General features: G+C 62.0%; 55 protein-coding genes, 1 tRNA gene and 1 pseudogene (2 of these 57 only partly in view). 27 read left to right on the forward strand and 30 right to left on the reverse strand.

Annotation, left to right across the window (positions count from 1 at the left end):
• Positions 1-439, reverse strand: the beginning of a protein-coding gene (locus JFU04_RS06610) for a methyl-accepting chemotaxis protein (protein WP_106805711.1). Its footprint begins 1,184 nt before the window's first position; 439 of the gene's 1,623 nt are visible here — the first part of the coding sequence; the start codon lies at positions 437-439; its stop codon lies beyond the left edge, outside the window.
• Positions 440-755: 316 nt separating this feature from the next.
• Between JFU04_RS06610 and JFU04_RS06615 the strand changes: the two genes are divergently transcribed.
• Positions 756-1,121: a hypothetical protein gene (locus JFU04_RS06615; RefSeq protein WP_083221300.1), complete on the forward strand. Its 366-nt coding sequence runs from the start codon at positions 756-758 to the stop codon at positions 1,119-1,121.
• A gap of 55 nt (positions 1,122-1,176) precedes the next feature.
• Here JFU04_RS06615 and JFU04_RS06620 read toward each other — a convergent pair whose 3' ends face one another.
• Positions 1,177-2,289 carry an enoyl-CoA hydratase/isomerase family protein gene (locus JFU04_RS06620; RefSeq protein WP_201143703.1) on the reverse strand — a complete coding sequence of 371 codons (1,113 nt, stop codon included), beginning with the start codon at positions 2,287-2,289 and terminating at the stop codon, positions 1,177-1,179.
• Between the two features lie 135 nt (positions 2,290-2,424).
• Here JFU04_RS06620 and ung point away from each other — a divergent pair, with 135 nt between their 5' ends.
• Positions 2,425-3,117 (forward strand): uracil-DNA glycosylase, encoded by a 693-nt coding sequence (gene ung / locus JFU04_RS06625; RefSeq protein WP_201143704.1) that lies wholly within the window; start codon positions 2,425-2,427, stop codon positions 3,115-3,117.
• Between the two features lie 100 nt (positions 3,118-3,217).
• Here ung and JFU04_RS06630 read toward each other — a convergent pair whose 3' ends face one another.
• The 5 genes from JFU04_RS06630 to JFU04_RS06650 all read right to left on the reverse strand — a co-directional run bounded on the left by JFU04_RS06630 (position 3,218) and on the right by JFU04_RS06650 (position 8,652).
• On the reverse strand, positions 3,218-4,246 hold the full coding sequence (locus JFU04_RS06630; RefSeq protein WP_201143705.1) for an AbrB family transcriptional regulator: 1,029 nt from the start codon (positions 4,244-4,246) through the stop codon (positions 3,218-3,220).
• Complete coding sequence (locus tag JFU04_RS06635) at positions 4,239-5,753, reverse strand: tripartite tricarboxylate transporter permease (RefSeq protein WP_065899413.1); 1,515 nt, start codon at positions 5,751-5,753, stop codon at positions 4,239-4,241. The genes JFU04_RS06630 and JFU04_RS06635 overlap by 8 nt, the downstream gene beginning before the upstream one ends.
• A 1-nt stretch (position 5,754) precedes the next feature.
• Positions 5,755-6,213 (reverse strand): tripartite tricarboxylate transporter TctB family protein, encoded by a 459-nt coding sequence (locus JFU04_RS06640; RefSeq protein WP_065899412.1) that lies wholly within the window; start codon positions 6,211-6,213, stop codon positions 5,755-5,757.
• A gap of 129 nt (positions 6,214-6,342) precedes the next feature.
• Positions 6,343-7,326 (reverse strand): Bug family tripartite tricarboxylate transporter substrate binding protein, encoded by a 984-nt coding sequence (locus JFU04_RS06645; RefSeq protein ID WP_065899411.1) that lies wholly within the window; start codon positions 7,324-7,326, stop codon positions 6,343-6,345.
• A 33-nt stretch (positions 7,327-7,359) separates the two neighbouring features.
• Positions 7,360-8,652: an OprD family porin gene (locus JFU04_RS06650; protein ID WP_065899410.1), complete on the reverse strand. Its 1,293-nt coding sequence runs from the start codon at positions 8,650-8,652 to the stop codon at positions 7,360-7,362.
• Positions 8,653-8,887: 235 nt separating this feature from the next.
• On the opposite strand from JFU04_RS06650, the gene JFU04_RS06655 reads away from it, so the two are divergent.
• Positions 8,888-9,559: a response regulator gene (locus JFU04_RS06655; protein ID WP_010212220.1), complete on the forward strand. Its 672-nt coding sequence runs from the start codon at positions 8,888-8,890 to the stop codon at positions 9,557-9,559.
• The gene (locus JFU04_RS06660; protein WP_065899409.1) at positions 9,552-10,937 is read left to right on the forward strand and encodes a sensor histidine kinase; all 1,386 of its coding nucleotides are present in this window, start codon (positions 9,552-9,554) and stop codon (positions 10,935-10,937) included. The genes JFU04_RS06655 and JFU04_RS06660 overlap by 8 nt, the downstream gene beginning before the upstream one ends.
• Here the strand turns inward: JFU04_RS06660 and JFU04_RS06665 are convergent, their stop codons facing one another.
• Positions 10,938-11,759, reverse strand: coding sequence for an HDOD domain-containing protein (locus JFU04_RS06665; RefSeq protein ID WP_065899408.1), 822 nt, complete (start codon positions 11,757-11,759; stop codon positions 10,938-10,940). It lies immediately after the preceding gene.
• A 36-nt stretch (positions 11,760-11,795) separates the two neighbouring features.
• Entirely contained in the window at positions 11,796-12,737 is a 942-nt protein-coding gene (gene ygfZ, locus JFU04_RS06670) for a CAF17-like 4Fe-4S cluster assembly/insertion protein YgfZ (RefSeq protein ID WP_106804867.1), read from the reverse strand.
• Between the two features lie 140 nt (positions 12,738-12,877).
• Between ygfZ and JFU04_RS06675 the strand changes: the two genes are divergently transcribed.
• Positions 12,878-13,132 (forward strand): FAD assembly factor SdhE, encoded by a 255-nt coding sequence (locus JFU04_RS06675; protein ID WP_010563680.1) that lies wholly within the window; start codon positions 12,878-12,880, stop codon positions 13,130-13,132.
• Positions 13,116-13,562, forward strand: coding sequence for a protein YgfX (locus JFU04_RS06680; RefSeq protein WP_201143706.1), 447 nt, complete (start codon positions 13,116-13,118; stop codon positions 13,560-13,562). The genes JFU04_RS06675 and JFU04_RS06680 overlap by 17 nt, the downstream gene beginning before the upstream one ends.
• On the opposite strand, the gene nadB is transcribed toward JFU04_RS06680, so the two are convergent.
• Complete coding sequence (nadB, locus tag JFU04_RS06685; RefSeq protein ID WP_065899405.1) at positions 13,531-15,147, reverse strand: L-aspartate oxidase; 1,617 nt, start codon at positions 15,145-15,147, stop codon at positions 13,531-13,533. The two genes, JFU04_RS06680 and nadB, sit on opposite strands and share 32 nt — an antisense overlap.
• Positions 15,148-15,611: 464 nt before the next feature.
• Between nadB and rpoE the strand changes: the two genes are divergently transcribed.
• The 4 genes from rpoE to JFU04_RS06705 all read left to right on the forward strand — a co-directional run bounded on the left by rpoE (position 15,612) and on the right by JFU04_RS06705 (position 19,460).
• The gene (gene rpoE, locus JFU04_RS06690) at positions 15,612-16,193 is read left to right on the forward strand and encodes an RNA polymerase sigma factor RpoE (protein ID WP_003172477.1); all 582 of its coding nucleotides are present in this window, start codon (positions 15,612-15,614) and stop codon (positions 16,191-16,193) included.
• A 32-nt stretch (positions 16,194-16,225) separates the two neighbouring features.
• A complete protein-coding gene (locus tag JFU04_RS06695; RefSeq protein ID WP_003172479.1) occupies positions 16,226-16,813 on the forward strand; it encodes a sigma-E factor negative regulatory protein in 588 nt (195 codons plus the stop codon).
• A 16-nt stretch (positions 16,814-16,829) separates the two neighbouring features.
• The gene (locus JFU04_RS06700) at positions 16,830-17,789 is read left to right on the forward strand and encodes a MucB/RseB C-terminal domain-containing protein (RefSeq protein WP_201143707.1); all 960 of its coding nucleotides are present in this window, start codon (positions 16,830-16,832) and stop codon (positions 17,787-17,789) included.
• A 234-nt stretch (positions 17,790-18,023) separates the two neighbouring features.
• Positions 18,024-19,460 carry a DegQ family serine endoprotease gene (locus JFU04_RS06705; RefSeq protein ID WP_065899403.1) on the forward strand — a complete coding sequence of 479 codons (1,437 nt, stop codon included), beginning with the start codon at positions 18,024-18,026 and terminating at the stop codon, positions 19,458-19,460.
• 64 nt (positions 19,461-19,524) lie between these two features.
• On the opposite strand, the gene JFU04_RS06710 is transcribed toward JFU04_RS06705, so the two are convergent.
• Entirely contained in the window at positions 19,525-20,958 is a 1,434-nt protein-coding gene (locus tag JFU04_RS06710; protein ID WP_065899402.1) for a M48 family metalloprotease, read from the reverse strand.
• 95 nt (positions 20,959-21,053) lie between these two features.
• On the opposite strand from JFU04_RS06710, the gene JFU04_RS06715 reads away from it, so the two are divergent.
• Together JFU04_RS06715 and JFU04_RS06720 are read left to right on the forward strand one after the other, a co-directional pair.
• Positions 21,054-21,293 (forward strand): sulfurtransferase TusA family protein, encoded by a 240-nt coding sequence (locus JFU04_RS06715; RefSeq protein WP_010212198.1) that lies wholly within the window; start codon positions 21,054-21,056, stop codon positions 21,291-21,293.
• A 31-nt stretch (positions 21,294-21,324) separates the two neighbouring features.
• Entirely contained in the window at positions 21,325-22,395 is a 1,071-nt protein-coding gene (locus tag JFU04_RS06720; RefSeq protein ID WP_065899401.1) for an AI-2E family transporter, read from the forward strand.
• 114 nt (positions 22,396-22,509) lie between these two features.
• Here JFU04_RS06720 and JFU04_RS06725 read toward each other — a convergent pair whose 3' ends face one another.
• Positions 22,510-22,983, reverse strand: a complete 474-nt coding sequence (locus tag JFU04_RS06725; RefSeq protein ID WP_025855402.1) for a peroxiredoxin — start codon at positions 22,981-22,983, stop codon at positions 22,510-22,512.
• 12 nt (positions 22,984-22,995) lie between these two features.
• Complete coding sequence (locus JFU04_RS06730) at positions 22,996-23,556, reverse strand: glycine cleavage system protein R (protein WP_003172487.1); 561 nt, start codon at positions 23,554-23,556, stop codon at positions 22,996-22,998.
• A 273-nt stretch (positions 23,557-23,829) separates the two neighbouring features.
• On the opposite strand from JFU04_RS06730, the gene dapA reads away from it, so the two are divergent.
• From dapA to JFU04_RS06755, 5 genes are all read left to right on the forward strand, one after another.
• Complete coding sequence (dapA, locus tag JFU04_RS06735; RefSeq protein ID WP_065899400.1) at positions 23,830-24,708, forward strand: 4-hydroxy-tetrahydrodipicolinate synthase; 879 nt, start codon at positions 23,830-23,832, stop codon at positions 24,706-24,708.
• Positions 24,709-24,725: 17 nt separating this feature from the next.
• Complete coding sequence (gene bamC / locus JFU04_RS06740; RefSeq protein ID WP_065899399.1) at positions 24,726-25,841, forward strand: outer membrane protein assembly factor BamC; 1,116 nt, start codon at positions 24,726-24,728, stop codon at positions 25,839-25,841.
• Between the two features lie 4 nt (positions 25,842-25,845).
• Positions 25,846-26,604: an MBL fold metallo-hydrolase gene (locus JFU04_RS06745; protein ID WP_201143708.1), complete on the forward strand. Its 759-nt coding sequence runs from the start codon at positions 25,846-25,848 to the stop codon at positions 26,602-26,604.
• Positions 26,605-26,631: 27 nt separating this feature from the next.
• Complete coding sequence (gene purC / locus JFU04_RS06750; protein WP_010212191.1) at positions 26,632-27,345, forward strand: phosphoribosylaminoimidazolesuccinocarboxamide synthase; 714 nt, start codon at positions 26,632-26,634, stop codon at positions 27,343-27,345.
• An 83-nt stretch (positions 27,346-27,428) separates the two neighbouring features.
• Positions 27,429-27,518 (forward strand) — tRNA-Ser (locus JFU04_RS06755).
• Between the two features lie 61 nt (positions 27,519-27,579).
• On the opposite strand, the gene JFU04_RS06760 is transcribed toward JFU04_RS06755, so the two are convergent.
• On the reverse strand, positions 27,580-28,806 hold the full coding sequence (locus JFU04_RS06760; RefSeq protein ID WP_065899394.1) for an MFS transporter: 1,227 nt from the start codon (positions 28,804-28,806) through the stop codon (positions 27,580-27,582).
• Between the two features lie 279 nt (positions 28,807-29,085).
• Here JFU04_RS06760 and JFU04_RS06765 point away from each other — a divergent pair, with 279 nt between their 5' ends.
• Positions 29,086-29,340, forward strand: coding sequence for a hypothetical protein (locus JFU04_RS06765; RefSeq protein ID WP_106804865.1), 255 nt, complete (start codon positions 29,086-29,088; stop codon positions 29,338-29,340).
• Between the two features lie 109 nt (positions 29,341-29,449).
• Here JFU04_RS06765 and JFU04_RS30545 read toward each other — a convergent pair whose 3' ends face one another.
• The 4 genes and pseudogenes from JFU04_RS30545 to JFU04_RS06780 form a co-directional block, all read right to left on the reverse strand.
• On the reverse strand, positions 29,450-30,313 hold the full coding sequence (locus JFU04_RS30545) for a methyl-accepting chemotaxis protein (RefSeq protein ID WP_446739693.1): 864 nt from the start codon (positions 30,311-30,313) through the stop codon (positions 29,450-29,452).
• Positions 30,305-31,075, reverse strand: a pseudogene (locus tag JFU04_RS30550) (MCP four helix bundle domain-containing protein); the annotation flags it as partial. The pseudogene JFU04_RS30550 and the gene JFU04_RS30545, both read right to left, overlap by 9 nt.
• Before the next feature lie 138 nt (positions 31,076-31,213).
• Positions 31,214-32,416, reverse strand: coding sequence for an EAL domain-containing response regulator (locus JFU04_RS06775; protein ID WP_201143710.1), 1,203 nt, complete (start codon positions 32,414-32,416; stop codon positions 31,214-31,216).
• 98 nt (positions 32,417-32,514) lie between these two features.
• Complete coding sequence (locus JFU04_RS06780) at positions 32,515-36,132, reverse strand: transporter substrate-binding domain-containing protein (protein ID WP_242485883.1); 3,618 nt, start codon at positions 36,130-36,132, stop codon at positions 32,515-32,517.
• Positions 36,133-36,297: 165 nt separating this feature from the next.
• Here JFU04_RS06780 and JFU04_RS06785 point away from each other — a divergent pair, with 165 nt between their 5' ends.
• The 5 genes from JFU04_RS06785 (at position 36,298) to JFU04_RS06805 (ending at position 39,537) form a co-directional block, all read left to right on the forward strand.
• Positions 36,298-36,924 (forward strand): response regulator transcription factor, encoded by a 627-nt coding sequence (locus JFU04_RS06785; RefSeq protein WP_120447862.1) that lies wholly within the window; start codon positions 36,298-36,300, stop codon positions 36,922-36,924.
• Between the two features lie 139 nt (positions 36,925-37,063).
• Positions 37,064-37,615 carry a cytochrome b gene (locus JFU04_RS06790; protein ID WP_201143711.1) on the forward strand — a complete coding sequence of 184 codons (552 nt, stop codon included), beginning with the start codon at positions 37,064-37,066 and terminating at the stop codon, positions 37,613-37,615.
• Positions 37,616-37,663: 48 nt separating this feature from the next.
• Positions 37,664-38,215 carry a tetratricopeptide repeat protein gene (locus JFU04_RS06795; protein WP_201143712.1) on the forward strand — a complete coding sequence of 184 codons (552 nt, stop codon included), beginning with the start codon at positions 37,664-37,666 and terminating at the stop codon, positions 38,213-38,215.
• A gap of 60 nt (positions 38,216-38,275) precedes the next feature.
• A complete protein-coding gene (locus JFU04_RS06800; protein WP_065899485.1) occupies positions 38,276-38,773 on the forward strand; it encodes an RNA polymerase sigma factor in 498 nt (165 codons plus the stop codon).
• On the forward strand, positions 38,770-39,537 hold the full coding sequence (locus JFU04_RS06805; RefSeq protein WP_201143713.1) for an anti-sigma factor family protein: 768 nt from the start codon (positions 38,770-38,772) through the stop codon (positions 39,535-39,537). The genes JFU04_RS06800 and JFU04_RS06805 overlap by 4 nt, the downstream gene beginning before the upstream one ends.
• A gap of 2 nt (positions 39,538-39,539) precedes the next feature.
• Here JFU04_RS06805 and JFU04_RS06810 read toward each other — a convergent pair whose 3' ends face one another.
• The 3 genes from JFU04_RS06810 to JFU04_RS06820 all read right to left on the reverse strand — a co-directional run bounded on the left by JFU04_RS06810 (position 39,540) and on the right by JFU04_RS06820 (position 42,453).
• Positions 39,540-40,559 carry an AraC family transcriptional regulator gene (locus JFU04_RS06810; protein ID WP_201143714.1) on the reverse strand — a complete coding sequence of 340 codons (1,020 nt, stop codon included), beginning with the start codon at positions 40,557-40,559 and terminating at the stop codon, positions 39,540-39,542.
• A gap of 18 nt (positions 40,560-40,577) precedes the next feature.
• A complete protein-coding gene (locus JFU04_RS06815) occupies positions 40,578-41,399 on the reverse strand; it encodes an SDR family NAD(P)-dependent oxidoreductase (protein WP_201143715.1) in 822 nt (273 codons plus the stop codon).
• A gap of 112 nt (positions 41,400-41,511) precedes the next feature.
• The gene (locus JFU04_RS06820) at positions 41,512-42,453 is read right to left on the reverse strand and encodes a LysR family transcriptional regulator (protein WP_201143716.1); all 942 of its coding nucleotides are present in this window, start codon (positions 42,451-42,453) and stop codon (positions 41,512-41,514) included.
• Between the two features lie 157 nt (positions 42,454-42,610).
• Between JFU04_RS06820 and JFU04_RS06825 the strand changes: the two genes are divergently transcribed.
• The 3 genes from JFU04_RS06825 (at position 42,611) to JFU04_RS06835 (ending at position 46,277) form a co-directional block, all read left to right on the forward strand.
• Positions 42,611-43,930: an MFS transporter gene (locus JFU04_RS06825; RefSeq protein WP_106804858.1), complete on the forward strand. Its 1,320-nt coding sequence runs from the start codon at positions 42,611-42,613 to the stop codon at positions 43,928-43,930.
• A gap of 13 nt (positions 43,931-43,943) precedes the next feature.
• Positions 43,944-45,173: a Zn-dependent hydrolase gene (locus tag JFU04_RS06830; protein WP_201143717.1), complete on the forward strand. Its 1,230-nt coding sequence runs from the start codon at positions 43,944-43,946 to the stop codon at positions 45,171-45,173.
• 78 nt (positions 45,174-45,251) lie between these two features.
• Complete coding sequence (locus tag JFU04_RS06835; protein ID WP_201143718.1) at positions 45,252-46,277, forward strand: histone deacetylase family protein; 1,026 nt, start codon at positions 45,252-45,254, stop codon at positions 46,275-46,277.
• 134 nt (positions 46,278-46,411) lie between these two features.
• On the opposite strand, the gene JFU04_RS06840 is transcribed toward JFU04_RS06835, so the two are convergent.
• From JFU04_RS06840 to JFU04_RS06870, 7 genes are all read right to left on the reverse strand, one after another.
• Complete coding sequence (locus tag JFU04_RS06840; RefSeq protein WP_201143719.1) at positions 46,412-47,296, reverse strand: hypothetical protein; 885 nt, start codon at positions 47,294-47,296, stop codon at positions 46,412-46,414.
• An 83-nt stretch (positions 47,297-47,379) separates the two neighbouring features.
• Positions 47,380-49,314 carry a response regulator gene (locus tag JFU04_RS06845; protein WP_201143720.1) on the reverse strand — a complete coding sequence of 645 codons (1,935 nt, stop codon included), beginning with the start codon at positions 49,312-49,314 and terminating at the stop codon, positions 47,380-47,382.
• Positions 49,304-50,167: a sensor histidine kinase gene (locus tag JFU04_RS06850; RefSeq protein WP_065899383.1), complete on the reverse strand. Its 864-nt coding sequence runs from the start codon at positions 50,165-50,167 to the stop codon at positions 49,304-49,306. Before JFU04_RS06850 ends, JFU04_RS06845 begins: the two co-directional genes overlap by 11 nt.
• Positions 50,160-51,167 (reverse strand): ATP-binding protein, encoded by a 1,008-nt coding sequence (locus JFU04_RS06855; protein ID WP_106804854.1) that lies wholly within the window; start codon positions 51,165-51,167, stop codon positions 50,160-50,162. The genes JFU04_RS06850 and JFU04_RS06855 overlap by 8 nt, the downstream gene beginning before the upstream one ends.
• Positions 51,158-51,562: an ATP-binding protein gene (locus JFU04_RS06860; protein ID WP_120447872.1), complete on the reverse strand. Its 405-nt coding sequence runs from the start codon at positions 51,560-51,562 to the stop codon at positions 51,158-51,160. The genes JFU04_RS06855 and JFU04_RS06860 overlap by 10 nt, the downstream gene beginning before the upstream one ends.
• The gene (locus JFU04_RS06865; protein WP_106804853.1) at positions 51,559-51,921 is read right to left on the reverse strand and encodes an STAS domain-containing protein; all 363 of its coding nucleotides are present in this window, start codon (positions 51,919-51,921) and stop codon (positions 51,559-51,561) included. Before JFU04_RS06865 ends, JFU04_RS06860 begins: the two co-directional genes overlap by 4 nt.
• A gap of 2 nt (positions 51,922-51,923) precedes the next feature.
• Entirely contained in the window at positions 51,924-52,775 is an 852-nt protein-coding gene (locus JFU04_RS06870; RefSeq protein WP_106804852.1) for an STAS domain-containing protein, read from the reverse strand.
• Positions 52,776-53,108: 333 nt separating this feature from the next.
• Here JFU04_RS06870 and JFU04_RS06875 point away from each other — a divergent pair, with 333 nt between their 5' ends.
• Complete coding sequence (locus JFU04_RS06875; RefSeq protein WP_065899379.1) at positions 53,109-54,011, forward strand: LysR family transcriptional regulator; 903 nt, start codon at positions 53,109-53,111, stop codon at positions 54,009-54,011.
• On the opposite strand, the gene JFU04_RS06880 is transcribed toward JFU04_RS06875, so the two are convergent.
• Both JFU04_RS06880 and tcuC read right to left on the reverse strand, forming a co-directional pair.
• Positions 54,003-54,761 (reverse strand): substrate-binding domain-containing protein, encoded by a 759-nt coding sequence (locus JFU04_RS06880; protein ID WP_201146321.1) that lies wholly within the window; start codon positions 54,759-54,761, stop codon positions 54,003-54,005. The two genes, JFU04_RS06875 and JFU04_RS06880, sit on opposite strands and share 9 nt — an antisense overlap.
• Positions 54,761-55,496, reverse strand: partial view of an MFS transporter gene (gene tcuC / locus JFU04_RS06885; RefSeq protein WP_065899377.1) — the 3' portion only. It continues 569 nt past the right edge of the window; 736 of the gene's 1,305 nt are visible here — the last part of the coding sequence; its start codon lies off the right edge, out of view — the gene reads right to left on this strand; it ends in the stop codon at positions 54,761-54,763. Before tcuC ends, JFU04_RS06880 begins: the two co-directional genes overlap by 1 nt.

Genomic DNA, 55,496 nt, shown 5'->3' on the forward strand with positions numbered 1-55,496 from the left:
GCTGCGCGCGGGCCTGCTCGACCTGGCCGCCATCGAGCATGGCGATGATGCGTTCGGAATTGCTGACATAGGTCGGCCAGAGCTGGTCGAGCTTGTCGCCTGCTGCGCGTTCGTCATCTTCCAGCGGCGTGGCGCGGTAGGTGGCGTAGGCGGCCTGGCTGCGCTTGAGTTCGTTGCTGATGTCGTCGCGCACGCGGTTGCGGTCCTGCGCGGCGACATCGCCCTTGCTGGCGTCCAGCAGGCGGTACAAACCACGGTTATGCGCAACCAGGCCATTGAGTGTGGCGGCCGTGTTGCTGACGGACACCAGGTTATTGGAGAACGTCAGCTCCAGCGCGCTCGCCAGTCGCACAACGCCTTTGATCCCCAGCAGGCCGACCCCGAGGGTGACCAGCGCGCACAGTAGAAATGACAGCAGCAGCTTGGTGGAAATTTTCATGGCTCGAATCCGCAGATGTTGGCGAAGGGCGCACAGTAGAGCCTTCCTGGCGTTGTGCGATGTCATAGTGACATCATCGCAATCGACAAAGTTTCGAGCCAGATAAATTTACTGAATCGTTAAAGCTTCGAGCAGACTAAACACGTTCTCCCCATGCAGCCATACGGCCCTTCAAGCACCCGACATTGATGTATCAAGTTGTTACCAGAGCGCACCAGATTCTGTTTTTGATGTCAGATATTTCGTCATTCGTTGAAAGATGAATGCCGCCCTCCAGCGTCGCTGGAGGAGCTCTTCCGCGGTCCAGGAGGCCGCCATGTATCGACGATTGCTACTCAGTGCGTTACTCGGTCTTACGCTTTCTGCGTGTGTGCCTTACTACGATGGAGGCCAGAGCTATTACCGCTCCGAGGTCTACACCGCACCGGCGCCGGTGTATTACTACGGCGGTGGCCCGACGTACCAATACCGTCGTGACTACTACCCCGCACCGCGTTACTACGCCCCTCCACCGCGTTATTACTCCGCACCGCGCTATTACGCGCCGGCGCCTCGCTACTACCCGGCAGGCCCGAGGGCGGGCTACCGGCCTTACCCGAATCAGGGCTGGGGTGATCACGGCGGTAATGGCGGGCATGGACGTGGAGGTGATCACGGCGGCGGCCGTGGCGGTCACCGTTGATCGATCAAATACGCAAACGGCGCAGGAAGCGCCGTTTTTTTATGCCTGTAAACTCTCAGTAATCCGACAGATCTGCCAGCGGGTGCCGGCCTTCCCAGGCCTTGTTGAAATGCGCCTGCACTACGGCGTCGGGGATCGTGTTGATGTCCGGCCAATGCCAGTGGGGTGTCTGGTCCTTGTCGATCAACCGCGCGCGCACCCCTTCGCTGAACTCCGGATGACGGCAGCAATTGAGGCTCAGGGTGTATTCCATCTGGAACACCTCGGCCAGCGACAGATGGCGAGCACGCTGGATCTGTTCCCACACCAGGTGCGCGGTCAGCGGGCAGCCTTCGCTCAAGGTCTTGCCGGCGCGGCTGAACAGTGGGTCGGCGTGCTCGCGCAACAGGCTCAAGGCGCGCCAGGCACAGCGCACATCGCCGACATCCAGCCATGCATCGATCTGTGCCCGGCGCGGCAGCCATTGGGCTTCGGGTTGCTGGTCGACGGCTTCCTGGGCCAGGGCCTTGAGCAGGCTGTTGAGTTGCATCGAGGTTTGTTCCTGCCAGTTCAATTGCAGCAGGCCATCGAGCAGTTCGTCCTGTTGATCGTCGCGCAGGAAACGGTCGGCCAGGCCCAGGTCGAGGGCATCACGACCATTGATGTGCGCGCCGGTGAGGCCCAGGAACAGGCCGAGTTTGCCCGGCAGGCGCGACAGGAACCAACTGGCGCCCACATCCGGGTAGAGGCCGATGCTGATCTCGGGCATGGCCAGGCGGCTGCTCGGCGTGACGATGCGCACCGCCGCGCTCTGCAGCAGGCCCATGCCGCCGCCCAGCACGTAGCCGTGGCCCCAGCAGATCACCGGTTTGGGGTAGGTGTGCAGGCGGTAGTCGAGGCGATATTCCGCCGCGAAGAATTGCGCAGCCAGGGCCGGCACTTCTCCTGGATGTTCACGGCAGGCCAGGGCCAGGCTGCGCACCTCGCCACCGGCGCAAAAAGCCTTGGGGCCGTTGCCGCGCAGCAGTACGCAGACGATGTTCGGGTCTTTGGCCCAGGCATCCAGGCGGTCGGCCAGGGCCAGGATCATTGGCAGGGAGAGGGCGTTGAGGGACTTTTCAGCGTCCAGGCTGGCGATGCCGATGCGGGCACCGTCGCTGCCGGTCAGCTCTTCGAAGTGCAGGTTCATCGTGACCTCAATCGAGAAAGTGAAGGTTCAGTATGATCGCTTCGTGGGAAAGTGCCGATGGTGTGTCAGATCAATTGACAAGCGGGGTCGGCTTTCCTAGGGTTCGCCCATTCTTTTTCAGGCGACGACCACACCATGACCGAAGGCGACCGTATCAAACTCGAACCCAGCTGGAAACACGCCCTGCGCGATGAGTTCGAGAAGCCCTACATGGCCGAGTTGCGCGAGTTCCTGCGCCAGGAACATGCCGTCGGCAAAGAGATCTATCCACCTGGCCCGCTGATTTTCAACGCGCTCAATTCAACTCCGCTGGACAAGGTCAAGGTGGTGATCCTCGGCCAGGACCCGTACCACGGTCCCGGCCAGGCTCATGGTTTGTGCTTCTCGGTGCAGCCGGGCGTGCCGACGCCACCGTCGCTGGTCAATATCTACAAAGAGCTCAAGCGCGACCTGAACATCGACATCCCCAACCACGGCTGCCTGCAGAGTTGGGCCGACCAGGGCGTGTTGCTGCTCAACACCACCATGACGGTGGAGCGCGCCAATGCCAATGCCCATGCGGGCAAGGGCTGGCAGTTCTTTACCGACCGGATTATCGAAGTGGTCAGCGAACACCAGCCGCACTTGGTGTTCCTGCTGTGGGGCGCGCATGCCCAGGGCAAGCAGAAGCTGGTCGATGCCACCAAGCACTTGGTGCTGACCTCAGTGCACCCGTCGCCGTTGTCGGCGTATCGCGGGTTTCTGGGCTGCGGGCATTTCAGCCGCACCAACAAGTTTCTTGAGCAAAATGGCGAGACGCCGATTGAATGGCGGTTGCCACCGCTCTAACCCTCGCCACCCCACTGCAGGCGCCGGCTTGCCGGCGATTGCAGTGTGTCAGCCAACCAAGTTGTCGACGGAGCCAGCGCCAGCGTCGGCAAGCCGGCGCCTAGACACGGCGGTTCCAGTGCCGGAACAGCGGCTCCGCCAGGAACAGCACAAATAGCAAGCGCATCACCTGCATTGCCGTCACCAACGGCACCGACAGTTGCAGGGTCTCGGCCGTGAGGCTCATCTCGGCAATGCCGCCGGGCATCATGCCCAGGGTCAATGAGCGCAGGTCCAGATGGGTCAAGGCGCTCAAGCCCACTGCCGCCAACGTCGCCAGCGCCATGGTCAGGGCCGTGCCGATCAAGGTGCGGCCCATGAACGACGGGGCGCGGCGAAAGAACTGACGGTTGAAGTGGCAACCCAGGCCGCTGCCGATCAGCCATTGACCTACCTGGCTGCCGCCGTCGGGCAAGCCGATATGCAGGTCCCACACCACGCTGGCCGTCGCACTCACCAGCAACGGGCCGAACAGCCACGGGTTTGGCTGGCGCAAGCGTTGCCATCCCCAGGCTACCAACGCCCCGAGCGGAAACAACAACGCCAGCCATGCCCAACTGACCGGTGCCGGATGAAACTGCGGCGCGCCGCCTTCAAGCAGGTACTTGAAGATTGCCGGCACGCACAGCACCACGACCATCACGCGCAAACTCTGCCCCGCCGCGACCCGGCTGAGCACCGCGCCATTGCGTGCGCCGAGGTTGACCATCTCTCCGGAGCCGCCCGGCATGCTCGAGAAAAACGCGGTGGCGCGGTCTTCGCCACTGCGGCGCATCAACCACACGCCGACGATGCTCGACAGGCTGGTGACCAGCGCGCCGAAGAAGATCAGGCCGAAGTGGCTCATCACCTGCTCGATCACCACCGGGGTGAAGTGCAGGCCGATGCCGATCCCCACCACCCATTGGCCGCATTTGCGCCCGCCGGGAATTTCCGCCAATTGCCACGGCGTGAGGCACCGCACCAGGATGATCGCCAGTAACGAGCCGACCATGTACGGCAACGGCCAGCCAACCAGGCTGGCCAGGTAACCGCCGGCCAGGCCGACCAGCGGTGTTCCCCACCATTGCTTGAAAGTGACCTCAGACATCAGCCACGGCACGACGCTGCAGGGCACGTTTGCGGTAGATGCGCACCAGTGGGAAGGCCAGCATCAGCGCCGTCAGTACCCACACACCGAAGGTGATCGGGCTCGACCAGAGGATGTCCAGCGCACCGTTGGAGATCGACAGCGCGCGGCGCAGGTTCTGCTCCATCAGGCCACCGAGGATAAAGCCCAACAGTACCGGCGACAGCGGGAAGTCCAGCTTGCGCAGGATGTAGCCGAAGATGCCGATGCCGACCATCAGGAACAGGTCGAAGGTGGTGGCGTGGACCGCGTACACACCAATCGCGGTGATGATCGCGATCACCGGCACCAGCGCCCAGTTCGGCACGGCGAGGATGCGCGTGAAAATGCGGATCATCGGAATGTTGAGGATCACCAGCATGATGTTGGCGATGAACAACGAGGCGATCAGGCCCCAGACGATGTCCGGTTGCTGTTGGAACAGCAGCGGGCCCGGCGTGATGTTGTACAACGACAAGGCGCCTATCATCACCGCCGTGGTGCCCGAACCCGGCACACCCAGGGTCAGCATCGGCACCAGCGCGCCGCAGGCGGAAGCGCCGATCGCGGTTTCCGGGGCGGCCAGGCCGCGCATGTCGCCCTGGCCAAATTTGCCGCTGGCACCGGCCAGGCGTTTCTCGGTCATGTAGGCCACGGCCGAGGCCAAGGTCGCGCCGGCACCTGGCAGTACGCCCATGATGAAACCAAGCAGGCCGCAGCGGATGTTCACTACAAACACCGCAGACGCTTCCTTCAGGTTGAACATCATCCGTCCGGTAGCCTTGACCGCTTCCTGGCCACGGTGGGTTTTTTCCAGCAGCAACAGGATCTCACTGATGGAGAACAAGCCCAGCACCAGTACGACGAACTGGATGCCGTCGGTCAGGTGGATGTTATCGCCGGTAAAACGGTAGACGCCGCTGTTGGCGTCAATGCCCACCGCCGAGAGAAACAGGCCGATCAGCGCCGCGACGAAGGTTTTCAGCGGTTTGTCGCCGGCCATGCCGCCCAGGCAGACAATCGCGAACACCATCAGCACGAAATACTCCGCCGGACCGAAGGCAATCGCCCATTTGGCCAGCAGCGGTGCAAACAGCACCATGCCGCAGGTGGCGATAAACGCGCCGATGAACGAACTCCATGCCGACAACGACAGTGCCACACCGGCCAGGCCTTTGCGGGCCATCGGGTAGCCGTCGAGGGTGGTCATCACGGTGGATGCCTCGCCCGGGATGTTCAGCAGGATCGAGCTGATACGGCCGCCGTATTCGCAACCCAGGTACACGGCGGCGAGCAGGATCAGCGCCGATTCCGGCGGCAGGCCCAGCGCGAAAGCGATCGGGATCAACAACGCCACGCCGTTGATCGGGCCCAAGCCCGGCAACAGCCCGACCACGGTGCCGATCAAGGTGCCGCACAGCGCGGTCACCAGGTTGTAGGGGGACAGCGCAACGCCGAAGCCCTGGCCCAAATAGCCAAAAGTATCCATGTCAGTTCTCCAGAACGTCGAGCAGGCCGAGGGGCAGCGGAACATCCATGGCTTTATCGAACAGCAGATAAAGACCAATGGCCATCAGGCTGACGATCACCACGCTGGGCAACCAGCGGCCGCCATACAGGCGCGCCATGGGGATGCCGATCAGCATGCTGCTGAGGATGAAACCCAGTGGTTCGAAGGTGCCGGCAAACACAATCAGCAGGGCCACGCAGACGCCGATCTTGATCAGGGTCTGGCGGTCCAGCGCGGGTTCTTCCTCGGTGTGCTTGGTCGGCTGTGGGCGAAACAGCATGTAGATCAGCCCCAGGCTCATCAGCCCGAGCATCAGCAGCGGGTAGGCGCGAGGGCCGACCGGCTCGTAGGAAAATGCCGCCTGATACGGCCACGCCATCAAGGCGAGGCCGGCACAGACCAGCAACATCACCGAGGCGAAAATGCGTTGTAAGAGCATAGGAAACTCCTGGGCCACTTTTGCAGGCGCGAAACTGCTCGCGAAAAATGCACGGACGCCGCGTGTGTCCAGCAGCACGCGTCGTCGTTGACGTTTTTCGCGGGCAAGCCCGCTCCCACAGAGGGGCGATTACTGGATCAGGCCGAACTCTTTGGCCAGCACTTTGTAGTCAGCCACCTGCTTCTTCACGTAGGTGTCCAGCTCCGGGCCGGTCATGGCGAACGGGAACAGCTCGCGCTGGTCACGCAGCTTGGCGAACTCGTCGGAGGCCAGCAGTTTGTCGAAGGCATCTTTCCACCAGGCGTAGTCGGCATCGCTGACTTTCGGCCCGAGGTAGAAGCCACGCACCACCGGCCAGACGATGTCGTAGCCTTGCTCCTTGGCGGTCGGAATATTCTTCATTTCCGGCTCGTCCAGGCGCTGTTCGGAGAACACCGCGAGCAGGCGCATGTCACCGCTGAGAATGTGCGGCATGGAGTCGGAGATGTCGGTACTGCCCACCTGGATATGCCCACCGAGCAGCGCGGTGGCGATTTCACCGCCGCCCTCGAGGGCCACATAACGCAGCTCACGCGGGTTGATCCCGGCGGCCTTGGCGATCAGCGCGGTTTGCATCCAGTCCTGGCTGCCGACGGTACCGCCGGAGCCGATCACCACGCTGCCCGGATCTTTCTTCAGGGCTTTGACCAGATCGTCGAGGGTCTTGTAGGGCGAATCGGCTTTCACCGCGATGGCCCCGTAGCTGGTGCCGACCGCTGCCAGCCAGCGCACGGCGCTCTCATCGAAGCGACCGAACTTGCCCTGGGCCAGGTTCAGCAGCGAGCCACTGGACCAGGCCACCAGGGTGCCGGCGTCCGCCGGGCGCTGCGCGACCACCGCGTTGTAGGCCACCGCGCCCACGCCGCCAGGCATGTAGGTCACGCGCATCGGCTTGCTCAGCAGCTTTTCATTCACCAGCGCGCTTTGCGCCAGTTTGCAGGTCAGGTCAAAACCGCCGCCAGGGGAGGCCGGCGCGATGCATTCCGGGCGCTTGGGCTCGTCGGCGGCCAGCAGTTGGCCGGCGAACAGCATGCAGCCGGCGGCGAGGGCCAATTTACGCAGTGAAGGGGTCATGGTGATCTCCGTCTTTGTTGTTATGAGTTGTTACTACCAAAGCGCGACGCTATAGCTGACCAGCAGGCGCATTTCATCCGCGTCACGGGCTGAATAGTTGGAACGATAAGTCGCGTTGCGCAGGCGCACCGACACATCCTTGAACGTGCCGCTTTGCACCACGTAGCGGATCTCGCTGTTGCGTTCCCACTCCTTGCCGGTCTCGCCGTTCTTGAGCTTGATGTTGTCACCCGAGAGGTAACGGCTCATGAAGCTCAGGCCGGGAATCCCCAGTTTGGCGAAGTCGTAGTCGTAACGCGCTTGCCAGGAGCGCTCTTCAGCGCCGGCGAAATCGTTGATCTGCACGAAGTTGACCAGGTACGGATCGCTGCCATCCACATACGGGAAGGCGCTGTCACCGGACATGTGCTGATAACCGGCGCTGAGCTTATGGCCATTGAGCGCATAGCTGAACAGGCCGTTGAGGGATTGGTTGTCGATCTTGCCGCCACGGGCACTGCCGGTGTCATCGCTGATCGCCAGGCGCAGGTCGGTGGCGAAGGTCCCGGGGCCCATCGGGCGCGCAGCGACCAGGCCGAGGAAGTGCTGGCGGTAGACATCATCGAGCTGGGCGAAGTGGTAGCTGCCGGTGATCTTGTCGGCGAACTTGTAGTCGGCACCGCCAAAGTTGAAGTGCTTGCCGGTGGCGCCGCTGAGGAAGCGGCTGTTCTTGTTGTTGAGGGCGATGTCCTCGTAGTTGGTGTCGTCGCGGTCCTTGGCCTTGTCGAGCCGGCCTGCGGTGAACACCAGGTTCTTGAATTCCTTGGAGGTCAGCAGACCGCCGTTGAAGGTCTGCGGCAGGATGCGCCCGTCGTTGGGCTTGAGGATCGGCAGTTCAGGGATCAGCGCCCCGATCTTCAACTCGGTGGCAGAGATTTTCACTTTGCCGGTCAGGCCCAGCTTGGAGTACTCGTTGGCGGCGCGGCCATCGTCATGGGTCGGCAGCAGGCCGGTGCCGGTGCGGTCGGGGCTGGAGTCGAGCTTGACCCCGAGCATGCCCAACGCATCCACGCCAAAGCCGACGGTGCCGTCGGTGTAGCCCGATTGCAGGTTGAGCATGAACCCCTGGGCCCATTCGTCGCGCTTGGATTGCTGCGCACTTGTGCCGTCGCGAAAGTCGCGGTTGAAGTACATGTTGCGGGTTTCCAGGGTCGCGCTGCTGTCTTCGAAGAAGGCAGCCTGGCTGAGCGGCGCAAAGCCGGCGAGGGCAGCGGCACTGGCAAGGGCGGTGTGGGTCAGGCGAGAAGAACGAACAGGCGGGCAAGCCTGGGGCTGTGTCGACAGCATCGTTGGGTACTCCGTTATTGTTCTTATTTTGGCGAAAACGCTTCGAGGCGTTTTTCGGGCGCTACGGATCAGGCAGCTCGATGGGCATGACCCACCGTGGCTGGATGCTAAAGGGCGAAGCTTTCACTAACCTTTCAGTTGTCTTTCAATGTTTTCGGGCTTCACAGGCCAGGCGGCGCCTGTAAACTGCCCCGCAAAGCGTGGCGTCGGCCATGCCCGAACGAGGTAGAAGTCCATGCGTGTCCTCCTGGTTGAAGACCATCTGCAGCTCGCTGAAAGCGTCGCCCAGGCGCTCAAGAGCACGGGTTTGACTGTCGATGTGTTGCACGATGGCGTGGCCGCGGACCTGGCCTTGAGCAGCGAGGAATACGCGGCGGCGATCCTCGACGTAGGCCTGCCGCGCATGGACGGATTCGAAGTGCTGGCGCGGTTGCGCGCCCGCGGAAAAAACCTGCCGGTGTTGATGTTGACCGCGCGCAGCGATGTGAAAGACCGCGTGCATGGCCTGAACCTCGGCGCCGACGACTATTTGGCCAAGCCGTTCGAACTGACGGAGCTGGAGGCGCGGGTCAAGGCGCTGCTGCGGCGCAGCGTGCTGGGCGGCGAGCGCCAGCAGGCCTGTGGTGTGCTGGTCTATGACCTCGACACGCGCCGCTTCACGGTCGGCGGCGAGCTGATGACCCTGACCTCCCGTGAGCAAGCGGTGCTTGAGGCGTTGATCGCGCGACCGGGCAGGGTGATGAGCAAAGAGCAGCTCGCCTCGCAGGTGTTCGGCCTGGACGAAGAGGCGAGCCCGGATGCCATCGAAATCTACGTGCATCGCCTGCGCAAGAAACTCGACGGCCAGCCTATCGCCATTGTGACCTTTCGCGGTCTCGGCTACCTGCTGGAAGCGCGCGATGCATAAGCCCAGCAGCCTGCGCTGGCGCCTGCTGTGGAACCTGGCGCTGTTGCTGGTGCTGCTGATGCTGGCCAGCGGCATGAGCGCTTACTGGAATGGCCGCGAGGCCGCCGATACCGCCTATGACCGCACCCTGTTGGCCTCGGCCCGCACCATCGCCGCGGGCCTGACCCAGGTGGACGGCACCCTCAGTGCCAATGTGCCTTACGTGGCCCTGGACACGTTCGCCTACGACAGCGCCGGGCGCATCTATTACCAGGTCAATGACATCGACCAAAAGCTGATCTCCGGCTACGAAAACCTGCCCGGCCCTCCGCCCGGCACGCCACGCACCGATGATTACCCGGCACTGGCGCGTTTCTATGACGCCGTGTATCTGGGCCAGCCGGTGCGGGTGGTCAGCCTGCTCAAGGCGGTGTCCGAACCGAACATGAACGGCATGGCGGAAATCCGCGTGGCCGAAACCGATGAAGCGCGTGTGAGCATGGCCCGCAGCCTGATGGCCGACACCTTGCTGCGCCTGGGCATGCTCGCCATCGGCGCCTTGTTGCTGGTGTGGTTTGCCGTCAGTGCGGCACTGCGCCCGCTGGAGCGCCTGCGCACGGCGGTGGAAGAGCGCCAGCCCGACGATTTGCGGCCGCTGCCATTGGTGGAGGTGCAACATGAGTTCGGCCCGCTGGTGCGTTCCCTCAACCACTTCACCGAGCGTCTGCGCGGCCAGTTCGAGCGCCAGGCGCAGTTCATTGCCGATGCGGCCCACGAACTACGCACCCCGCTCGCGGCGCTCAAGGCACGGCTGGAGCTAGGGCTGCGCAGCGACGCCCCGGCCACCTGGCGCAGCACCCTGGAAACCGCGGCCCAGGGCACGGACCGCCTGACCCACCTGGCCAACCAATTGCTGTCCCTGGCGCGTATCGAGAACGGCGCGCGGGCGATTGCCGAAGGCGGCGCGCAGTTGCTCGACCTCAGCCAGCTCGCCCGTGAGCTGGGCATGGCCATGGCGCCGCTGGCGCATGCACGCGGCGTGGCGCTGGCCTTGGAGGCCGACGAGCCGGTGTGGCTGCGCGGCGAGCCGACCCTGCTCAACGAGTTGCTGAGTAACCTGGTGGACAACGCCCTGGCGCACACGCCGCCCGGCGGCAACGTGATCCTGCGGGTGACGGCGCCGGCGGTGCTGGAAGTGGAGGATGATGGCCCGGGCATCCCGCTGGATGAGCGCGACCGAGTGTTCGAACGCTTCTACCGACGCAGCCAGCAGGGCATGGGTTCAGGACTGGGGCTGGCGATCGTCGGCGAAATCTGCCGCGCGCATCTGGCGCAGATCAGCCTGCATGATGGCGAGCTGGCGGGGTTGAAGGTGCGCGTGAGTTTTATCGCCGGTTGATCAATAGAACATCGAGCGCGCTTCATCCAGTTCCGCGCGCAAGCTGTCACTGTAGGGGTCGACCCGCAGCTTCTTGATCGCCGGGAGGGTGGACACCGGTACGCTCGCCAACGGGTGATCGGTGCCGCGATGGCAATACAGCACGGCGATCTGCACCAGGTCGATGTAGTCGAGGCTGGCGGAGTCGCGCTCCAGGTTCAAATATTGTCCCGGCAACTTCGCCAGCATTTCCGGGAAGTCCCAGCCACCGAGCAGTTTGTCGCCGAGCAGTGGGTGGATGCTGTCGATCACGTGGTTGAGGCTGACCGGGTCCGAGAGCAGCTCGTAGTGGTCTTCGGCGTAGGTCAGGATCGGCAGCACGCCGATCTGGTGCACCAGGCCGCCGAGGGCTGCCTGGTCGGGCTTGAGCAGGCTGTGGCTGCGGCACAAGGCATAACTCACGCCGGCCACTTCCAGGCTGCGGCGCCATACATCGCGCATCTTCTGTTCGACGGCTTCGGACCGGGCGTGGAAGATCTGTTCCATCACCAGGCCGATGGCCAGGTTGCTGCTGTAGTTGGTGCCCAGCCGCGTGATGGCGGTGTGCAGGTCGGTGACTTCCTGGGTCGCGCGCAACAGCGGGCTGTTCACCACTTTGATCAGGCGCGCCGACAGCGCGGTGTCACGACCGATTACCTTGCTCAAGTGGCTGATGCTGATGTCCGGGTCTTCGGCGGCCTGACGGATGTTCAGGGCGACTTCCGGCAATGTCGGCAGAACCAGGTCATCGTTGTCGATGGCCGTCACCAACGCCTGTTGGACTTTTTCCGCCAGCTTGTTCATTCATGATCTCTAGGGTGTTGCAAAAAGGTACGGCGACTAACGCTGGATCTCTCGATCACGGTCGAGTTGGTAAGGCAGGTCGAGCAGCTGTAAACCGGGGCCTTCCAGGGTGCCAAGATGCACATCGCCACTATCGGCTGCTTCGGCTTGCAACACGGCCAGAAGTTCAATCACCTGGTCCGCTTTTGCCGCAATCACCACCTCGCCAATGGCGCTGTTGTGGCTGGGGGAAAACAGCGGGGTGCCTGGCTCGGGCATTTGCGCCGCATTGAGGCTCAAGCGGTACAGGCGGCGCTTGAGTTTGCCCAGGTACTGCATGCGCGCGACGATTTCCTGGCCGGTGTAACAGCCTTTCTTGAAGCTGACGCCGCCCACGGCTTGCAGGTTGAGCATCTGCGGGATGAACAGCTCGCGGGTCTGGGGCATGACCTGGCCGATCCCGGCGCGGACCTGGCCCAGCAGCCATTCATTCAAGTCTGCTTGTTTCAATTGCGTGGCCAATTGGCTGCGCACGGCATCGGCATGCTCGGCGGGGACCCAGAGTTCACTGCGGCCGGGCGACACGCGAATGGCGATCAAGTGGTCGGTGCGGGCAACACTGTCGGTGTCGGCCGGCAGTTCCAGACCCAGGCTGACAAGGGCCTGATCGGCTTCGGCCAGGCCGAAACGCACCCAGGCGGCGCTTTCGTCGGTGAGCTTGGATTTGGAGAACACGGCGTATTTCTTCAGGTCCGCCAGTTGGGGCTCAAGCAACTCGGTGGCCATCGCCAGCAGTACGCCGTCACCTTGCAACACAATGCGAAAACTCGATTGCATCCGGCCTTTTTGCGTACAGCGCGCGCCGAGACTGGCCTGCGTGTCGCTCAGGTAATTGAGGTTGCAGGTCAGTTGGCCCTGCAGGAATTTGGCAGCGTCGGAACCACGGACGGCGAGAACGCCTTCGTGGGACAGGGGGCAGAAGAAAGCAGAGTCAGCCATGGGTCATCGCAGGTCAAAAAGTCATGGGTGCATCATAGAGGGGCGCCCGGCAAATGGATAGTTTCCGTATGGGGCGACCAAAGCCGACTGTTCCGGTGCCGTTCGGCCTGTATACTCGCGCTCTATTTGAGGAGCGCTCCATGGTCGAAGATGTAGAACTCAATCGCCTCTACTGGCACAGCCGTCGCGGCATGCTTGAACTGGACGTGTTGCTGGTGCCATTCGTCAGAGAGGTCTATTCAACCCTTAATGAGGTGGATCGCAACGTCTATGTCCGCCTGCTGGAGTGCGAAGACCAGGACATGTTCGGCTGGTTCATGGAGCGTGCCGAGTCGGAAGACCCGGAGCTGCAGCGCATGGTCCGCATGATTCTGGACCGTGTACAACCCAAGTAATCGTTTTGAATGCCGCTGGCAGGCCTCGCGGCTCTTGCTGGTGGCGTATCTTCTTGCCCAGGCGTTCGCCTTGGGTGCCCTGTTGGTGGTGGATCTACCGTTCGCCAGTCTGGGCATGCTGGTGTGCCTGGCTCACGCCGCCTGGGTTTTACCGCACCATATCCTGTTGACTCACCGTTCGTCGATTCGTGGCCTGCGCCGAGACGAAGACGGCTGGCAGTTATTCAGCGACGAGCTGGGCTGGCACAGTGTGCAATTGCGTCCCGACAGCCTGGCGTTGCCGCTGATCGTGGTGCTGCGCTATCGGCTGAAGGGCCAATGGCGCGTGCGTTCCCTCTGCGTGCCGAGGGATTCGCAGGCCGCCGATGTACACCGGCACCTGCGGGTTCGCCTGAAGTTCAGCCGGCGTAGGTGGTTGGCACCAGAATAGTGTCGCGCGCCTCGGGCAGCATCTGCGGGTAGTCGAGGGTGTAATGCAGGCCTCGGCTCTCCTTGCGCTCCATGGCTGAGCGGATCATCAGCTCCGCCACCTGGGCCAGGTTGCGCAATTCGATCAGGTCACGGCTGACTTTATAGTTGCTGTAGAACTCATCAATCTCATCCAGCAGCAACCGCACCCGGTGCTGAGCGCGTGCCAGGCGTTTGTTGGTGCGCACGATCCCCACGTAGTCCCACATGAAGCGCCGCAGCTCGTCCCAGTTGTGGGCAATGATCACGTCTTCGTCCGAATCGGTGACCTGGCTGGCGTCCCAGCGGGGCAGGGCGGCCGGCACGGGGATACGCGGCAGCTGTTCGAGAATGTCCGCCGCCGCCGAGCGGGCGTAGACGAAGCATTCGAGCAGCGAGTTGCTGGCCATGCGGTTGGCGCCGTGCAGGCCGGTGAAGCTGGTTTCGCCAATCGCATACAGACCGGGCACATCCGTACGGCCTTGCTGGTCGACCATCACGCCGCCGCAGGTGTAGTGCGCGGCGGGTACCACCGGGATCGGGCCTTTGGTGATGTCGATATTGAAGGCCAGGCAGCGCTCGTAGACAGTGGGAAAGTGCGTCTTGATGAAAGCTTCGGGCTTGTGGCTGATGTCCAGGTAGACGCAGTCGATGCCCAGGCGCTTCATCTCGTGGTCGATGGCGCGGGCGACGATATCGCGCGGGGCCAACTCGGCGCGCGGGTCGAAGCGCTGCATGAAACGTTCGCCGTTCGGCAGTTTCAAGTGCGCACCTTCGCCACGCAGGGCCTCGGTGATCAGGAAACTCTTGGCTTGAGGGTGATACAGGCAGGTGGGGTGGAACTGGTTGAATTCCAGGTTGGCCACCCGGCAACCCGAACGCCAGGCCATGGCGATGCCGTCGCCACAGGCGCCGTCGGGGTTGCTGGTATAGAGGTAGACCTTGGCTGCACCGCCGGACGCCAGGATCGTGAAGCGCGCACCATAGGTGTCGACTTCGCCGCTGGCGCGGTTGAGCACGTAGGCGCCGAGGCAGCGTTCGCCCGCCAGGCCCAGGCGCTTTTCGGTGATCAGGTCGACGGCGACGCGTTGCTCCAGCAATTCGATGTTGGGGCGTTGGCGTGCCTGTTCGAGCAAGGTCTTGAAGATGGCCGCGCCGGTTGCATCGGCGGCGTGGATGATGCGGCGATGGCTGTGGCCGCCTTCACGGGTCAAGTGGAATTCGAAGCCGCCGTCGTCAGTGCCTGCGTGCTCGTCACGGGTGAAGGGCACGCCTTGGTCGATCAACCACTGGATCGCCTCGCGGCTGTGCTCGACGGTGAAGCGCACCGCGTCCTCATTGCAGAGGCCGCCGCCGGCGTTGAGGGTGTCTTCGACGTGGGACTGCACCGTATCGGTGTCGTCGAGCACGGCGGCGACACCGCCCTGGGCCCAGAAAGTCGAACCGTTGGCCAGGTCGCCTTTGCTCAGTACGGCAATTCGCAGGTGGCGTGGGAGGGTCAGCGCAAGGCTCAAGCCGGCCGCGCCGCTACCGATCACCAGCACATCGTGTTGAAACTGTTGGCTCATTTGAAGGATTCCGCAAAAAGCGATCCACAGGGTTGGCGCAAACAGGACGCCCGGATCGGCGAATCAAAGGGTCACACGGGCCACTAGTATATAGAGGGGGGGAGCGGCACAATAGCCGGGCATTCGTGGCAATGTGAGATTACGGTGCGCGGCTCGGGTTAAAATCGGCTGGTTATTGAGATGGGAACTTTTTGCATAAGCCCCGACTCAATAGCAGGTTGCCCGAAAGCTGGGAAAACGTTGAGTTTATTGGCCCGTCGGGAGCATTGGACGCGTCAGAAAACCGACGACAAGATTATTCGCGCAGTCGGCATTGCCCGTGCTGCGTTTTTCGTGTGTGCCAAATCAGTGCATGCCGGAAACTTGCTTGGAGGGGGAGAACTTTTGCGAAAAGTCCGAGTCTATGTTTGCAAGCCTGATCGTTTAGTTATGCAAGCCTCCTTCAAGTACAACGAGGAGTGTTCATGCTAACCCAGGAAGAGGATCAGCAGCTGGTCGAGCGCGTTCAACGCGGCGACAAGCGAGCTTTTGATCTGCTAGTGCTGAAATACCAGCACAAAATTCTCGGGTTGATCGTGCGGTTTGTGCACGACACCCATGAAGCGCAGGACGTTGCACAGGAAGCCTTTATCAAGGCGTACCGTGCACTTGGCAATTTTCGCGGTGATAGTGCGTTTTACACGTGGCTATACCGCATCGCCATCAACACGGCGAAGAACTATCTGGTGTCTCGCGGGCGCCGCCCACCGGATAGTGATGTAAGTTCAGAAGATGCAGAATTTTATGATGGTGACCACGGCCTCAAAGATCTCGAGTCGCCGGAGCGTGCATTGCTGCGCGACGAGATCGAAGGAACCGTTCATCGCACAATTCAGCAACTGCCAGAAGATTTACGTACGGCGTTAACTTTACGTGAATTCGATGGTCTGAGTTACGAAGACATTGCGAGCGTCATGCAGTGTCCGGTGGGGACTGTAAGGTCACGGATTTTCCGGGCCCGGGAAGCCATCGATAAAGCCTTGCAACCGTTGTTGCAGGAAAACTAAAGACAGCGGCGACAGCCAAGAGAGGAACCGCCATGAGTCGTGATGCCCTGCAGGAATCGCTGTCCGCAGTGATGGATAACGAAGCGGATGAACTGGAACTTCGTCGAGTGCTCAACGCATTTGATGATGCCGAAACCCGTGATACCTGGTCTCGTTACCAAGTCGCTCGGGCGGTGATGCACAAGGATCTTCTAATCCCTCGTCTGGATATTGCTGCGGCCGTTTCTGCCGCGCTGGCTGATGAAGCCGTTCCGGCAAAAGCTGCTCGTGGTCCTTGGCGTAGCCTGGGTCGCCTGGCAGTTGCTGCTTCGGTGACTGTTGCCGTGTTGGCCGGTGTTCGCCTGTACAACCAGGACGAAATCGCCGGTGCCGAACTGGCCCAGCAGACTCAGCAACCGGTCATGGCCGGTCCGCAAGTCAAAGGCCCAGCGGTATTGGCCGGCTACAAGGAAAGCTCTGACACCACCGGCCCTATGGCCAACGGTGTGTTGCAAGGGCAATCCGGCTGGCAGGACCAGCGTCTTCCAGGCTACCTGCGCCAACACGCGCAGGAATCGGCCTTGAAAGGCACTGAAAGCGCTCTGCCATATGCACGTGCTGCAAGCCTGGAAAACCGCTAAACCGTCAAGGAGCCCTATGCGCGCCATACCGCTCCTTACGCTTTTGCTCAGTGGTTGGTTTGCACTCCCCGCCCATGCCGATGAAGCCCAAGACTGGCTGACTCGACTTGGGCGTGCAGAGCAGCAGCAAAGCTTTAAAGGTACGTTTGTCTACGAACGTAACGGCAGTTTTTCCACCCATGACATCTGGCATCGCGTCCAGGATGGTCAGGTCCGTGAGCGGCTCTTGCAGCTCGATGGCTCTGCCCAGGAAGTCGTGCGGCTGGACGGCCGTACTCAATGTGTCAGCGGCACCCTGGTCGCAGGCCTTGGCAATTCGCGTGATGCACCTTCACGCGCGCTGGATCCGCAAAAACTCAATCAATTCTACGAACTGGCCGTCATCGGTAAATCGCGCGTGGCCGGTCGGAATGCGGTAATCGTTTCGATAACGCCGCGTGATCAGTACCGTTATGGCTTTGAGCTGCACCTGGACCGTGAAACCGCGTTGCCGCTCAAGTCTTTGCTGCTCAATGATCAGGGCCAATTGCTGGAGCGTTTCCAGTTCACACGCTTGGATACTTCCCTGCCCGATGATCACGACCTGCAGCCCGGCAGTGACTGCACGCCGGTCAGCGTCGCCAAGATTCAGGCACCGCAAGCCCAGTCTGTCGAGGCGTGGCACCTGGAGTGGTTGCCGCCGGGGTTTCAGCTGAGCAACAGCAGTGTCCGTAAAGACACACAAACCAAGGCAACCGTCGAAAGCCTGATGTATGAAGATGGCCTGGCGCGGTTCTCGGTGTTTCTTGAGCCCATCAGCGACGTAAGCGTCACCGAAACCCGCACCCAGTTGGGCCCGACGGTAGCCGTGTCCCGTCGCCTGAATACGGTGGACGGCGAAATGATGGTGACGGTTGTCGGCGAGATTCCTATCGGTACGGCCGAACGTATCGCGCTGTCAGTGCGCGGTGAAAAAAAGCCAGTCACCCAGCCGTGAGCCGTTAATCCTATGTTCATCCTGACCTTTCACTGTGTATCCACGCCAGGTTGGCTGCCGAGAGCATGAAATGTCCGGATCAGCATTTTCACTTGCAAAAATCTCTCATGTTTTTTATAGGTCAGGGCTTGTCGGCTCTGGCCTTGTTTTGTTCGCGGAACAAAGATGTCGGTCGCAGTTTTCGGCGTTTCTTGAACCCTGTCGCTCAACCCTGCTCGTCGTAACGGGAGCTGTATGTCGATACCACGTTTGAAGTCTTACCTATCCATAGTCGCCACGGTGTTGGTGCTGGGTCAGGCCTTGCCTGCGCAAGCGGCCGAGTTGCCTGACTTTACCCAATTGGTTGAGCAAGCCTCGCCTGCCGTGGTGAACATCAGTACCACGCAGAAGCTGCCGGATCGCAAAGTCTCCAACCAGCAGATGCCTGACCTCGAAGGCCTGCCGCCGATGCTGCGCGAGTTCTTCGAGCGCGGCATGCCGCAGCCACGCACGCCCCGTGGCGGCGGTGGCCAGCGTGAAGCGCAATCCCTGGGGTCGGGCTTCATCATCTCGCCGGATGGCTACATCCTCACCAACAACCACGTGATTGCCGACGCCGACGAGATTCTTGTGCGCCTGGCCGATCGCAGTGAGCTCAAAGCCAAGCTGGTGGGAACTGACCCACGTTCCGATGTGGCGTTGTTGAAGATTGATGGCAAGGACTTGCCTGTGCTGAAGCTGGGTAAATCCCAGGACCTTAAAGCCGGTCAGTGGGTGGTCGCCATCGGTTCGCCGTTCGGTTTTGACCACACCGTGACCCAAGGTATCGTCAGCGCCATTGGCCGCAGCCTGCCAAACGAAAACTACGTGCCGTTCATCCAGACCGACGTGCCGATCAACCCGGGTAACTCCGGTGGCCCGCTGTTTAACCTGGCGGGCGAAGTGGTGGGGATCAACTCGCAGATCTACACCCGTTCCGGTGGCTTCATGGGCGTGTCCTTCGCTATCCCGATCGACGTGGCAATGGATGTTTCCAATCAGCTGAAAAGCGGTGGCAAGGTCAGCCGTGGCTGGTTGGGCGTAGTGATCCAGGAAGTGAACAAGGACCTGGCTGAGTCCTTCGGCCTCGACAAGCCGGCCGGTGCCCTGGTCGCGCAGATCCAGGACGACGGCCCGGCTGCCAAGGGTGGCTTGCAGGTTGGCGACGTGATCCTGAGCATGAACGGCCAGCCGATCATCATGTCGGCTGACCTTCCACACCTGGTAGGTGCACTCAAGGCCGGCAGCAAGGCCAAGCTGGAAGTGATTCGTGAAGGCAAGCGCCAGACCGTTGAGCTGACGGTTGGCGCCATCCCTGAAGAGGGTGCGACCCTGGATGCCCTGGGCAACACCAAGCCGGGTGCAGAGCGCAGCAGCAACCGCCTGGGTATTGCCGTGGCCGAGTTGACCGATGAGCAGAAGAAATCCTTCGACCTCAAGAGCGGCGTAGTCATCAAGGAAGTGCAGGATGGTCCGGCAGCCTTGATCGGCCTGCAGCCAGGCGACGTGATCACTCACCTGAACAATCAGGCGATTGACTCTACAAAGCAGTTCACCGACATCGCCAAGGCGCTGCCGAAGAATCGCTCGGTGTCGATGCGCGTGCTGCGTCAGGGCCGTGCCAGCTTCATTACCTTCAAGCTGGCCGAGTAACCGCCAGCTCAATAAAAGCCCCGCCTTCGGATGACGAAGGCGGGGCTTTTTGTGGGCGATGGGTTTAGCTCATCATTCCCTTGACCAGGCGTTCCTGCTCGATCAGCTCACGCTGGCGCGCATCGATGCGTGACGACAGCGGGAAATTGTTGCCGGCGCGACGCTTGGCAAAGTCCAACTGCTGAATGGCCTGCTGGAAGTCGCCCACCAAGGCAAAGTATTCGGCACGCGCCTGGTGCAGGCCGATGATATTGCCGGACAGGCCGCGCGTCTCGGCAACCTGATACCAGACATCCGGATCGTCCGGACGAGACTTGAGCAATGCGTCGAGGGCTTTTTCTGCATCGGCGGTGCGGTTCTGCTTGAGCAGCAGATCCACTCTCACCTGATTCAACGGATAGTTGCCCGGGTACTGGGTCAGCATCTTATCGGTGCGCTGCTGCGCATCCGGCAGGTGGTTGTTGTCGATGTCCAACTGGATCTGGGCCAGGTTGTAGGTGATGTCAGTGGGCGCCTTGGCCAGCAGCTGCGCGAGGTTTTCCCGCGCCTCCTTGAATTGCGAGCCCTTGATCTGGGCAATGGCCAAGCCATAGCGTGCCACGTCGTTTTTAGGGTTCTCATCCAGCTGTGCCTGGAAGCGCTTGGCAGCGAGCCCGGACGTATCTTCGTATTGCAGCTGCACGCGGGCGCGAATCAGCTGATAACGCAGGCTGTCTTCCTTGCCGCCGGGCTTGGCTTGCTCGGCGCGGTTGCGGGTGTCGGCGATCCGCGATTCGGTGACCGGGTGCGTCAGCAGGAATTCAGGCGGCTTGGCATCGAAACGGTACTGGCGCATCAGGCGTTCGAACATGGTCGGCATGGAGCGCGGGTCGTAACCGGCTTTTTCCAGGTTGAGGATGCCGATGCGGTCTGCCTCTTGTTCGTTCTGGCGCGAGAAGCGCCGTTGTTCCTGGATCGCAGCGGCCTGGGTACCGGCAATTGCGGCAATCCCCGCATCACCTGCGCCGGCAGCAGCGGCGATGATGCCGCCCAGCAGGGCCGCCATCATCGGGATCTGCATGCGCTGTTGCGCCTCGACGCCACGGGCAAAGTGGCGTTGGGACAAGTGCGCCAATTCGTGTGCGAGCACAGAGGCGTATTCGCCCTCGGTCTGGGCATTGAGAAACAGGCCGCCGTTGACCCCGACAATCCCGCCGGGTGCGGCAAAGGCGTTCAATTGCGGGCTGTTGATCAGGATGAACTCCAGGCGCCGGTCATTCACCTGGCTGGTCTCTACCAGCTTGTACACGCTGGTTTCGACATAATCCTTGAGTTGCGGATCATTAAGCTGTGAGACCTGGCCGCGCAGGTAGGCCAACCAGGCGCGCCCCAGTTGGTATTCCTGTTGTGGCGAGACAATGGCAGAACTGGCGTCGCCAAGTGACGGCAGGTCATCGGCGAAGCCCGGGGAGGCCAGCAGGCAAGCCAGCGTCAGCAGGGTAGGGCGCAAAAAAGTCATGCACAGAGCCTTTCGACAAAGAGCTTACTGTAGCCGGACACTGAGCTTCGGACCAGATATTCTAAGCAGCCCGAATGCGTGCCTGGAGTAAAACCATGACCGACGCTGTAGCCTTTGATGCCGAACTCGATGCCAGTGGCCTCAATTGCCCGTTGCCCTTGCTCAAGGCCAAGCTGGAGCTCAATCGATTGGCCAGTGGCGCAGTGCTCAAGGTCATCGCCACCGACGCGGGCTCCCAGCGTGATTTCCGTACCTTTGCCAAGTTGGCGGGCCACACCCTGCTACATGAAGAAGACGCCGCCGGTGTGTACCGTTACTGGTTGCGCAAGGCCTGAACCGTTCGCCCCCACCACCCGAGGTTGATTGATGTTCAAAGTGTTACGAGACTGGATCCAGCGCTACTTCTCCGACGAAGAAGCGGTGGTGCTGGCGGTCCTGCTTTTCCTGGCCTTTACGGCCGTGCTGACCTTGGGCGGCATGCTGGCGCCGGTACTGGCGGGGATGGTGCTGGCTTACCTGATGCAGGGCCTGGTCACCACTCTGGAGCGCCTGCGACTGCCGGGCGGCGCTGCCGTGGGCCTGGTGTTCGCCTTGTTCATGGGCTTGCTCGTGGTGTTTATCGTGGTGGTGTTGCCGTTGCTGTGGCACCAACTGATTACCCTGTTCAACGAACTGCCGGGCATGCTCGCCAAGTGGCAATCACTGTTGCTGCTGCTGCCGGAGCGTTACCCGCACCTGGTCTCGGATGAGCAGGTGTTGCAGGCCATCGAAGCGGCGCGTGGAGAGATCGGAAAATTCGGGCAATGGGCGCTGACCTTTTCCCTGTCCAGCCTGCCGTTGCTGGTCAACATCATGATCTACCTGGTGCTGGTGCCGATCCTGGTGTTTTTCTTCCTCAAGGACCGCGCGATGATCGGTCGTTGGGTGAGCGGCTACCTGCCGCGCGAGCGGGCGCTGATCACGCGGGTGGCCGAAGAGATGAACCGCCAGATCGCCAATTACATCCGTGGCAAGGTCATCGAGATCATTATCTGTGGCGGCGTGACCTACATCGCCTTTATCGCCCTGGACCTGAACTACGCGGCATTGCTGGCGTTGCTGGTAGGGGTGTCGGTAGTCGTGCCGTACGTCGGTGCGGTGGTGGTGACGGTACCGGTGATGTTGATCGCCTTGTTCCAGTGGGGCTGGAGCGACCAGTTCATCTACCTGATGGCGGTGTACGGCATTATCCAGACCCTGGATGGCAACGTGCTGGTGCCGCTGCTGTTCTCGGAGGCGGTCAACCTGCACCCGGTGGCGATCATTTGCGCAGTGCTGTTGTTCGGCGGGCTGTGGGGGTTCTGGGGCGTGTTCTTTGCCATTCCGCTGGCGACGCTGTTCAAGGCGGTGCTGGATGCGTGGCCGCGGCAGGAACCGGTGGTGGCGCCGCTGCTTTAAACGTGGCGGGGGATTGAAGACGCCATCGCCGGCAAACCGGCTCCTACAGGGTAATGCGTTACAACTGTAGGAGCCGGCTTGCCGGCGCTGACAATCCAAAGGTCGCAGCAGCAATCAAGCCTTGTTCAAAGCCTGCGCCGCCGCCAACACCGCATCCACATGACCCGGCACTTTCACGCCACGCCATTCCTGGCGCAGCACACCTTCGCTATCGATCAGGAAAGTGCTGCGATCCACGCCCAGGTATTCCTTGCCGTACAGCTTCTTCAGCTTGATCACATCAAACAGTTGGCAAACCGCTTCGTCCTTGTCGCTGATCAGCTCAAAGGGGAATTCCTGCTTGCCCTTGAAGTTCTCGTGAGACTTCACACTGTCGCGTGACACGCCAAACACCTCGGTGTTGGCGGCCTTGAATGCCGCGTACTGGTCACGGAAACCCTGGCCTTCGGTGGTGCAGCCCGGGGTGCTGTCCTTCGGGTAGAAGTAGATCACCACCTGCTTGCCCTTGAGAGCGGCGAGGCTGAAGGTCTGGCCGCTGGTGGCCTGGGCTTCGAAATCGGCTACGGGTTTGTCGATGACTACCGCCATGAAAAAACTTCCTTACATTGGGTTCTGTGGGCGCCACGGCTCGATCAGTGCGTCGAGGTTCAAGGCATCGGCGAAGTCCAGGAACTGGTCGCGCAACCAGCTGATCTGCACGCCGGCCGGCAAGGTCACGGTGAACGTGGCGTTGAGCATGGTGCCGCCGGTTTGTGGCGCCTGGTAGGTGTCGCAGGTGAGGTTCTCCAGCTCGACGTTGTGGTCGATAAAGAACTGGCACAGCTCATTGACGATGTCCGAGCGGTAGGCCGAGCTCACGTACGCTACATAAGGCAGGGCCTGGGGACGGTTCTCCAGGGCCGCGCTGCGCACCACGTTGACGGTGAAGTCGTGCTTCTTGGCCAGGCCCGGCAAGCCGGTTTCCAGGCGCGCGAGGGCATCCCAGGTGCCGGAAATCTGCAGCACCAGCGCACTGCACTCGCCGTGGCGGGTCAAGCGGGAAGTCACGACGGCGCAGCGGTTTTCATGGCTGGCGCGGCACAGGACGTTGGTCAGCTCCATGGGGTTGGCGCCGAGGGCACTGATAACAAGGAATTGTTCGCGAACTGTGGGGGTGGACATGCAGCCTTCCTAAAACGATGAGCGGTCGATACTGTGAGGGCCGTATCGATCAAAGGATGAAGGGTAGCGAAAAGCGTCGCCAAGGGATAGGAGGTGGCGTTTTCATTGCGTGAACGGCGGAATTTTCTCGGGCTTGCGGCCGTACTTTGGCCCAATGATGGCATTGCCCGTCGTTTAGTTGCTCCGGAACGCATCGTCAGGCGGTACTTAGCTTGTACAAGCATCTTGGCGCCAGTACCATTACGGCTCTCTTTTTCCGGCAGGAGCGGTTGCATGATTGCGGGCAGTATGGTGGCACTGGTCACACCCATGGATGCACAAGGTCATCTCGACTGGGACAGCCTGGGCAAACTGGTGGACTTCCACCTGCAAGAAGGCACCAACGCCATCGTGGCGGTCGGCACCACAGGTGAATCGGCCACCCTCGATGTGGAAGAACACATCCAGGTGATCGAATTCGTGGTCAAGCGCGTCGCGGGCCGCATCGCCGTGATCGCCGGTACGGGCGCCAACTCGACGCGTGAAGCGATCGAGTTGACCAGGAACGCCAAGAAGGCCGGCGCCGATGCCTGCCTGCTGGTGACCCCGTACTACAACAAGCCGACCCAGGAAGGCCTGTACCAGCACTTTCGCACCATCGCCGAAGCCGTGGACATCCCGCAGATCCTCTACAACGTACCCGGCCGCACTGCCTGCGACATGAAGGCCGAGACCGTGATCCGCCTGTCCACCGTGCCGAACATCATCGGTATCAAGGAAGCCACCGGCGACCTGCAGCGCGCCAAAGACATCCTCGCCGGCGTGAGCAGCGACTTCCTGGTGTATTCCGGTGACGACGCCACTGCTGTCGAGCTGATCCTGCTGGGCGGCAAGGGCAACATCTCGGTCACCGCCAACGTGGCCCCGCGTGCCATGAGCGAAATGTGCGCCGCCGCCATCGCCGGCGACGCCGTGACCGCCCGCGCGATCCACGAGAAGCTGATGCCGCTCAACAAGACACTGTTTATCGAATCCAACCCTATTCCCGTGAAATGGGCACTGTTCGAGATGGGCCTGATGCCGGACGGTATCCGTCTGCCGCTCACCCGCCTCAGCGACGCCTGTCACGAACCGCTGCGACAGGCCCTGCGCCAGTCCGGCGTCCTGGTTTAATTGAGGAAGCACTACGCATGAAGCGATTGGCCGGACTTTCCGCACTTGCCTTGATTATCTCCAGCACCAGTGGCTGCGGTTGGATCTGGGGCCCGGAAGGCTACTTCCGTGACCGCGGCAGCGATTACCTGGAAGCACAAGCAACCAAACCGATGCAACTGCCGCCGGACGTCAATGTCGCCAAGCGCCTTGACCCGTTGCTGCCGATTCCACGCAACGTGGCCGACGACACCACCAAGGGTGAGTACGTGGTACCACGTCCACAGCCGATCTCGGCCGTGGCGGATGCCAGCGACTACAGCCTGCAGAAGAGCGGCGATTCGCGCTGGATCATGGCCCAGCGTCCACCTGCCGAAGTCTGGCCGGTGGCGGTGCAGTTCTTCCAGGACAACGGCTTCCGTATTGAAGAGCAGCGTCCACAGACCGGTGAATTCACCACTGCATGGCAGCACAGCAGCGAACTCTCCGCCAGCATGGCCAAGCGCCTGCAGGCCGGTGGTGTAGCCGCTGACAGCGAAGCCCGTGTGCGGGTGCGCATCGAGCCTGGCGTGCAGCGCAATACCAGTGAAGTCTACGTCGTCAGCGCCGAGCGTCCTGCCGGCAGCACCGCCAACGTCGATTTCACCAACCGTTCGGTCAACACCGGTGTCGACTCGGCACTGGTCGACGAGATGCTGGCCAGCATGAGCCGCATTTCCGAGAAGGGCGGTTCCGTCTCCCTGCTCGCCGCACGTGATTACGACACCCCGAGCCGCGTCAGCCTCACCGAAGACGGCAGCGGCAACGTGGTGCTGAACCTGGGTGAAGACCTGGACCGTGCCTGGGCCAGCGTTGGCCGTGCCTTGGAGCAGGGCCCATGGCGTGTTGAAGACATCAACCGCAGCCTGGGCCTCTACTACATCAACGTGGCTGAAAAAGCCGAGCGCAAAGATGAAGAGCCAGGTTTCTTCGGCAAATTGTTCGGCAGCAAGCCGACCAAGGAAGAGATCGAGACCCGCGCCGAGCGCTACCAGGTTCGTTTGAGCAAGGTTGGCGAAAGCGTACAAGTCACCGTCGAGAAGAACATCAATACCGTTGCGCCAGCTGAAACAGCGCGCAAAGTGTTGGGCGTGATTCAGGACAACCTGGGCTGATCCGATGCGTTTTGCCGTTCTCGGCAGCGGTAGCCAAGGGAACGGCACGCTGGTCGCTCATGACGACACGTACGTGCTGGTGGATTGTGGTTTCTCGTTACGGGAAACCGAGCGGCGCCTGCTGCGCCTGGGGGTTCACCCCACGCAGCTGAGCGCGATTCTGGTGACCCACGAACATGCCGACCACGTGCATGGCGTGGGTTTGCTGTCTCGGCGCTACAATCTTCCGGTGTACTTCAGTCGCGGTACCTTGCGCGGGATGCGCAAACCGATTGAACCCGCAGGTTTCCTGGCCGGTGGCGAGCAACTGCAGATCGGTGCGTTGAGCATTGATGTGATTGCCGTGGCGCACGACGCCCAGGAACCGACGCAATATGTATTCAGTGATGGCGAGCGGCGTTTCGGCGTGCTCACCGACCTGGGCTCCTACTGCGCCAAGGTGCTGGACGGTTACCGGAACCTCGATGCATTGATGATCGAATCCAATCACTGCCGGGACCTGCTGGCTCGCGGTCATTACCCCTACTTTCTCAAGCAGCGGGTCGGTGGCGAACTGGGACATTTGAACAACCACCAGGCGGCGTACCTGGTGTATGAGTTGGGCTGGCAAGACCTGCAACACCTGGTCCTGGCCCACTTGAGCAGCAAGAACAACCTGCCGACGCTTGCCCGGCAATGTTTTGTCGACACCCTTGGGTGCGACCCGGACTGGCTGCAACTGGCCGATCAAGATTCAGGGCTCGACTGGCGACACATCGCCTAGCCCACCTCACTCAAAGCGGAGCCCATCATGGAAAAACGTGAAGAACTCTACCGCGGCAAAGCCAAGTCGGTTTACAAGACCGACGACGCCAACCGCCTGATCCTGCTGTTTCGCAACGACACTTCGGCGTTCGACGGCAAGCGCATCGAACAGCTTGATCGCAAGGGCATGGTGAACAACAAGTTCAACGCCTTCATCATGCAGAAACTCGAAGCGGCCGGTATTCCGACCCAATTCGACAAACTGCTGGGCGACAACGAGTGCCTGGTCAAGAAGCTGGACATGATCCCGGTGGAATGCGTCGTGCGTAACTACGCCGCCGGCAGCCTGGTCAAGCGCCTGGGCGTGGAAGAGGGCCTCAAGCTCAATCCCTACACCTTCGAGCTGTTCCTGAAGGACGACGCCAAGGGCGACCCGTTCATCAACGAATCCCACGTCGTGGCATTCGGCTGGGGCACCGCTGAGCAACTGGCGCGCATGAAAGAGTTGTCCCTCAAGGTCAACGACGTGCTGAGCAAGCTGTTCGACGACGCCGGCCTGCTGCTGGTGGACTTCAAGCTGGAATTCGGCGTATTCCACGATGGCTCCATCGTCCTCGGCGACGAGTTCAGCCCGGACGGCTGCCGCCTGTGGGACAAGGACACCAAGAAGAAGATGGACAAAGACCGCTTCCGCCAGGGCCTCGGTGATGTGATCGAAGCCTACGAAGAAGTCGCCAATCGTCTCGGCGTACCGCTTTAATCGACGCAAGCATCTGATAGCACGGAAAAAAATCGCGTTTGGGGTTTGCTTCCGCGAAACACACTGTTATGATGCGCGCCGTTGGAGAGATGCCAGAGTGGCCGAATGGGACGGATTCGAAATCCGTTGTACCTTCACCGGTACCTAGGGTTCGAATCCCTATCTCTCCGCCATTACATAGAAAAAGCCCCGTAGCTGAACAAGCTACGGGGCTTTTTCGTTTCTGCGGTTTGATCAGCTCGGCTGGGCCACCAGGCTATTGCTCACACGACGCCCCAGTACCAGCACCGTCACGAACCCACAGCCCACCAACGCCGTGGCCAGGCTCAGCAGTACCGCGCTGCCCATCTGGTCGACAATCCGGCCGCCGAAGAACGAGCCCAGGGCGATGATCACCTGGAACAAGGCGACGAACAGTGGCATGCCGCGTTCGACATCCTTGGGCGCCACGACAAACATCCAGATACTTGCGCAGGCCGGGAAGGCGCCGAAGGCGAAGCCCCAGAGGGCGATCAGCATCGCTGCGCCGGTCATGCCGGTGGCGAAGTAGGGGAACAGGGCGGTGCTGGTGCCGATCATCAGCGCGACCAACAGCAAGGTGTGGCGCACGCTGCGGTTGGCGGCGAAGCCGGCGAAGACATTACCCATGACCCCGGCCACGCCGTAGAGCAGCAACAGTGAGCCAATCGTCGGTCCGTCAAAGCCCGAACTGTTTTTGAAGAAGGGCGCGACGTAGGTGTAGGCGGCGAAGTGCGCCAGGCCGATCAGCAGGACGGCGATCAATCCGACCCGTGCTTGCGGGTTGATGAACAAGGCGGGCAGGTCACGCACTTGAATGGCCTTTTCCGGCTTCAGGCGGGGCAGCAGGAGGACTTGCGCGAGCAGCACCGGCACGCCGACCAGCGCGGTGACCAGGAAGGTCATGCGCCAGCCCATCAGGCCGCTGAGCCAGGTGCCCACGGGGACGCCGAGTACGGTGGCCAGGGTCACGCCCATCATGATGATCGAGGTGGCCTTCGCGACGCCCACGCCCTTGGGGGCGAGGCGGCCGCTGAGGGCGATTGCCGTGGCCCAGAAGCCGCCGATGCTGATACCCAGCAGGACACGGCCGAACAGCAGGAGGCTGAAGTCGCTGGCGTAAGCCACGACCGAGTTGGCGATGATCATGATCAGCGTCAGGCCGATCAGCAGATAACGACGGTCCATGGCGCCAATGCTGACAGACAGCAACGGGGCGGCGAGGGCGGCCATGATACCGGGCAGGGTCACCATCAGGCCGGCGTGCCCGGCACTGATGCCGAGGTCGCTGGCGACGTCGTTGAGGACGCCCACCGGCAGAAACTCACTGGTGACCAGGGCAAAGGCGCCCACGGCGACCGAGAGAATCGCCAGCCACTGCTGTTTGACACTCTGTTGATTATGTTCGGGACGGCCGCTGGGGGCCTGGCTCGCGCTTGGCATGGTGCTGGATTCCAGAAGGGGAATGTCGCCTGAAGTCAGGCGAGGGGGAGGGAAAGTGGAGGCGATTATATGAATCGGCTCTGGCAATCACACAGGCGCTCGTTTCGATAATAACCATCAGTGCAATCGATTCGACGCCCCTACAGGACGGTTGGGTTTTTCTTACCTGCATCTCCAACGCAGCCTACAGGCAATGCATTGCGACCCGTGGCGTTAGTCACTATCTTGGGCCCCACGGTTTTTCAGGTAGAAATTCCCACACTGCATAGGAAATGCATCATGAGCAAAAACACGAAAAAAACCTCCGACAAAATGGCCACGCTGGCCGCGCACACCCTCACTGATCCAAACGCCTCGGCCATTGCCAAAAGCCTGGCGGCGTCTGCATTGGCCCAGAGCGGTACCGACAAGCAGACCAGCGCCGACATGGAGGAAAAAGCCGGGAAGGCCCTCCAGAGCGGCCACTACAGCGAGAAAACCAAATCCCTGGCGGCCTCGGTGCTTTCCCAAGCCAATAAAGAGCGCGGCAACTGAGTTACACGTCATGAAAAAAGCCCCGCAGCTGAACACGCTGCGGGGCTTTGTTGTTTTAGCCGTGTGGTTCAAGCGACTCCGGAGTCGGCCTAGCTGCGCAGTGGCGCGGTCAAACCACAAACTTCGCAATCATCGTATTGAGGTCCACTGCCAGGCGCGAAAGCTCCTGGCTGGCGGCGGTGGTCTGATTGGCGCCGGCGGCAGTCTGGGCGGACAGATCGCGGATATTCGTCAGGTTGCGGTCCACCTCACGGGCCACCTGCGCCTGTTCTTCGGATGCACTGGCGATGATCAGGTTGCCTTCGGTAATTCGGGTGATTGCATGGGTGATCCGTTCCAGCGACTCTCCCGCACTGTGGGCTACGGTCAGTGTCGCGCGTGCCCGTTCATTGCTGCTGTGCATCGCCGATACCGCCTGGGTCGAACCTTTCTGCACGCCGCCGACCATCTGCTCGATTTCCTGGGTCGATTGCTGGGTTCGATGCGCGAGGGCGCGGACTTCGTCGGCCACCACCGCGAAACCACGTCCGGCCTCACCGGCTCTGGCGGCCTCGATGGCAGCGTTCAGTGCCAGCAGATTGGTTTGTTCGGCAATGGCGCGGATCACGTCCAAGACTTTGGTGATGTCCTGGACGCTGTCGGCCAAACTCTGGATTTCCTCGGTTGCCGACGTCACTTCTTCGGCCAGCAAGGAGATCGACTCTACGGTGTCCATCACGTGACTGCGACCATTGCCCGCCATGGCGTCACCCTCGCGCGAGGCGTCGGCGGTGCTGATGGCGTTGCGCGCGACTTCGTCCACCGCCGCCGTCATCTGGTTGACGGCCGTGGCCGCCTGCTCGATTTCACCGTTCTGCTCGTGCAGTGCCCGTGTCGATTCCTCGGTAACGGCCGAGAGTTCTTCGGCCGCCGAGGCCAGTTGATTGGAGGAGTCGGTAATCTGGTGGATGGTTTCACGAAGGTCAGATTGCATGGTTTCCAACGCACGCAACAGCTGGGCAGGCTCGTCCTTGCCCTCGAGCACAATCGACACGGTCAGGTCGCCTTTGGCCACTTGCTCGGCGATGCGTACCGCTTGGTGCAACGGCAGCACGATGCTGCGGGTAAACAGAGTGGCGAGGAGTGCGGTAAGGAGCGTCGCCAGCACCATGGCGACGAACACCCACTTTACGGCGCTGTGGTACGTGGTGTCGGAACTCGTCGCGGCGTTGTCGGCTTCCTCGATATTGATCGCCAGCAGACTGGCCAACTCGGACCCAAGCCTGTCGCCCAGGGCGATCAGTTCGCCGTTGAGCAAGGCGATCGCTGCGGGGCGCTCGCCGTGTGCGGCCAGGTTCAATACCTCTTGCTGAACTTGCAGGTACTGCGCCTGGACCGACTTGAAACGCTCGAAGCTGGCCCGTTCGGCGTCCGCGGCGAGTTTGCCGGCGTACTGCGTGTTGTCCGCCTGAATCTTCTCGCGCAGCTGCGAAAAAGCTCGCTGGCTGGCTTTCACCTGTTCCGAGTTGTCCAGCAGCATGACGCGGTAAGTCGCGACACGTATCTCGGACATGGTGGTTTGCAGGTCGCCCAGGGCCAGAATGCTCGGCAGCCAGTTTTTATCGACTTCATCCGACTGGCTGGCCATATCGCGCATCTGGCTCAGAGAGAACAAGCCAAGCAACACCACGAGCAGTCCGACCAGGCCAAAACCACAGGCCGAACGCAGCGCTATTTTCATCTTTCTTAAACTCATGAACTCCCCCGGTGAACGGAAAAAGAGTGGCCGCAGCGCTGCCTTGTCCACGTGAAATCGCAGGAGGCAGTCGTTACACCACGCGGTTGGTTTGGATTTTTTAACCGTGCAGCCAGGCCCGGCGGGCAGCGCCAGGCATCATGGCGAGTGCGGTATGGCCGCGTTTCTGTCGAGCAGCCAAGGCAGCAGGCTGTGCGCGGGCATGGGACGAGCCAGCAGGTAGCCCTGGCCCGTCTCGCAACCCAGGTGGAGCAGGATGTCGCGTTGTTCAGGGGTTTCGATGCCCTCGATCACCACCTCAATACTCAGCTCGCGGGCGAGTGACAACACGCTGGAAATCGCCGCGCGACTGCGCGGTTCCGACGACAAGTCGCGGATAAATTCGGCATCTATTTTTATTTCGTTGAACGGCAGGCTGCACAGGCGCTGCAATGAGGAATAGCCACCACCGAAGTCGTCGATGGATAACCCACAGCCCATCAAGCGCAGGCGCACCATGTTCTCAAGGCTGATGGAGCCCGGATCGAGCCTGCCGGTTTCGGTCATCTCAAACGTCAGGCTGGACCCCGGTGCGTCGAAGCGTTTCAGCAGCAGGGCGATGTGCGCACTCATCTGCGGGTTGGCAAACTGGCTCGCATTGACATTCACCGCGAAGGTGAGTGGCACCGCGTTGGCCAGCGCCTCCTTGCGCAGCGTCAGGCATTGATCAATCTGGCGATACAACAGACTGTCCAGCAGGCCATGGCGCTCCAATACCGGAATAAATGAAGCGGGTGGCAGGATGCCCCGCTCGGGATGGTTCCAGCGTGCAAGCGCCTCCACGGAGGTGACCTGCAGTGTCCGCATAGCGAATTTGGGCTGGTAGAAGACCTCCAGTTCACCGTTCTCCAAGGCTCCCAGCACCTGGAGTTCACTGGTCACGCGGGTGACATGCAGTGGGTGAGCGTGGAGCGGATCATGGTCAAGGTACTGGCTCGCGAGTCTTTTCACGTCTTGCGCATGCATGGGCTTGCACAGCTGGCCGAGGACGCGCAGGCCGAGCAATGTCGCCATATGGCTGATGGCTTGGCGCAAGTCCAGGGCAATGCTGCTGGTGATGACCACCGATTTAAGCGCGTGTCGTTGGCTGGCACGGCGCAGGAAAGTAATACCGTCCATGCCCTCCATGCGGATGTCGCAAAAAGCGATGTCGACCGGTCCATTGCGCTCCAGCAACTGCAGCGCCTCCCAACCCTCGCAGGCTTCAAGAATGCGCGTACAACCCAGGTGCGCGAGGAGTGTGACCGCATAACGGCGCTGTACGGGCTGGTCCTCCAGCACCAGGACGCGAAGTGTGGACATTGGCATCTGAAGGGCTCATCGAAATTCTAAGGCGCCAGCTTGCCAAAGAATGATGGCCTTTTAATCTCGAAAACCCTTACGTCTTTGCAAGAAATTTCTTAAGCAGATACCGGTCGAGAATCGCCCCGCAGCAAATCCAGAAGCCGCCGCATACAGATTTCCACCGCCTGCACCGAGGTGCTCAGGTGCATTTGCGCGGCCTCATTTGTGCAATTGGCTTCAAGGTGCTCGCAGGTGAGGATCAATTGCTCGTAGCGGATGAGCCTCGCCCCGCCTTTTACCCGATGAGCCAAGTGAGCCAGGGATTGGCGGTCATCGCGCGCCAGCAGTTCGGTGAGCTGATGCAGGTCGGCGCGGGTGCTCGATATCAGTTCTTCGCGCAGCGTTTGCAGCGCCGATGACTTGCCCAGTGTCAGCGTTTTCAACTGCGCGTCGAGTGATGCGGGGGTCAGCTCTGCACCCGTTTCATCAATGAAGTATTCCGTTTGCAGAGGCTGCAGCCGAGCGTTCAGTTGCTCCAGGCTGATGGGCTTGAAGAGGCAGTCATCCATGCCGGCCTGCAGGCAACGCTGTTTTTCCTCGGCGACCGCGTTGGCGGTGAAGCCCAGCAGCAAACACCCAGGTTCGCCCCGCGCGTGTTCGGCCTGGCGAATGGCCTGGGCCAATTGATAGCCGTTCATGCCGGGCATGTCGCAGTCTGTCACCACCACATCGAACGGTTGCGCGTTCCACAATGCCAGGGCTTGAATGCCATCGCTGGCCTCCTGAACCGCGTGACCCAGGTACGCGAGTTGTTGTGACAGCACCAGGCGATTGGCGGTGTAGTCGTCCACGATCAGCACGTTCAACGGCAGGCCCGGGACGATGTCCAGGGGCGCGCCAGCCTGCGGGGACGGCGCGTCTGTGCCCGGGAGTTCAAGCTTCAGGGTGACACGGGTGCCTTTGCTCGGCACGCTGGACAACGCCAGGCTGCCGCCCATCAACTCGATCAGCGACCGGCTGATGACCAGGCCCAGGCCCGAGCCTTGTTGCTGATTGCCGGCCTGGCTGAACGGCGAGAACAGTTGCTGCTGATCGGCTTCGCAGATGCCCACGCCGGTGTCCGTGATACTCACCGATAACTGCAGCGGGTGAGTACCGTTGGCAGATTGCGCATGCGCGGTAATGCGCACTTCACCCACGGAGGTGAACTTGATCGCGTTACTCAGCAGGTTGGCGATAATTTGTTTGAAGCGCATGGCGTCAATCAGCACATTGCGGTCCAGGGCCGGATCGATGTCCAGGACCAGGGCAATGCCCTTTTCACGCGCCAGGCCATCGAACACACGTGCCACCGAGTTCAAGAGCTGGAAGGGGTTGGCACTTTCGGGCGTCAGGCGCTGGCGGCCGGACTCGATCCGGGCGATGTCGAGTACATCGCCGATCAGCGCCAGCAGTTCCTTAGCGGCACCCGATGCAACATCGATGGCGGCCCGGTCGAACAGGCCTTGTTCCGATTTGCGCGCGGCCATTTCCAGCATGCCAAGCACCGCGTTCATGGGGGTGCGAATCTCGTGGCTCATGGTCGCCAGAAAGGTGGTCTTGGCCCGGTTGGCATTGTCTGCCTCGCGCTTTGCCGTGTGCAGTTCCTCCACCAGGCGCTGGCGGTCACTGACGTCGACCCAGCCACCGATCAAGCCGTCGACACGGCCCTCACTGCCGCGAAAAGGCAGGATCCAGTGATAGATCGTGAGGACTTCACCGCTGGGCAACACGATCTGGCGATCACGTAGCATCGGTTCATCGGCGTCCATCACCGCGAGGTAGTCGCGGTGATATTCCAGGGCCTGCTCTTCGCTGGAGAGCAGGCTTTGCATCACGGTGGTGCCCAGCAGCTGTCGCTCGTCCTCGACACCGAAGACTTGCCGGTAAGCCTTGTTGCACAGCAGCAGGCGCGCCTGGCGGTCCCGCACATAGGTGGGGTGGGGCGTGCCGTTGATCAGCACACGGTCAAATTCAAGCCTGGCGCTCAGTGCTCGTTCGGCGAGTTTGCGGCGCAGGACCTGGCGGCGCAGCAATACAATCCACACACACGCGCTCAGCAACAGCACGGCTGCCAGCGCAAAACCCTGCAGGATCGCCGTCCGGTGTTTGGCCCAGTAGCTGTCGTCGAGGACCAACGGGCTGCGCCAGCGATTGGTCAGTTCGTCCATTTCTTCAGGCGAAATGCTCAGCAGGGCCTTGTTGAGGATCGAGAGCAGGATCGGCGAGGAACGGTCCACCGCAAATGCCAGCTGCGCGGCACGGGCGCCGACGGTTGCGCTGATCCTCAGCTGGTCAGGGTAATTTCGGCTAATCAGATAACGTGCGCTGACCAGCGTGCTGACGCTGGCGTCCACGCTGCCTTTGGCAAGCAACGAAAACGCGTCGTCAAGACTTTGCGCCTCGACGATCTGCACCTGCGGGAACTGGCGTTCAATCATCTCCCTGCTGGCATTGCCCTTGATGATCGCCAGGCGTTTTCCCGACAGGTCCTGCAAGCTGTTCGGACTGTTTATCCGGTTACGCGTGACCAGTACAAACGGCGTGGACAGGTACGGGCGGCTGAAGCTCACGCGCGCCTGCCGATCGATACTGGGGGTCAGCGCCGCCAGCAGATCGGCGTTGCCCTGGTTGACGCGGGTGATCATTTCATCGACCGAGCCGCCTTTTTGCGGGTCGAATTTCAGTCCGGTCCTGAGGCTGATCTTGGCGATTACATCGGCACTCAGGCCCCTGAAACGTTGCTGTTCATCAAAAAACGTAAACGGTAGAAAGTCTTCATTGATGATCACTTTGAGCCGTGGATGTTGTGCCAGCCAGCGTTGTTCCTCGACGCTGAACTGCACTTGATGAGTACCGGAAATACTGACGCCGCCGGCATTCCAGCGACGCGCGATAGCCATCTGTTCAGTTGAGGGGGGCGCGCGAAGGGCGGCGTTGACCAGGTGCAGCAGCGGCGTGTTCTGGCGAGTCGCGGCGAACGAGAAATTGTTGACCTCCATGCGCGAGAAATCCACCAACTGCACATTGTTCAGGTAACTCTTGTTGATCAGGTAACTGGCCGTCACCGAGTCGCCCAAGTAAAGATCTGCCTTGGAAAACGCCACTGCACCGACGGCATTGAGGATGGAGGGGTAGAGTTTGAAGGTGGCGTGCGGGTAGAACGCTTGCACGGTGTTCAGCGGCAGGTAATGGTCGACCATGGCCACCGTTTTACCGGCCAGGGTCGGATCGAGCAGGGGCGAATCGTTGCTGCGCGCCACCAGCGTCGGTTGGTCCAGGGTGTACGGCTCTGACAGCCGAAGGTCCGGGTCTGCGGCTTCAAAGCCATTTGCAGAAGCCAGCAGGTCGATCTCGCCGCGTTTGAGCGCCTGGATCACCTCGGGGCGGCTAGGGTAGCGCTGCACCTGGATTTGCACCGCCAGCAATTGGCCGATGAGTGCCAGGTAATCCGCACTGATACCCTCGAACTCATTGCTGTGGTTGGTGATATCAAACGGTGGATAGTCAGGTTCGGAGGTGCCGACACGCAGATGCTTTTTACTGCCCAACACTTTCAGGTCGGCGGGGCTCAGGTGCAACTCGCTGTCTGACAGTATCGATCTGCCCAGCACCGTCAATGTGACGGGCGAACCCGCCGCCCATGCCACGTGAACGCCTGCCCAGAACATCAGCATGGCTGCGAGCAACTTCAAATCAAAGGTCCTTAATGCAGAGGGAAAAGGGTGCGGTAGCAGCATAACGCTATTGTCCGGAAGGCGCGTAACTCGTCCGGATTTGAGTAGTGGCATTAAAGCATTATGGTACATTGTCGACATTATTGCCGACGAAGCACCACTAAACACCGAGGAAGCCTGCAGATGTATAAAGTCCTGGTGGTCGATGACCACCCCTTTATCAGGACCGCGCTGCGCACGCTGGTGAGTGAGGAAGGCTATGAGGTGGTGGGCGAAACGGACAACGGCGTCGACGCCATCAGCCTGGTCCGGCAACTGACCCCGGACCTGGTGTTGCTGGACATCACTATGCCGCGCCTGGACGGTATCGCGGTCATCGAACGCATCCGTGCCCTCGAGTTGAATACGCGGATCATCGTGCTCACCTCGCTGTGCTCGGAACACTACGCCACGCGTTGCATCGGCGCCGGCGCTTCAGGATTCATCAGCAAGACCGATGAGTTGAACGTGCTCGCGCTGGCCATGAAAACGGTAATGAGCGGCTACGTTTATTGTCCGGAAGCGGTGATGGGGTTTTCGAAGAAACACGCATTGGCAGTGGATGAGTCGCAGCTTATTTCCTCGCTGTCCAACCGTGAGCTTTCCGTGTTCCAGCAGCTTTCCAGAGGCATGAGCAACAAGGATATTGCGCAGAATATTTTGCTCAGCAGCAAGACGGTGAGTTGCTACAAGGCGCGCTTGATGACAAAGCTGAATGTGAAATCGGTGGTGGATTTGGCGGATATCGCCAGGCGCAACAACCTTATTTGAAGCGTTATCGAATCTGCCCCGCACCACGGTGCAGCGTTGCTTGCCCAGAGGGTTTGCGGCCGCTGAAATAAAATCCTCGCCCCACCGAATAACTTCTCCTCCTGCGGTGTTCACTCCACAGACCACCCAGGAAGCGCCCATGAACACACCTGTCGACCGCTACGACCGCCTGACCCGCACCTTCCACTGGCTCACCGCTGCCGTGGTGATCTTCATGTTCGCCAGTGCGCATATCTGGGAAAACCTGGAAAAAGGCACGCCGCTGCGCAAGGGCCTGCAGTCGGTGCATATCTCCCTGGGCATTGCCCTGGCGGTACTGATCGTCGCGCGGATCGTATGGCGGCTGTCTGGCGGCACCCGGCTCAAGGCCGACAGTCACCCGGCGCTTAACCTGCTGGCGAAAATGGCGCATGGTTGCCTGTACCTGTTGCTGCTGGCGCAGATTGTCTTGGGGTTCCTGTTTCGTTGGGCACAGGGCGAGCCATTCAACTTTTTCGGACTGTTTTCGGTTCCCGCGCCGTTTGCGATTGATCACGCATGGCGCGGCACGCTGGGCGGTCTGCATGACACCGTGGCGTGGGCGATCATCGGGCTGGCTGGCCTGCACGCCTGTGCGGCGCTGTGGCACCACAGCATCAAGCGTGACAACACGCTGCGCCGCATGCTGCCCGCCCCACGGGACGCTGTTTGAAGTGATGTTTGCTGCTGTATCTCCCCATCGTTACGGAGCACGACAACCATGAAGACTCGCCACCAACACCCCATTACTTATCGCACCGCGCTGCTCTTCGGTGCCTGCCTGGCTGTCGCCTTGCTCGCCGGCCAGGCCCGGGCTTCCGGCGATGAATCAGCGCCGCCCAAGCCGAACTGTCCGAAGGGCCAGGTGTGGGACACCAAGACCGGCAAGTGCGTGCTGCAAACCAGCAAGGCAACGTCGGATGCCGATCGGACCGACTACGCCTACCGCCTGGCCAAGGACGGGCGCTATGAAGAAGCCCTGGCCTTGCTCAATACCCTGAGCAACCCCAACACCGCCAAGGCCCTCAACTACCGCGGCTACGCCACGCGCAAACTCGGGCGTACCGATGAAGGCATTGGCTATTACCTGCAGTCCGTGGCGTTGGACCCCAACTACGCCCAGGTCCGCGAATACCTGGGTGAGGCCTATGTGATCAAGGGCCGGGTGGACCTGGCCCAAGAGCAGCTGCTGAAAATCAAGGCGCTGTGCGGCACCACCTGCGAAGAATATGAAGACCTGGCTGAGGCCATCACTGCCGCGCCCCAGGTATGACGTCGGTGACTGAACGAGCAGGGGGCCGCCATTACTCGAGAGGCTGAGTTTCGTCGCGAATTGGGCCAGTTGTTGCCGCGTTTATGGCGATACGGCCTGGTGCTGTCGCGACAAAAGCACCTGGCCGAGGACCTGGTGCAGGCCACCTGTGTGCGGGCGCTGGAGCGTGCCGGGCAATTTGTCGCCGGCACGCGGCTGGATCGCTGGTTGTTGGCGATCATGCACTCGATCTGGCTCAACGAGCTGCGCTCGCAGCGGGTTCGCCAGGGGCAGGGCTTTGTCGATGCAGAGCAGGCGTTGTCATTCGATGGCGAAAGCCAGGCCCAGGATCACGTGCTCGCCGCGCAAGTGATCAAGCGCGTCAACGGGTTGCCCGAAGCGCAACGAGAAACGGTTTTTCTGGCGTATGTCGAAGGGCTTTCATACAAGGAAATTGCCGATGTCCTGCAAATACCGGTCGGCACAGTCATGAGTCGGCTCGCGGCCGCACGCGCCAGGCTGGCCGAGACGGCCCCGGCAAAAGCCCACGCGGGACACGCCAGTGGAGAACGCCGATGACTCACACACACCTGCCTTGCGATGAGCAGTTGGTGGCTTATCTGGATGGAGAACTGGACGCTGACCAGCGCCGGGTCATCGCCGACCAGATCCACACTCACCCCGCGGTCGCTGCGCGCCTGGAGGTGCTGCGGTGCGCTGATATGCCGTTCAAGGACGCGTTCGACAGCGTGCTGGATCAAGCGCCGACCGCTCGCCTGCAGTCGATGCTCAACGCCTTGCCGCCGGCAGCCGTCCCCGCCTTGAGTCGCCGCCGTTTCCTCGCCGTGGCCGCAGGTTTCGCGGTGGCCGGCGTGGTCGCCGATCGCCTGTTCCTGGCCTGGCCGCGTGGGGAACCCGGCCAGGGTTGGCGCGCCTCGGTGGCTGAATACATGGCGTTGTACACGCCGCAGACCCTGGACAATCTCAGCGCGGACCCGGCTGCCCACCTCGCGCAACTCAGCGCGGTGGGCACGCAACTCGGCCTGCCGTTGTCGCCTGCTGCCGTGGCCTTGCCCGGCGCCGAGTTCCGGCGGGCGCAGAGCCTGGACTATGACGGCGTGATCATCGGCCAACTGACCTACCTGGATCCCCGCCACGGTCCACTGGCGCTCTGCATCACGGCCAACAAAAGAGCCCCGGCGACTTTCGCCACCGAGCAGCGCCGAGGCATGAACGTGGTGTATTGGGCCAGCGCGTCCCATGCCTTCATGCTGATCGGCCGAAACCCTTTCGAAGATTTGCAGATCATGGCCAGCAGCGTCGAGCGCAGCTTGCCGGCCTGATCTCAGTGACGGGTCTGCAAGGCGCGCCACCGCGTGGGCGTGGTGCCTTCCCAGGTGCGAAATGCGCGATAAAACGAGTTGGTGTCTTCGTAACCGAGCAGGCAGGCGATCTCGTCTATTTCGATCGACGGCTCCGCCAGCAGATGGCGCACCACCTCCTGGCGGCTCTCCAGCAGCAATTGCCGAAAGCCCGTGCCTTCCTCGGTCATGCGCCGCTGCAAGGTGCGTTCGCTCAGGCCCAGTTCACGGGCCACGTCGACCATCTCCGGGCGACCACTGGCGAAGAGGCGCTTGAGGGTGCTTTTCACTTGGTGGCTGATCGTGGCCGGCGCGGTCGCTTCGGCCAACGCCGCCACCAGGGCCGGGTTCAGCAGGTCGAGCAGTTCCGGGTTATGGCCAGGGAAGGGCCGTTTGAGGTCGGCGGTGTCGAACACCAAGGCATTGCGCGCGGCACCGAAACGGATGGCACAGCCGAAAAACTCCGCCAGTGCCGGGCTGTTGCTCCGGGGGCGGGCCAGTTCGACACGGCGCGCCGTGATGTGCACCCCCGAGCCGCGCCGGCCCAGCTCGATAAACGTCGCAAACGCCGCGTCGATCAATAACCGCGGTGGCGGCTGCTGGGTGCGCAGCCAGTCGAGGGTGACCGTGCAGGTCGCGCCGTCCTCGCTCACTTGCACGCGTTCGGGCGTACACAGTTGCTTGAAGCGTGCGAGGCGATGCAGGCCATCGCTAAAGTCGCGGGCGATGAACGCGGCAAAACTGGACGGCGGCAGGGCGCTGCTGTCCAGCTGGGTGACCAGCATGACGCCGGCCGCCGGATCGGGATTGAGCACGCCCACGGCTTCCCACAGGCGAAAATATTCCTCGGTGCTGACGTGGCGACGATCACCGCGTTCGCCCAAGTGCAGGGTCATTGGCAGTCGTGCCTGGCGTAACACCGCTGCAGGCTCCAGCCCGATGGTTGTCAGGGCGTGCCAGAACACCTGCGGAATGTTGAAGCGCGATTGGCGTGCGTCAGACATGGACCACCTTTGTTTCAATCAATCGGAGGCTGACACACTGAGGTCATGCCATTTCTCGTCGGAAGCTGCCAGGTCCGCCGCCGCCCGCGCGGCATATTGCACCGCATCGCTGCCGATCAACAGGCGCAGGGGCGCGTCTTCACGCAGGGCCAGTTCGAGCACGATCTCGGCCACCCGCTCCGGCCCGGTCGGCAAAATGCCGGGGGAGTTGAGCAACTCAACCAATGCACCGACACTTTGCTGATAGGGCGCACTGATCGGCGCAATCGTCATGGAGCTGCCCGACCAGTCGGTACGCATGCCGCCCGGTTCCAGCACCGTCACCTGCACGCCCAGCGGGTTGACCTCTTGCGCCAGCACGGTTGAAAAGCCGCCCACGGCCCATTTGGCACTCTGGTACGCCGCCAGGCCCGCCATGCCAATCCGCCCGCCCAACGACGATACCTGAAAGATATGCCCGCGACCCTGGGCACGCAGGATCGGCACCACGGCCTTGCTGACGTGCACGACACCATAGAAGTTGGTGTCGATCTGTGCCGAGAAGTCCTCCAGGGTGACATCCTCGACCGATGCCAGGTCGCCATACCCCGCGTTGTTGACCACCACATCCAGGCGACCGAAGTGCGCCACGGCGGCTTCCACAGCCTGTAGCACCTGCAGGTTGTCGGTCACATCCAGCTGCTGTGGGTAGATTGCGTCACCGTACTCGGCCACCAGTTCATCCAGTTGGCGGGGAGTGCGTGCAGTGGCCGCCACACGATCGCCGGCGCGCAAGGCCGCTTCGGTGATGGCGCGGCCAAGGCCACGGGAACTGCCAGTGATAAACCAGATCTTGGACATGCGAACACCTCTTCGTTTCGAGCGGCTCTAGCAGCCTGGGCACCCAGGATGGTCGATGAACGCGGCCCGGGCACTAGCAGAAGGGCGCCAAGTGACTTGCAAAAGACGCCAATTATTCGCGGGTCAAACGCCCGGCCAGGCTCTCGATAAACACCGTCTCGGCCCGACTCATCTTCTGTTCGCGATTCCACAACAGGTGAATGTCCACATCGGCGATCCCTTCATCGGGCGGCAGCCGCCACAGCAGCCCGTTTTTCACGTCCTCCGCCACCACATGGATCGGCAGGCACCCCAGGCCGAACCCGGCGATCACCAGGCGTCGCACTTCTTCCAGGCTGGAAGACGACGCCACGATGCGCCCGCTGAAGCCTTGCTGATCGCGAAAGATGGTCAGTGGTGAGAGCATTCCGCCGATCTGGTCGCTGGTGAAACTGACGAAGTTCTCCGACTGCAAATCACCTTCGGCCAAACCGGTACGGCCAAACAGCGGGTGGTGGCGCCCGCAAAAGAATGCGTAGCGTTGACGCAGGAACAGGTGCTGCTCCAGGCGCGGCTGCGGCCGGCGATTGAGGCTCAGTCCGAGGGTCGCGGTTTTTTCCAGCAGGGCGGCGACGATGTCGGAGCTGCGCATCACCTCGACCTCGAGGTCGACCCGCGGATGTTCGCGGTGAAAGCCCGTGAGGAAGTCATCAAAGGTCTCTGAGTTGATGCGGCTGATCATCAGCAGGCGCACTTTGCCGATCACTTCATCGCCGGGTTTTTGCAGGGCGTTGCTCATCTGCGAGACCTGGCCGTACATCTCGCCGGCGATGGCGAAAATCTGTTCGCCGGCTTCGGTCAGTACAAAGCGCGGGCCACGGCGCACGATCAGTTGGCAGTCGAGTTGTTCTTCCAGGCGTTTGAGCGCCTGGCTGATCGCCGGTTGCGTCAGGTGCAGGCGCGCGGCGGCGCGGCTGATGCTCAGCTCCTGGCCGATCACGCGAAAGGTGCGCAGCAGGTTCCAGTCCAGCCGGTCGTTGAGCAGCGGGTGAATATCGCGGCGGGGTTCGGACATGCGCGGGCTCGATCATAAGCAGGATTTATAATCGGAATAATAAATAGAAAATTGACTAATCATAGCCCCGAGACGAAAAATCCTCCTCGACAAGCGCCATCAGAGCGCCTGCGTTTGACCTTTCTCCTGCCAAAAAAATAACCAAAGGAGCCCGCCCATGAAGCCTTCCGCTTCGCCCCAGCCTCGCCGTGCTGCGGCCGCCGCTTTTATCGGCACCATGATCGAGTGGTACGATTTCTACATCTACGCCACCGCCGCTGCACTGGTGTTTGGCCAACTGTTTTTCCCTTCCGAAGACAAACTGTTCAGCACCATGGCCGCGTTCGGCACCTTCGCCGTGGGCTTCTTCGCGCGGCCCTTGGGCGGCATTGTGTTCGGCCATATCGGCGACCGGATCGGCCGCAAGAAATCCCTGGTGATCACCCTGGTGATGATGGGCGTGGTCACCGTCTGCATCGGCCTGTTGCCGACCTATGCGCAGATCGGCGCCGCAGCACCGGTCTTGCTGGTGCTGTTGCGGGTGGTGCAAGGCATTGCCGTCGGCGGCGAGTGGGGCGGGGCGGTGTTGATGGCCGGCGAGCACGCGCCGAAAGGGCGGCGTAACTTCTTCGCCTCCTTCGCGCAACTGGGCAGCCCGGCGGGGTTGATCCTGTCCCTGCTGGCGTTCAGCGCAGTCACCCGTCTGCCTGAAGAAGACTTGCTCAGCTGGGGCTGGCGCCTGCCGTTCCTCGCCAGCGCCTTGCTGCTGGTGGTCGGCCTGGCAATTCGCCTTGGCGTCAACGAGTCGCCGGAGTTCCTCGAAGACAAGGCCCTCGCGGAAAAAGCCCGGGCAATCAAGCAGGACCAGGCCCCGGTGATCGAAGTGCTGAAAACCGCCTGGCGCCCACTGTTGCTGTGCATCGGTGCCAATACCCTGGGGATTGCCGGGGTGTATTTCACCAACACCTTCATGATTGCCTACAGCACTCAGCAATTGGGCCTACCGCGCTCGCTGATCCTGGAGTGCCTGTTCTTCGTGGCGATCATTCAGTTCTGCGTCCAGCCCCTGGCGGCCTGGGTGGCAGAGAAGGTCGGTGCTACGCGTTTCCTGTGTGCGATGACCGTGCTGGCAATGGCCTCGCCTTATCCGATGTTCGTGCTGGTGAGCAGTGGCCAGGCGCCGTTGATCATCCTCGGCATCGCCTTGGCAGTGGTGTGCATGGCCTCGTTTTATGCGGTGATCGCAGGCTTTGTCAGCGGCCTGTTCGAAACCCGTGTGCGCTACACCGCCATCTCCCTGGCTTATCAGGTGTGCGGTGCGCTGGCCGGTGGCCTGACGCCATTGATCGGCACGTGGCTGGCCCACGAATACCAGGGCCAATGGTGGCCGATGGCAGTGTTCTACAGCCTGATCGCGGCGGTGTCGCTGGTGTGCGTACTGGCCTTGTCGCGCCGCCACGCCAGCGCGCATCGAATTGAAATGGCACAGAGTGCCTGAGGGAGATTGCAGCATGTTGAAGATTAACGGCGAACGCCTGTGGGCCAGCCTGATGTTCATGGCCGAGATCGGTGCCACTGCGCGCGGCGGCAGTTGCCGGCTGGCCTTGAGTGCCGAAGACCGGGCCGGTCGCGAGCTGTTCAGCCATTGGTGTAGCGCTGCCGGGCTGACCCTCAGCGTGGACGCCATCGGTAACCTCTTCGCCCGGCGCGCCGGCACGGACAAGGACGCCGCCCCGGTGATGATCGGCAGTCACCTCGACACCCAGCCAGAAGGCGGGCGCTTTGATGGCGTCTACGGCGTACTGGCCGGCCTCGAAGTGATCCGCAGCCTCGACGACCACGGCATCCGGACCCGCAAACCGCTGGAGATTGCGGTGTGGACCAACGAGGAGGGCGCGCGTTTTACCCCGGCCATGCTTGGTTCGGCGGTATTCACCGGCAGCCTGGCGCTGGCCCCGGCGCTGGCCACGACCGATGTCGACGGTATCAGCGTGGCCGAGGCCCTGCGCACCACCGGCTATAAAGGCGCGCGCCCGCTGGGCGGCGCGGTGGATGCGTACTTCGAAGCGCATATCGAACAAGGCCCGATCCTGGAAGACAACGCCAAGAGCGTCGGCGTGGTGACCGGCGGCCAGGCGATTCGCTGGCTCGACGTGCGCGTCGAAGGCATGGCCGCGCATGCCGGCACCACGCCGATGCCGCTGCGCAAAGATGCGCTGTATGGCGCGGCCCGGATGATCCAGGCGCTGGAGCAATTGGCCGCCGATTTTGCCCCCGAGGGCCTGACCACCGTCGGTGAGTTGAGCATTGCCAAATCGTCGCGCAATACCATCCCCGGCCTGCTGAATTTCACGGTCGACCTGCGGCATCACCGCGACAGCGCTATCGACGCCATGGAGCAACAGGTGCGCCAGCAGTTGCAGGCCATCGCTGAACAGCGCGGGCTCATCGTCACCGTCACCCCGCACTGGGTCAGCCCGGCCACGCCCTTCGACGCCGAATGCGTGGCCTGCGTGCAAACCGCGGTGGATGCGCTGGGCTACAGTCAGCAACCAATCGTCAGCGGTGCTGGCCACGATGCCATCCACCTGGCGCGCTATTGCCCGACCGCGATGATCTTCATCCCCTGCGTCGGCGGCCTCAGCCACAACGAAGCCGAAGACGTGTTGCCCGAGGACGTGCGCCAGGGCACCGACGTATTGCTCAACGCCGTGTTGCAACGCGCCGGCCGGGCCGACTGACAACACCGTTCGGGAAGACTGAAGAAGCTCACCTGTGGGCAGCGTCTACCCGCAACCCTGTGTATTGAGGAGATTGCCATGCGTACTTTTTTCCACCCCGAACAACTGCTGCACCATCCACGCAGCTATTACTCCCGTGGCCAGATGCGCACGCCGCAGGAGGTCCCCGAGCGCGCGCGCAACCTGCTGCAGGCCGCGCAGACTCTTGGGTTCGACATCCAGCAGCCGGCCGACCACGGCCTTGAGCCGCTGCTTGCCGTGCACGGTGCGCCTTACCTGACGTTCCTGCAGGAAGCCCATCAGCGCTGGAAAGAAATCCCCGAAGACTGGGGCGACGAAGTCATGTCGAACATCTTCGTGCGCGAGCCCAACGCGCTGCGCGGCATCCTTGCCCAGGCCGCACGCTACCTCGCCGATGGCAGTTGCCCGGTCGGCGAACTCACCTGGCGCTCGGCCTACTGGTCGGCGCAAAGCGCGGTTGCCGCCGCCCGGGACATTCTCGACGGCGCCCCGGCTGCCTACGCGTTATGCCGGCCACCGGGGCATCACGCGCGTTTCGATGCGGCAGGCGGGTTCTGCTACATCAACAACGCAGCCGTGGCCGCGCAGGTGTTGCGCGACGGCTTCCAGCGCGTTGCCGTGCTCGACACCGACATGCACCACGGCCAGGGCATCCAGGAGATTTTCTACACGCGCGACGACGTGCTCTACGTGTCGATCCACGGCGACCCGACCAACTTCTACCCCGGTGTCGCCGGCTTCGCCGAAGAGCGTGGCAGCGCGGCGGGTGAAGGTTTCAACCTCAATCTGCCGATGCCTCACGGCGCCAGTGAGGCCGTGTTCTTCGACAAACTTGAAGTGGCGTTGAAGGCGCTGAAGGACTTTTCGGCCGATGTGCTGGTGCTGTCGCTGGGCTTCGATATCTACGAGTTGGACCCGCAGAGCAAAGTCGCGGTGACACGCGAAGGCTTCGCGCGGTTGGGCGAATGCATTCGCGGGCTGGGCTTGCCGTGTGTGATCGTGCAGGAGGGCGGCTATCACCTGGAAACGCTGGACGCGAATGCGCAGGCGTTTTTCGATGGGCCACAGGCTTGGGTGAAGTAAGGCAGGAGTGACGTGGCACCTGCGTGACGATCTTGCGTCGTGATCGTCACGCGGCATGTCATGAGGAGGCGGTCACCGGGAGTTCGAACGGTTTGACCAGGCGCTCTACCGGGATAGCAACTTCCCGATCACAATCAACGCATCGAAGCGCCATCGTCGCCCACCGCAACATGCGTCATGGGCGGCGTCAATTCCAGTACCCGGTCACGCCCACCTTCGGCCAACAGGTAAGTGCCTCGAGTCGTCGGCACAATCGACTGCGGCGCTTTCAGGAATGACAGGATCGTCTGCCGGTGCCCCTGCTTGTCGATCAGCAGCAAACGCGCGCGATGGGTGGCGTCTTCGTTGATCCACAGGCCCCGTGCATCACACATCAGGAACGTCGGCTGGTTCAGCCCGTCCACGACCATCGGGTCGCTGCCGTCCTCGGTCAGCTCGCGCACCATGCCTTCCTTCTTTTTGGTGTAGAGCATGCGCCCGTCGCTGCAGCGGATGATCGATTCGCCTTCGTCCATGCCCGTGCGTACGACGCTCAGGCTCTGGTCACTCCAGCGATAACGCAGCACACGGCCCTCGTCGCGCCGGTCTTCCATGGCGTACAGGTAGTCGCCGTCGTCCCACAGGCCTTGCACGTTCTGGCCCCTGAACAGTTCGGTGACGTGGCCGTCCTTGAGGAAACTGACGGGCGAATCGAGGGCTTCCTGGCTGAACACCCAGCCGCCACGCGTGGCAAACATGCCGTCGGGCTTGGACAAGTTGCCCACCACCACTTCGCGGCTGCCGTCGGGGTGGATGCGCACGATGCTGCCCTTGCCGTCGTCGAGTTCCTGGCTGACCATCAGCGAGCCGTCGTCCAGGGGCATCAGCGAGGCGGCCTTGGCCACGTCCGTGTGCAGCACCTGGTAATGCCACTGGCCGCTGGCGCTGACCGGGTAGTAAGTCTGCCAGGCAAAAAAGCCCAGGGCGGCGGTACACACCAGGACGAGTGTGCACAGTGCGGTTTTCAGGGTTCGGATCATTGCTTGGCGCCGACGGATCGAAAGGTCGACCACGTTACCAAGCATGCCGCCGAACATCACCCGGCAATTGCGCGATGTCCCCTTTATCCGGCGCCTGCCGCGCCATCCAGGCCACGGCGGATCTTCTCCAGCAACTCGTCGATATGAAACGGCTTGGAGATCAGGTCCATGCCTGCACCGAGAAAGCTCTGGCGATTTGCCGCGTTCTCGGCGTAGCCGGTCATGAACAGAATCGGCAGCGCGGGGTGCATTTCGCGTGCGATGTCGGCCAGCTCGCGCCCGTTCATGTAGGGCAGCCCGACATCGGTCAGCAGCAGGTCGATGCTCGGGTCGTTGCGCAGGCTGGTGACGGCTTCGTCGCCATCGGCGGCCAGGCTGCAGCGGTAGCCGGCATCGACCAGCACCTCGGCGACAAAGCTGCGCACCGAGGGCATGTCCTCGACGATTAATACGTGTTCGCCGCTGCTCTGGCCGGGGGCTGCAACCGGTTTGGTCGCCGTGCTGGCGGGACCGCTGGCGGCAGGCAGCATGATGGTCACTTCGGTGCCCTGGCGGGTCACGCTGCGGATCTGTGCGTCGCCGCCGGACTGGCGCGCGAAGCCATAAATGGTCGACAGGCCCAGCCCGGTACCCTGGCCCAGGGGCTTGGTGGTGAAGAACGGGTCGAAGACCTTGTCGATGACGCTGTGCTCGATGCCCACGCCGTTGTCGCGTACCGACAGGGCGATATAGGGGCCGTTTTCCAGTTTCAGGTTGCCGTTGGAATAGGCCGGGTAGGTGGTCACCCAGATATTGCCGCCTTTGGGCAGTGCATCGCGGGCGTTGATCACCAGGTTGAGCACGGCGCTTTCCAGCTGGATCGGGTCGACCATTGCCACGGCGGGGTTGTTGGTCAGTTCGAGCTTCAGCGCGATATGTTCGCCGATGGTGCGCACCAGCAGTTCTTCCAGTGAGCGGATATGTGCATTGATGTCGATCGGTCGCGTGTCCAGCGGCTGCTGGCGGGCGAAGGCGAGCAGGCGGTTGGTCAGGCCGGCAGCACTCAGCGCCGAACTCAAGGCCGCATCGGCGTAACCCATGACCTTGTCGGTGCGCTGGCTGTCGATGCGTTTCTTGATCAGCTCCAGGCTGGTGATGATCCCGGTCAGCAGGTTATTGAAGTCATGCGCGATACCACCGGTGAGCTTGCCCAGGGCATCCATTTTCTGCGCCTGCAACAGCTGTGCCTCGGTGCGCGCCAGTTGGGTGGTGGCGTTGGCCAGTTCGGCCTGCTGATGACGTTCACGGTGACGGTGTTCGGTCACGTCCTCGACAAACACCAGGCTCAATTCGGCGCGGCGATAGGGTGAAATCTGCCACTCGGTTTCGCGCAACTGGCCGTCGACCTTCATCTGCAGCGTGCCTTTCCAGCGCTCACCGGCGGCCAGGCGCTGGCACAGCTCCTGGAGTACCGTGAGCTGGTCGGCGGCGAAGCACTCGAGCAGGGCGTCCGGGTTGAGGTTGTCGTGAATCAATTGGGCGAACGCGTGGTTGCATTCGTGCACCTTGAGCTGTGCGTCCATCACCGCAATCGGTGCGCTGATATTGAAAAAGATCTCGCGAAACCGCGCCTCGCTCTCGCGCAACGCGTATTCGGTGTCACGTACGCGCAGCAGGGTGCGCAGGGTCGCGAGCAGCACATCAGGGTCGACCGGATGGATCAGGTAGGCATCGGCGCCGGCATCCAGGCCGGTGATGATGTCGCCGGTCTCGATGGAAGCCGCCGACACATGCACCACGGGCAGCAAGGCGGTGACCGGGTCGGCGCGCAACACCCGCACGATGTCGAAGCCGCTCATGTCCGGCAGGTTGACGTCGAGGATCAGCCCGTCGATCTTTTCGCGGGCGATCAGGTCCAGCCCCTCCTGGCCGGTGCCGGCTTCGAGCACGTGATAGTCGTGGCTTTCCAGGCGCCGCCGCAGGGCGTAGCGGGTGGCGGCATTGTCGTCGACGATCAGCAGTTGAATGTCACGATTCATCGACGGGTCCGCCAGCGATAGAGAGAGGAATGATCACAAAGAACATCGAGCCCACGCCGGGAGTACTTTCCACGCCGACCCGGCCGCCAAGCAGCTCGGCAAAACGCTTGCACAGCGACAGGCCCAGCCCGGTGCCGCGCAGGCGTTTTTGCAGTGGCGAGTCGATCTGCGAAAAATCTTCGAACAGGTTGCTGTGCAGTTGGGCGGGAATGCCCAGGCCGGTGTCCTGTACGGCAAAGCGGATTTCTGCCTCGCCGACCCGTTGCGCCGACACGCGGACCTCGCCTTGCACGGTGAACTTGAGGGCATTGGAAATGAAGTTGCGCAGGATCTGCGCAAGCTTCTTGTCATCGGTGTAGAGCTTGGGCAAGCCGACGGGCTCTTCGAAGATCAGGTCCACCGATGACGCGTCGACAATCGGCCGGAACATGCCGCGCAAGGCCGAGAACAGGTCGAACATATCGAACCAGGCCGGCGAGATAGTGATACGGCCCGCCTCGATCTTGGCCAGGTCGAGCAAGTCGTCGACCATTTCGCGCAGTTCGCGCGCCGAACTGCGGATAAACCCCACCTGGGTGTGTTGCTCCGGGCTCAGCGGGCCATCGAGTTCATCGGCCAGCAGGCTGGTGATGCTCAGGATCGAGCCCAGCGGCGTGCGGAATTCATGGCTCATGTACGACAGGAAGCGGCTTTTCAGGTCCGAGGCCTGGCGCAGTTGATCAGCCTGCATGTCCAGCTCGGCATACAGCGCCAGGACACCCTGGTTGGTCTCGTCCAATTCCGCGCGCAACGCCTCCGCTTCCTGGCGCAGGCGCAGCACTTCATCGGCGAGGGAAACAGTGGCTTCAGCCATCGATGGCCTCCAGGGCAATCACGAAGACGGTGACGTCATCCCGTCCGCGACAGAAATCACGGTGCAAAATGGCGGCAATCAGGGCGGGGTGGCGGTGAGAAAGCCCAGGATAGTCGGCAAGGTTCCAGCGTGACTGCAGGCCGTCGCTGTAGAGAATCAGCAACTGGCCGCTGACCTCAGCGTAGTCGAAGGGCTGCGCCTTGCGAAACTGCACGCCGACAATGCCCGGATGAGACGCCAGCCCGCGCGACTTGCCGGGACCGATCAGGCTGGCGCCGATATTGCCCACTCCGGTAAAGCGCAGGCTGTCGGCCGTGGCGTCGTATTGCGCGACCGCCACGGCGCCGCCGCGGGTGCCGGTCATGCCAATATGCAGGTCGTTGAACAACACGCCGGCGTCGAGGAACGCGTCATGGGCAAACACTTCCTCACCGGCGCGCGCGGCCCGTTCGGCCTCGCTGCCATGACCCAGGCCGTCGGCCACCATCACGCTGAAGCGGCCCGGTTGGATTGCCAGGTGCCAGGCATCGCCGCAGGCCGGGTCGTGGTGCAGGGAATGCTGGCTGACGCCGTAGCGAATGTCCTTCGCGCCGGCCGCCCGTGGGTACAGCCGCGCCAGCATCGCCGTGCCGCGTTGGTCGGCGTACACATCGAAGACCTGGGCCACGCGGGAGATCGCGCCCATGCCGATGCCCTGGGTGCCGCCGGTGGAAAACCCATCCACCAGGCAGCTGTCCAGGTCGAAACCCTGGCCGCGGTCCACGGCGATCAGCTCCACGCCCTGGTTGCCGGTGGCGCGCAGATGCAACTCGCCATGTGCGGCATGCTTGAGGATATTGCTGGCCAGCTCGGTAGCCACCAGCGCGACGCGACCGGCATCGGTTTCGTCAAAGCCCAACTGCTCGGCGAATTGTTGCGCGGTACGCCGCGCGTAGCCGACCTGGCTGACGTCTTCGATCAACAGCACCTGGGTCAGGGCGCTGGGAATGTTCACGTCCATCGGGTGATCGTCACGCGGGTGCCCTGGCCGGGTGCGGTGTCCAGTTCGAACTCGTCGACCAGGCGCTTGGCGCCGGTCAAGCCCAGGCCCAGGCCGCTGCCGGAGGTCCAGCCGTCGGTCATCGCGAGCTTGAGGTCGGGGATGCCGGGGCCTTCATCGCGAAAGGTCAGGCGCAGGCCGGGGCGGTGGTCTTTCTCGACCACGGCCCAATCCATATGGCCGCCGCCGCCGTAGACCACGGTATTGCGCGCCAGCTCGCTGACGGCGGTGACCAGTTTGGTCAGGTCGATCAAGCGCATGCCGCATTCCTGGGCCAGCTTGCGCACCAATTGTCGGGCCAGCACCACGTCCTGTTCGATGAGCACCGGGTGGGTGCCGCTGCTGGCCTGGGTCATGAGTGGTCTACCCGGTCACGCAGCAGATTCATGCCGCGCTCGACGTTCAACGCGGTCGCCACGCCCGGCAGGGTCATGCCCAGTTCCACCAGGGTGATGGCCACGGCCGGCTGCATGCCGACCAATACGGTCTGGGCATCCATGATGCGCGACAGGCCGGAAATGGTGCCGATCATGCGACCGATGAACGAGTCGACCATGTCGAGTGCCGAGATATCGATCAACACGCCACGCGCCGAGGTGCGGCTGATGCGTTCGGACAGGTCGTCCTGCAACGTCAGTGCGAGTTGGTCATGCATGTCGACCTGGATGGTCACCAGCAGGAATTCGCCCATCTGCAAAATAGGGATGCGTTCCATACTTAAACAGCCTTGCTGATGGTGACGCCCAGGCGCTTCAGGGCCAGCGCCAGCGCATCGGCCAGGTTGGCCTTGGTGACCACGCCCTGCAGGTCGAGACCCAGGTGCACGATGGTCTGGGCGATTTGCGGACGCACGCCGCTGATGATGCAATCGGCACCCATCAGGCGGATGGCGGTCACGGTTTTGAGCAGGTGCTGGGCCACCAGGGTGTCCACGGTCGGCACGCCGGTGATGTCGATGATGGCAATTTCCGAGCCGGTGTCGACGATGCGCTGCAACAGCGACTCCATGACCACCTGGGTGCGTTGCGAATCCAGGGTGCCGATCATCGGCAGGGCCAGTACGCCGTCCCACAGCTTGACCACCGGGGTGGAGAGTTCGAGTAATTCTTCCTGCTGGCGCTTGATCACCGACTCACGGGATTTCTGGAACGTACGGATGGTGTGCATGCCCAGTGCGTCGAGCAACTCGGAGATTTCCCACAGCTGTTCGGCGAGTTGCGTCGGTTGCTCGGCGTATTCACGCTGCAGCAAGGCGAACAACGGACCCTTGAGGGCGAAGATAAAGCTGGCGGTCTGCTGCGAGTCCTGGCCGACCAGGGCACGGCTATGGGAGAGCTTTTCCAGGAACACGCGGGTCTCGGCCCAGTTTTCCTGGCCGACCTGCTGGGAACCGCCTTGCTGCAATGCCGCGATCAGCAGGTTGAGGAAGTCGTTGGCCTGTTGCTTGGCGTCCTCACCCTTGACGTTGCGCGTGGCCCCCGAAGCTTCAAGGCTGGCAACCCACTCGGTCAGCAGGGTAGGGCGATGGGTGTGGAGCGCCTGAATGGTGTGAGCTTGCAAAGTTGCCACGGGGAATCTCCTTGAATGCCTGGGTGAATGGCATGCAATTTATACTAAAACGGACTGTTTTGAATTGTTTCGAGTGTTTTCGTTCAATTCGTAGAGGCCCTATGGATTGGGCGCTCCAGCGGGTTTTGGGGTTGACACGGGAAAGGTCTCTGCAGGCTCGAAAATTTAGGTGCGGTGACGCGGCTTTCTCTGGCAAATCAACCGAATGGGGCAAGTGGACTTTTCGATCGTGGCAAGCCTGCTCACCCCAACACGCTTGCCCTTCACAATCATGGCGCCCCATCGTCTCTAGGACGATAATGCCCCCCACCCCGACTCAACTGGCCGCCTCCCGTGATCATCAACTTCGACCTCAACGACCTCCAAGCCTTCCGCGCCGTGGTAGACAAGGGCAGTTTTCGCGGCGCCGCCGAAGCTATCCGCATCTCGCAGCCGGCGCTCAGTCGCCGTATCGAGAAGCTTGAGTCCGCGCTGGATGTGAAGCTGTTCGAACGCACCACGCGGCGGGTCAGCCTGACCATGGTCGGCCGCGCGTTCCTGCCGCAGGTCGAACGCATGCTCGACGACCTCGACGTCGCCCTGATGGGCATCAGCAACGTCGCCTCCACGCGCATGGGCAACGTGACCATCGCCTGCGTGCCGTCCACCGCGTACTACTTCATGCCCCACGTGATCTCCGAATTCCACAAGCTCTATCCGAAGATTCGCCTGCGGGTGCTCGACGCCAGCGCCGGCGAGGTGTGCAACGCGGTGGAAAGCGGCGAGGCGGATTTCGGCGTGAGTTTCAGCGGCAGCCTGGCCGATGAGGTGGAGTTCGAGTTGCTGCTGCAGGAGCGCTATGTGCTGGCCTGTCGGCGTGACCACCCGCTGGCCGGGCGCGACAGCGTGACCTGGGCCGAAGCCTACGAGCACGACTACATCACCGTGGACAAGACCTCGGGCAACCGCTTCCTGCTGGACCAGGCCCTGCGCGGGGTGCGGGTGAAAAAACCGAGTATCTGCGAGACGCACCACGTGACCACGATGATCGGGCTGGTGGAGGCGGGGTTGGGCGTGGCGATGGTGCCATCGATTGCGATGCCGGCGAGCGATCACCCGATCCTGCTGAGCGTGCCGTTGGTGGAGCCGCAGGTGATGCGCAATGTGGGCTTGATCAAGCGCCGCGGGCGGACGTTGCCACCGGCGGCGCTGGAGTTGGAGCGGTTGGTGCGCGAGACACCGTTTCGGTCAGTGTGATACCGAGTCCAGCCCGGTCGATTGCACCACCGGTTGGGCTTCGGGCGACGCCAGGTAGCGCAGCAGCGCCTTGGCCTGCGTCGGGTGTTCGGCGTTGACCGGAATGCCCGCGGCAAAACGCGTCACCGATTGCACGTCTTCCGGGATCTTGCCGACGTAGGTCACACCCGGTACCGGCAACAATTCCGCGACCTGTTGCAAGCCCACCTCGTAGTCACCCTTGGCGACCTTCTCGGCCACCGGAATGCGTTCGACCATCGTGCCTTTGGCCGGCATGCCGAGTTTCTTGAACAACTCCTTCTCGACATACACACCGCTGGCGCTGTCCGAATACGCCACGGACTTGGCCTTGAGCAGCACCGCCTTGAGTTCGGCGTCGGTGCCGATCGCAGGCTTGGGCGCGCCGTCCTTCACCACCAGGCCGATACGCGAGTCAGCCAATTCGACACGGGAGGCCGGATCGACCTTGCCCTGCTTGATCAGGTCGTCGAGGGCGTAGCCGACCATGATCACCACGTCGGCGTGTTCGCCACGGGCCAGGCGGTTGGGAATCGCTTCCGGCGCCTTGCCCATCGACGGGCCGAGGATAGTATCCAGGCTGTCACCGCTTTGCTTGGCGTACTGCGGGCCGAGCAATTTGTAGGCGGCGGTAAAACCGCCGGACGTCATCACCTTGAGTTCCTCGGCCTGTGCCGTCAGCGCCAGCGCGCCGAGGGCCAGGGCCGTCAGGGTCGTGAGCAGCGGCTTCATCATGCCGCCCCCTGCATCACCTGCCCGCGAGTGTTGGCGCGACGGTATAGCGCCAGGGTCGAGCACAGGGCGCACAGGGCGGCAAACATCATCCAGTAGGCCGGCGAGGCCTTGTCTTCGGTGATGTGGATGAACCAGGTGGAGATCGCCGGGGTGAAACCACCGAAGATCGCAGTCGCCAGGCTATAGGCCAGCGAGAAGCCCGCCACGCGCACTTCCACCGGCATGATTTCGGTGAGCGCCGGGATCATCGCGCCGTTGTACATGCCGTAGAGGAACGAGAACCACAGCAGGGTTTCGAGCATGTGGGCGAAGCTCGGTGCATTCACCACGTAGGACAGCGCCGGGTAAGCCGTGAGAACGGTCAGTACCGTCATGGCGATCAGCACCGGTTTGCGGCCGAAGCGGTCACTCAAGGTGCCACCGATCGGCAGCCAGACAAAGTTCGACACCGCCACCAGCAGGGTCACCAGCAGCGCATCCGAGGTGCTCAGTTGCAGCACGGTCTTGCCGAAGGTCGGCGCGTACACGGTGATCAGGTAGAACGCGGTGGTAGTCATGGCGACCATCAGCATGCCGCCGATGACCACGGTCCAGTTCTTCACCAGGGTCGCCAGCACTTCACGCATGCTCGGGCGATGTTTGCGGTTGGCGAACTCTTCGGTCTCTTGCAGGTTGCGACGCAGCAGGAAGATGAACGGAATGATCACGCAACCGATGGCAAACGGAATGCGC

The organism is Pseudomonas sp. TH21 (assembly GCF_016651025.1).
Lineage (GTDB): Bacteria > Pseudomonadota > Gammaproteobacteria > Pseudomonadales > Pseudomonadaceae > Aquipseudomonas > Aquipseudomonas aylmerensis.

Bases quoted from the DNA above. Each gene is read 5' to 3' on its own strand.
- JFU04_RS06635 (WP_065899413.1), bottom strand. From the start codon at position 5,753: ATGGATACTTTTGGCTATTTGGGCCAGGGCTTCGGCGTTGCGCTGTCC.
- JFU04_RS06880 (WP_201146321.1), bottom strand. From the start codon at position 54,761: ATGAAGCCGCTGCTCACGACCCTGACGGCCCTGGCCCTCGGCGCGCTG.
- JFU04_RS06655 (WP_010212220.1), top strand. From the start codon at position 8,888: ATGCGTGTCCTCCTGGTTGAAGACCATCTGCAGCTCGCTGAAAGCGTC.
- JFU04_RS06645 (WP_065899411.1), bottom strand. From the start codon at position 7,326: ATGACCCCTTCACTGCGTAAATTGGCCCTCGCCGCCGGCTGCATGCTG.
- JFU04_RS06700 (WP_201143707.1), top strand. From the start codon at position 16,830: ATGCGCGCCATACCGCTCCTTACGCTTTTGCTCAGTGGTTGGTTTGCA.
- JFU04_RS06860 (WP_120447872.1), bottom strand. From the start codon at position 51,562: ATGACCCAGGCCAGCAGCGGCACCCACCCGGTGCTCATCGAACAGGAC.
- JFU04_RS06675 (WP_010563680.1), top strand. From the start codon at position 12,878: ATGGTCGAAGATGTAGAACTCAATCGCCTCTACTGGCACAGCCGTCGC.
- JFU04_RS06615 (WP_083221300.1), top strand. From the start codon at position 756: ATGTATCGACGATTGCTACTCAGTGCGTTACTCGGTCTTACGCTTTCT.
- JFU04_RS06795 (WP_201143712.1), top strand. From the start codon at position 37,664: ATGAAGACTCGCCACCAACACCCCATTACTTATCGCACCGCGCTGCTC.
- JFU04_RS06775 (WP_201143710.1), bottom strand. From the start codon at position 32,416: ATGTCCACACTTCGCGTCCTGGTGCTGGAGGACCAGCCCGTACAGCGC.
- JFU04_RS06650 (WP_065899410.1), bottom strand. From the start codon at position 8,652: ATGCTGTCGACACAGCCCCAGGCTTGCCCGCCTGTTCGTTCTTCTCGC.
- JFU04_RS06765 (WP_106804865.1), top strand. From the start codon at position 29,086: ATGAGCAAAAACACGAAAAAAACCTCCGACAAAATGGCCACGCTGGCC.
- JFU04_RS06695 (WP_003172479.1), top strand. From the start codon at position 16,226: ATGAGTCGTGATGCCCTGCAGGAATCGCTGTCCGCAGTGATGGATAAC.
- JFU04_RS06785 (WP_120447862.1), top strand. From the start codon at position 36,298: ATGTATAAAGTCCTGGTGGTCGATGACCACCCCTTTATCAGGACCGCG.
- JFU04_RS06725 (WP_025855402.1), bottom strand. From the start codon at position 22,983: ATGGCGGTAGTCATCGACAAACCCGTAGCCGATTTCGAAGCCCAGGCC.
- ung (WP_201143704.1), top strand. From the start codon at position 2,425: ATGACCGAAGGCGACCGTATCAAACTCGAACCCAGCTGGAAACACGCC.
- JFU04_RS06790 (WP_201143711.1), top strand. From the start codon at position 37,064: ATGAACACACCTGTCGACCGCTACGACCGCCTGACCCGCACCTTCCAC.
- JFU04_RS06715 (WP_010212198.1), top strand. From the start codon at position 21,054: ATGACCGACGCTGTAGCCTTTGATGCCGAACTCGATGCCAGTGGCCTC.
- JFU04_RS06835 (WP_201143718.1), top strand. From the start codon at position 45,252: ATGCGTACTTTTTTCCACCCCGAACAACTGCTGCACCATCCACGCAGC.
- JFU04_RS06830 (WP_201143717.1), top strand. From the start codon at position 43,944: ATGTTGAAGATTAACGGCGAACGCCTGTGGGCCAGCCTGATGTTCATG.
- nadB (WP_065899405.1), bottom strand. From the start codon at position 15,147: ATGAGCCAACAGTTTCAACACGATGTGCTGGTGATCGGTAGCGGCGCG.
- JFU04_RS06805 (WP_201143713.1), top strand. From the start codon at position 38,770: ATGACTCACACACACCTGCCTTGCGATGAGCAGTTGGTGGCTTATCTG.
- JFU04_RS06730 (WP_003172487.1), bottom strand. From the start codon at position 23,556: ATGTCCACCCCCACAGTTCGCGAACAATTCCTTGTTATCAGTGCCCTC.
- JFU04_RS06820 (WP_201143716.1), bottom strand. From the start codon at position 42,453: ATGTCCGAACCCCGCCGCGATATTCACCCGCTGCTCAACGACCGGCTG.
- JFU04_RS06760 (WP_065899394.1), bottom strand. From the start codon at position 28,806: ATGCCAAGCGCGAGCCAGGCCCCCAGCGGCCGTCCCGAACATAATCAA.
- JFU04_RS06855 (WP_106804854.1), bottom strand. From the start codon at position 51,167: ATGGACGTGAACATTCCCAGCGCCCTGACCCAGGTGCTGTTGATCGAA.
- JFU04_RS06850 (WP_065899383.1), bottom strand. From the start codon at position 50,167: ATGGCTGAAGCCACTGTTTCCCTCGCCGATGAAGTGCTGCGCCTGCGC.
- JFU04_RS06745 (WP_201143708.1), top strand. From the start codon at position 25,846: ATGCGTTTTGCCGTTCTCGGCAGCGGTAGCCAAGGGAACGGCACGCTG.
- JFU04_RS06810 (WP_201143714.1), bottom strand. From the start codon at position 40,559: ATGTCTGACGCACGCCAATCGCGCTTCAACATTCCGCAGGTGTTCTGG.
- JFU04_RS06630 (WP_201143705.1), bottom strand. From the start codon at position 4,246: ATGTCTGAGGTCACTTTCAAGCAATGGTGGGGAACACCGCTGGTCGGC.
- JFU04_RS06620 (WP_201143703.1), bottom strand. From the start codon at position 2,289: ATGAACCTGCACTTCGAAGAGCTGACCGGCAGCGACGGTGCCCGCATC.
- ygfZ (WP_106804867.1), bottom strand. From the start codon at position 12,737: ATGGCTGACTCTGCTTTCTTCTGCCCCCTGTCCCACGAAGGCGTTCTC.
- dapA (WP_065899400.1), top strand. From the start codon at position 23,830: ATGATTGCGGGCAGTATGGTGGCACTGGTCACACCCATGGATGCACAA.
- JFU04_RS06825 (WP_106804858.1), top strand. From the start codon at position 42,611: ATGAAGCCTTCCGCTTCGCCCCAGCCTCGCCGTGCTGCGGCCGCCGCT.
- JFU04_RS06640 (WP_065899412.1), bottom strand. From the start codon at position 6,213: ATGCTCTTACAACGCATTTTCGCCTCGGTGATGTTGCTGGTCTGTGCC.
- bamC (WP_065899399.1), top strand. From the start codon at position 24,726: ATGAAGCGATTGGCCGGACTTTCCGCACTTGCCTTGATTATCTCCAGC.
- JFU04_RS06705 (WP_065899403.1), top strand. From the start codon at position 18,024: ATGTCGATACCACGTTTGAAGTCTTACCTATCCATAGTCGCCACGGTG.
- rpoE (WP_003172477.1), top strand. From the start codon at position 15,612: ATGCTAACCCAGGAAGAGGATCAGCAGCTGGTCGAGCGCGTTCAACGC.
- JFU04_RS06840 (WP_201143719.1), bottom strand. From the start codon at position 47,296: ATGATCCGAACCCTGAAAACCGCACTGTGCACACTCGTCCTGGTGTGT.
- JFU04_RS30545 (WP_446739693.1), bottom strand. From the start codon at position 30,313: ATGCAATCTGACCTTCGTGAAACCATCCACCAGATTACCGACTCCTCC.
- JFU04_RS06845 (WP_201143720.1), bottom strand. From the start codon at position 49,314: ATGAATCGTGACATTCAACTGCTGATCGTCGACGACAATGCCGCCACC.
- purC (WP_010212191.1), top strand. From the start codon at position 26,632: ATGGAAAAACGTGAAGAACTCTACCGCGGCAAAGCCAAGTCGGTTTAC.
- JFU04_RS06710 (WP_065899402.1), bottom strand. From the start codon at position 20,958: ATGACTTTTTTGCGCCCTACCCTGCTGACGCTGGCTTGCCTGCTGGCC.
- JFU04_RS06665 (WP_065899408.1), bottom strand. From the start codon at position 11,759: ATGAACAAGCTGGCGGAAAAAGTCCAACAGGCGTTGGTGACGGCCATC.
- JFU04_RS06720 (WP_065899401.1), top strand. From the start codon at position 21,325: ATGTTCAAAGTGTTACGAGACTGGATCCAGCGCTACTTCTCCGACGAA.
- JFU04_RS06815 (WP_201143715.1), bottom strand. From the start codon at position 41,399: ATGTCCAAGATCTGGTTTATCACTGGCAGTTCCCGTGGCCTTGGCCGC.
- JFU04_RS06660 (WP_065899409.1), top strand. From the start codon at position 9,552: ATGCATAAGCCCAGCAGCCTGCGCTGGCGCCTGCTGTGGAACCTGGCG.
- JFU04_RS06865 (WP_106804853.1), bottom strand. From the start codon at position 51,921: ATGGAACGCATCCCTATTTTGCAGATGGGCGAATTCCTGCTGGTGACC.